This is a genomic window from Mesorhizobium sp. AR07 (assembly GCF_024746815.1).
In the GTDB taxonomy this organism is placed as follows: domain Bacteria; phylum Pseudomonadota; class Alphaproteobacteria; order Rhizobiales; family Rhizobiaceae; genus Mesorhizobium.
Window position 1 is genome coordinate 2,541,086 of the sequence record NZ_CP080525.1, and the last position, 55,738, is coordinate 2,596,823.

General features: G+C 63.4%; 50 protein-coding genes and 2 pseudogenes (2 of these 52 cut by a window edge). 25 read left to right on the top strand and 27 right to left on the bottom strand.

Annotated features, from left to right (window positions below):
• Positions 1-946, bottom strand: partial view of a heavy metal translocating P-type ATPase gene (locus BPNPMPFG_RS13065; protein WP_258596731.1) — the 5' end (the start) only. The gene continues 1,283 nt to the left of window position 1, outside the view; only the first 946 of its 2,229 coding nucleotides appear in the window; the start codon lies at positions 944-946; its stop codon lies off the left edge, out of view.
• A gap of 107 nt (positions 947-1,053) precedes the next feature.
• On the opposite strand from BPNPMPFG_RS13065, the gene BPNPMPFG_RS13070 reads away from it, so the two are divergent.
• Positions 1,054-1,470, top strand: a complete 417-nt coding sequence (locus tag BPNPMPFG_RS13070; RefSeq protein ID WP_258596732.1) for a MerR family transcriptional regulator — start codon at positions 1,054-1,056, stop codon at positions 1,468-1,470.
• A 265-nt stretch (positions 1,471-1,735) separates the two neighbouring features.
• On the opposite strand, the gene BPNPMPFG_RS13075 is transcribed toward BPNPMPFG_RS13070, so the two are convergent.
• Together BPNPMPFG_RS13075 and katG are read right to left on the bottom strand one after the other, a co-directional pair.
• Positions 1,736-2,293 (bottom strand): GNAT family N-acetyltransferase, encoded by a 558-nt coding sequence (locus BPNPMPFG_RS13075; RefSeq protein WP_258595798.1) that lies wholly within the window; start codon positions 2,291-2,293, stop codon positions 1,736-1,738.
• A gap of 190 nt (positions 2,294-2,483) precedes the next feature.
• Positions 2,484-4,679: a catalase/peroxidase HPI gene (gene katG / locus BPNPMPFG_RS13080; protein WP_258595799.1), complete on the bottom strand. Its 2,196-nt coding sequence runs from the start codon at positions 4,677-4,679 to the stop codon at positions 2,484-2,486.
• Positions 4,680-5,010: 331 nt separating this feature from the next.
• On the opposite strand from katG, the gene BPNPMPFG_RS13085 reads away from it, so the two are divergent.
• Positions 5,011-5,964, top strand: a complete 954-nt coding sequence (locus BPNPMPFG_RS13085; RefSeq protein WP_258595801.1) for a hydrogen peroxide-inducible genes activator — start codon at positions 5,011-5,013, stop codon at positions 5,962-5,964.
• A 25-nt stretch (positions 5,965-5,989) separates the two neighbouring features.
• Here BPNPMPFG_RS13085 and BPNPMPFG_RS13090 read toward each other — a convergent pair.
• From BPNPMPFG_RS13090 to BPNPMPFG_RS13100, 3 genes and pseudogenes are all read right to left on the bottom strand, one after another.
• A pseudogene (locus BPNPMPFG_RS13090) lies at positions 5,990-6,703 on the bottom strand (DNA helicase).
• A 299-nt stretch (positions 6,704-7,002) separates the two neighbouring features.
• A complete protein-coding gene (locus tag BPNPMPFG_RS13095; protein ID WP_258595803.1) occupies positions 7,003-7,746 on the bottom strand; it encodes an SDR family oxidoreductase in 744 nt (247 codons plus the stop codon).
• A gap of 126 nt (positions 7,747-7,872) precedes the next feature.
• Positions 7,873-8,781: an AraC family transcriptional regulator gene (locus BPNPMPFG_RS13100; protein ID WP_258595805.1), complete on the bottom strand. Its 909-nt coding sequence runs from the start codon at positions 8,779-8,781 to the stop codon at positions 7,873-7,875.
• 221 nt (positions 8,782-9,002) lie between these two features.
• Here BPNPMPFG_RS13100 and BPNPMPFG_RS13105 point away from each other — a divergent pair, with 221 nt between their 5' ends.
• Positions 9,003-10,001: a murein L,D-transpeptidase catalytic domain family protein gene (locus BPNPMPFG_RS13105; RefSeq protein ID WP_258595806.1), complete on the top strand. Its 999-nt coding sequence runs from the start codon at positions 9,003-9,005 to the stop codon at positions 9,999-10,001.
• 31 nt (positions 10,002-10,032) lie between these two features.
• Here BPNPMPFG_RS13105 and BPNPMPFG_RS13110 read toward each other — a convergent pair whose 3' ends face one another.
• Positions 10,033-10,482 carry a GatB/YqeY domain-containing protein gene (locus BPNPMPFG_RS13110; RefSeq protein WP_258595808.1) on the bottom strand — a complete coding sequence of 150 codons (450 nt, stop codon included), beginning with the start codon at positions 10,480-10,482 and terminating at the stop codon, positions 10,033-10,035.
• 280 nt (positions 10,483-10,762) lie between these two features.
• Between BPNPMPFG_RS13110 and carA the strand changes: the two genes are divergently transcribed.
• Both carA and BPNPMPFG_RS13120 read left to right on the top strand, forming a co-directional pair.
• Entirely contained in the window at positions 10,763-11,980 is a 1,218-nt protein-coding gene (carA, locus tag BPNPMPFG_RS13115) for a glutamine-hydrolyzing carbamoyl-phosphate synthase small subunit (protein WP_258595810.1), read from the top strand.
• 212 nt (positions 11,981-12,192) lie between these two features.
• Entirely contained in the window at positions 12,193-13,137 is a 945-nt protein-coding gene (locus BPNPMPFG_RS13120) for an IS110 family RNA-guided transposase (protein WP_258590634.1), read from the top strand.
• Between the two features lie 226 nt (positions 13,138-13,363).
• On the opposite strand, the gene BPNPMPFG_RS13125 is transcribed toward BPNPMPFG_RS13120, so the two are convergent.
• From BPNPMPFG_RS13125 to ypfJ, 3 genes are all read right to left on the bottom strand, one after another.
• Positions 13,364-14,284 carry an aldo/keto reductase gene (locus tag BPNPMPFG_RS13125; RefSeq protein ID WP_258595811.1) on the bottom strand — a complete coding sequence of 307 codons (921 nt, stop codon included), beginning with the start codon at positions 14,282-14,284 and terminating at the stop codon, positions 13,364-13,366.
• Complete coding sequence (locus BPNPMPFG_RS13130) at positions 14,281-15,546, bottom strand: TCR/Tet family MFS transporter (protein WP_258595812.1); 1,266 nt, start codon at positions 15,544-15,546, stop codon at positions 14,281-14,283. Before BPNPMPFG_RS13130 ends, BPNPMPFG_RS13125 begins: the two co-directional genes overlap by 4 nt.
• 156 nt (positions 15,547-15,702) lie before the next feature.
• Positions 15,703-16,629: a KPN_02809 family neutral zinc metallopeptidase gene (gene ypfJ, locus BPNPMPFG_RS13135; RefSeq protein WP_258595813.1), complete on the bottom strand. Its 927-nt coding sequence runs from the start codon at positions 16,627-16,629 to the stop codon at positions 15,703-15,705.
• A 194-nt stretch (positions 16,630-16,823) separates the two neighbouring features.
• On the opposite strand from ypfJ, the gene BPNPMPFG_RS13140 reads away from it, so the two are divergent.
• Positions 16,824-19,043, top strand: coding sequence for a hypothetical protein (locus BPNPMPFG_RS13140; protein ID WP_258595814.1), 2,220 nt, complete (start codon positions 16,824-16,826; stop codon positions 19,041-19,043).
• A gap of 20 nt (positions 19,044-19,063) precedes the next feature.
• Here BPNPMPFG_RS13140 and BPNPMPFG_RS13145 read toward each other — a convergent pair whose 3' ends face one another.
• Positions 19,064-19,252 (bottom strand): hypothetical protein, encoded by a 189-nt coding sequence (locus BPNPMPFG_RS13145; protein ID WP_258595815.1) that lies wholly within the window; start codon positions 19,250-19,252, stop codon positions 19,064-19,066.
• Between the two features lie 105 nt (positions 19,253-19,357).
• The gene (mntR, locus tag BPNPMPFG_RS13150) at positions 19,358-19,813 is read right to left on the bottom strand and encodes a manganese-binding transcriptional regulator MntR (RefSeq protein WP_258595816.1); all 456 of its coding nucleotides are present in this window, start codon (positions 19,811-19,813) and stop codon (positions 19,358-19,360) included.
• A gap of 235 nt (positions 19,814-20,048) precedes the next feature.
• On the opposite strand from mntR, the gene BPNPMPFG_RS13155 reads away from it, so the two are divergent.
• From BPNPMPFG_RS13155 to BPNPMPFG_RS13170, 4 genes are all read left to right on the top strand, one after another.
• Positions 20,049-21,413 (top strand): Nramp family divalent metal transporter, encoded by a 1,365-nt coding sequence (locus BPNPMPFG_RS13155; RefSeq protein ID WP_258595818.1) that lies wholly within the window; start codon positions 20,049-20,051, stop codon positions 21,411-21,413.
• Positions 21,414-21,499: 86 nt separating this feature from the next.
• Entirely contained in the window at positions 21,500-22,342 is an 843-nt protein-coding gene (locus BPNPMPFG_RS13160; RefSeq protein ID WP_258596733.1) for a protein-L-isoaspartate O-methyltransferase family protein, read from the top strand.
• A 119-nt stretch (positions 22,343-22,461) separates the two neighbouring features.
• Positions 22,462-23,115, top strand: a complete 654-nt coding sequence (locus tag BPNPMPFG_RS13165; protein ID WP_258595820.1) for a dihydrofolate reductase family protein — start codon at positions 22,462-22,464, stop codon at positions 23,113-23,115.
• A gap of 230 nt (positions 23,116-23,345) precedes the next feature.
• Positions 23,346-23,852 (top strand): LysE family translocator, encoded by a 507-nt coding sequence (locus BPNPMPFG_RS13170; protein ID WP_258595821.1) that lies wholly within the window; start codon positions 23,346-23,348, stop codon positions 23,850-23,852.
• 377 nt (positions 23,853-24,229) lie between these two features.
• Here the strand turns inward: BPNPMPFG_RS13170 and BPNPMPFG_RS13175 are convergent, their stop codons facing one another.
• Complete coding sequence (locus BPNPMPFG_RS13175) at positions 24,230-25,024, bottom strand: SDR family NAD(P)-dependent oxidoreductase (protein WP_258595822.1); 795 nt, start codon at positions 25,022-25,024, stop codon at positions 24,230-24,232.
• Between the two features lie 218 nt (positions 25,025-25,242).
• Here BPNPMPFG_RS13175 and BPNPMPFG_RS13180 point away from each other — a divergent pair, with 218 nt between their 5' ends.
• Complete coding sequence (locus BPNPMPFG_RS13180; RefSeq protein WP_258595823.1) at positions 25,243-25,698, top strand: MarR family winged helix-turn-helix transcriptional regulator; 456 nt, start codon at positions 25,243-25,245, stop codon at positions 25,696-25,698.
• A gap of 24 nt (positions 25,699-25,722) precedes the next feature.
• Here BPNPMPFG_RS13180 and BPNPMPFG_RS13185 read toward each other — a convergent pair whose 3' ends face one another.
• Positions 25,723-26,901: an MFS transporter gene (locus BPNPMPFG_RS13185; protein ID WP_258595824.1), complete on the bottom strand. Its 1,179-nt coding sequence runs from the start codon at positions 26,899-26,901 to the stop codon at positions 25,723-25,725.
• Positions 26,902-27,111: 210 nt separating this feature from the next.
• Here BPNPMPFG_RS13185 and BPNPMPFG_RS13190 point away from each other — a divergent pair, with 210 nt between their 5' ends.
• The 5 genes and pseudogenes from BPNPMPFG_RS13190 (at position 27,112) to BPNPMPFG_RS13215 (ending at position 35,314) form a co-directional block, all read left to right on the top strand.
• Positions 27,112-27,468 carry an ArsR/SmtB family transcription factor gene (locus BPNPMPFG_RS13190; RefSeq protein WP_258595825.1) on the top strand — a complete coding sequence of 119 codons (357 nt, stop codon included), beginning with the start codon at positions 27,112-27,114 and terminating at the stop codon, positions 27,466-27,468.
• A 230-nt stretch (positions 27,469-27,698) separates the two neighbouring features.
• Positions 27,699-28,455: pseudogene (locus BPNPMPFG_RS42905) on the top strand (metallophosphoesterase family protein).
• A gap of 261 nt (positions 28,456-28,716) precedes the next feature.
• A complete protein-coding gene (locus BPNPMPFG_RS13205; RefSeq protein ID WP_258595828.1) occupies positions 28,717-29,751 on the top strand; it encodes an SH3 domain-containing protein in 1,035 nt (344 codons plus the stop codon).
• Positions 29,752-29,985: 234 nt separating this feature from the next.
• The gene (gene carB / locus BPNPMPFG_RS13210; protein ID WP_258595829.1) at positions 29,986-33,477 is read left to right on the top strand and encodes a carbamoyl-phosphate synthase large subunit; all 3,492 of its coding nucleotides are present in this window, start codon (positions 29,986-29,988) and stop codon (positions 33,475-33,477) included.
• 280 nt (positions 33,478-33,757) lie between these two features.
• The gene (locus BPNPMPFG_RS13215) at positions 33,758-35,314 is read left to right on the top strand and encodes a hypothetical protein (RefSeq protein ID WP_258595830.1); all 1,557 of its coding nucleotides are present in this window, start codon (positions 33,758-33,760) and stop codon (positions 35,312-35,314) included.
• Between the two features lie 94 nt (positions 35,315-35,408).
• Here BPNPMPFG_RS13215 and BPNPMPFG_RS13220 read toward each other — a convergent pair whose 3' ends face one another.
• From BPNPMPFG_RS13220 to BPNPMPFG_RS13235, 4 genes are all read right to left on the bottom strand, one after another.
• Positions 35,409-35,801 carry a RidA family protein gene (locus BPNPMPFG_RS13220; protein WP_258595832.1) on the bottom strand — a complete coding sequence of 131 codons (393 nt, stop codon included), beginning with the start codon at positions 35,799-35,801 and terminating at the stop codon, positions 35,409-35,411.
• A 333-nt stretch (positions 35,802-36,134) separates the two neighbouring features.
• A complete protein-coding gene (locus tag BPNPMPFG_RS13225; protein ID WP_258595833.1) occupies positions 36,135-36,527 on the bottom strand; it encodes a RidA family protein in 393 nt (130 codons plus the stop codon).
• Positions 36,528-36,665: 138 nt separating this feature from the next.
• Positions 36,666-37,130, bottom strand: coding sequence for a cupin domain-containing protein (locus BPNPMPFG_RS13230; protein ID WP_258595834.1), 465 nt, complete (start codon positions 37,128-37,130; stop codon positions 36,666-36,668).
• Between the two features lie 324 nt (positions 37,131-37,454).
• On the bottom strand, positions 37,455-38,198 hold the full coding sequence (locus tag BPNPMPFG_RS13235) for a DUF899 family protein (protein WP_258595835.1): 744 nt from the start codon (positions 38,196-38,198) through the stop codon (positions 37,455-37,457).
• Between the two features lie 178 nt (positions 38,199-38,376).
• On the opposite strand from BPNPMPFG_RS13235, the gene BPNPMPFG_RS13240 reads away from it, so the two are divergent.
• A complete protein-coding gene (locus BPNPMPFG_RS13240; protein WP_258595836.1) occupies positions 38,377-38,712 on the top strand; it encodes a hypothetical protein in 336 nt (111 codons plus the stop codon).
• Between the two features lie 7 nt (positions 38,713-38,719).
• Here BPNPMPFG_RS13240 and BPNPMPFG_RS13245 read toward each other — a convergent pair whose 3' ends face one another.
• Both BPNPMPFG_RS13245 and BPNPMPFG_RS13250 read right to left on the bottom strand, forming a co-directional pair.
• Positions 38,720-39,208: a GNAT family N-acetyltransferase gene (locus tag BPNPMPFG_RS13245; protein WP_258595837.1), complete on the bottom strand. Its 489-nt coding sequence runs from the start codon at positions 39,206-39,208 to the stop codon at positions 38,720-38,722.
• A 5-nt stretch (positions 39,209-39,213) separates the two neighbouring features.
• Entirely contained in the window at positions 39,214-40,146 is a 933-nt protein-coding gene (locus tag BPNPMPFG_RS13250) for a lytic transglycosylase domain-containing protein (protein WP_258595839.1), read from the bottom strand.
• Between the two features lie 181 nt (positions 40,147-40,327).
• On the opposite strand from BPNPMPFG_RS13250, the gene BPNPMPFG_RS13255 reads away from it, so the two are divergent.
• Positions 40,328-40,897 (top strand): methylated-DNA--[protein]-cysteine S-methyltransferase, encoded by a 570-nt coding sequence (locus BPNPMPFG_RS13255; protein ID WP_258595840.1) that lies wholly within the window; start codon positions 40,328-40,330, stop codon positions 40,895-40,897.
• Positions 40,898-40,906: 9 nt separating this feature from the next.
• Here BPNPMPFG_RS13255 and BPNPMPFG_RS13260 read toward each other — a convergent pair whose 3' ends face one another.
• The gene (locus tag BPNPMPFG_RS13260; RefSeq protein WP_258595842.1) at positions 40,907-41,236 is read right to left on the bottom strand and encodes a hypothetical protein; all 330 of its coding nucleotides are present in this window, start codon (positions 41,234-41,236) and stop codon (positions 40,907-40,909) included.
• Between the two features lie 287 nt (positions 41,237-41,523).
• On the opposite strand from BPNPMPFG_RS13260, the gene BPNPMPFG_RS13265 reads away from it, so the two are divergent.
• The gene (locus BPNPMPFG_RS13265; protein ID WP_010910991.1) at positions 41,524-41,736 is read left to right on the top strand and encodes a cold-shock protein; all 213 of its coding nucleotides are present in this window, start codon (positions 41,524-41,526) and stop codon (positions 41,734-41,736) included.
• Between the two features lie 445 nt (positions 41,737-42,181).
• Here BPNPMPFG_RS13265 and BPNPMPFG_RS13270 read toward each other — a convergent pair whose 3' ends face one another.
• Positions 42,182-42,790: a glutathione S-transferase family protein gene (locus BPNPMPFG_RS13270; protein WP_258595843.1), complete on the bottom strand. Its 609-nt coding sequence runs from the start codon at positions 42,788-42,790 to the stop codon at positions 42,182-42,184.
• A 497-nt stretch (positions 42,791-43,287) separates the two neighbouring features.
• On the opposite strand from BPNPMPFG_RS13270, the gene BPNPMPFG_RS13275 reads away from it, so the two are divergent.
• Complete coding sequence (locus tag BPNPMPFG_RS13275; RefSeq protein ID WP_258590634.1) at positions 43,288-44,232, top strand: IS110 family RNA-guided transposase; 945 nt, start codon at positions 43,288-43,290, stop codon at positions 44,230-44,232.
• Positions 44,233-44,330: 98 nt separating this feature from the next.
• Here BPNPMPFG_RS13275 and BPNPMPFG_RS13280 read toward each other — a convergent pair whose 3' ends face one another.
• Both BPNPMPFG_RS13280 and BPNPMPFG_RS13285 read right to left on the bottom strand, forming a co-directional pair.
• Positions 44,331-45,179 carry an EAL domain-containing protein gene (locus BPNPMPFG_RS13280; RefSeq protein WP_258595845.1) on the bottom strand — a complete coding sequence of 283 codons (849 nt, stop codon included), beginning with the start codon at positions 45,177-45,179 and terminating at the stop codon, positions 44,331-44,333.
• Complete coding sequence (locus BPNPMPFG_RS13285) at positions 45,176-46,066, bottom strand: EAL domain-containing protein (RefSeq protein WP_258595846.1); 891 nt, start codon at positions 46,064-46,066, stop codon at positions 45,176-45,178. Before BPNPMPFG_RS13285 ends, BPNPMPFG_RS13280 begins: the two co-directional genes overlap by 4 nt.
• A gap of 205 nt (positions 46,067-46,271) precedes the next feature.
• On the opposite strand from BPNPMPFG_RS13285, the gene BPNPMPFG_RS13290 reads away from it, so the two are divergent.
• Entirely contained in the window at positions 46,272-47,474 is a 1,203-nt protein-coding gene (locus BPNPMPFG_RS13290; RefSeq protein WP_258595848.1) for a pyridoxal phosphate-dependent aminotransferase, read from the top strand.
• A gap of 74 nt (positions 47,475-47,548) precedes the next feature.
• Here BPNPMPFG_RS13290 and BPNPMPFG_RS13295 read toward each other — a convergent pair whose 3' ends face one another.
• Positions 47,549-47,944 (bottom strand): (R)-mandelonitrile lyase, encoded by a 396-nt coding sequence (locus BPNPMPFG_RS13295; RefSeq protein ID WP_258595849.1) that lies wholly within the window; start codon positions 47,942-47,944, stop codon positions 47,549-47,551.
• A 263-nt stretch (positions 47,945-48,207) separates the two neighbouring features.
• Here BPNPMPFG_RS13295 and BPNPMPFG_RS13300 point away from each other — a divergent pair, with 263 nt between their 5' ends.
• The 3 genes from BPNPMPFG_RS13300 to BPNPMPFG_RS13310 all read left to right on the top strand — a co-directional run bounded on the left by BPNPMPFG_RS13300 (position 48,208) and on the right by BPNPMPFG_RS13310 (position 53,205).
• Positions 48,208-49,737 (top strand): putative bifunctional diguanylate cyclase/phosphodiesterase, encoded by a 1,530-nt coding sequence (locus BPNPMPFG_RS13300; protein ID WP_258595850.1) that lies wholly within the window; start codon positions 48,208-48,210, stop codon positions 49,735-49,737.
• Between the two features lie 195 nt (positions 49,738-49,932).
• Positions 49,933-51,984, top strand: a complete 2,052-nt coding sequence (locus BPNPMPFG_RS13305) for an elongation factor G (RefSeq protein WP_258595852.1) — start codon at positions 49,933-49,935, stop codon at positions 51,982-51,984.
• A 723-nt stretch (positions 51,985-52,707) separates the two neighbouring features.
• Positions 52,708-53,205: a methyltransferase family protein gene (locus BPNPMPFG_RS13310; RefSeq protein WP_258595854.1), complete on the top strand. Its 498-nt coding sequence runs from the start codon at positions 52,708-52,710 to the stop codon at positions 53,203-53,205.
• 79 nt (positions 53,206-53,284) lie between these two features.
• Here BPNPMPFG_RS13310 and BPNPMPFG_RS13315 read toward each other — a convergent pair whose 3' ends face one another.
• Positions 53,285-54,181 carry a LysR family transcriptional regulator gene (locus tag BPNPMPFG_RS13315; RefSeq protein WP_258595856.1) on the bottom strand — a complete coding sequence of 299 codons (897 nt, stop codon included), beginning with the start codon at positions 54,179-54,181 and terminating at the stop codon, positions 53,285-53,287.
• An 80-nt stretch (positions 54,182-54,261) separates the two neighbouring features.
• Positions 54,262-55,236, bottom strand: a complete 975-nt coding sequence (gene trxB, locus BPNPMPFG_RS13320; protein WP_258595858.1) for a thioredoxin-disulfide reductase — start codon at positions 55,234-55,236, stop codon at positions 54,262-54,264.
• A 248-nt stretch (positions 55,237-55,484) separates the two neighbouring features.
• On the opposite strand from trxB, the gene BPNPMPFG_RS13325 reads away from it, so the two are divergent.
• Positions 55,485-55,738: the 5' portion of an Lrp/AsnC family transcriptional regulator gene (locus BPNPMPFG_RS13325; protein WP_258595860.1), read on the top strand. It continues 226 nt past the right edge of the window; 254 of the gene's 480 nt are visible here — the first part of the coding sequence; its start codon is at positions 55,485-55,487; the stop codon falls past the right edge of the window.

Here is a 55,738-nt window from a genome sequence, read left to right on the forward strand (position 1 = left end):
CGCCGTCGGTGCTGATCGTGCCGGCGAAGACACCTTCCGCGATCCCCTTGCGCTTCGGAATGCTCTCGCCGGTCACCGGCGCCTCGTCGATATCGCTCGACCCCTCGACGATCTCGCCGTCGGCCGGAATCCGATCGCCTGGCCGCACCACGATCACGTCGCCGACCGCAAGGCTTTCGGCAGGGACTTCGACCGTGCCGCCGGCGCGCTCGACAAGCGCTGTCTTCGGCACCAGGTCGGCAAGACCCTGGATGCTGGCCCGTGCGCGGCCGGCGGCGACGCCTTCCAGCATTTCGCCGATCAGAAACAGCACCACCACGGCAGCGGCTTCTTCCGTGGCGCCGATCATCACCGCGCCGGCGGCGGCAATGGTCATCAGCATCTCGATCGAGAACGGCGTGCCGGCCAGTGCCGCCATCAGCGCACGCCGGGCGATCGGCACCAGTCCGACCAGCAGCGCGGCCAGGAAAACCCATCGCTCGGCCGCCGGGAACAGATGGCCGATGCCGTAGGCGGCAAGAAGTGCCGCCGCGCAAGTCAGCGTCAGCGCCGCGCGGCGGGTGCGCCACCACGCCTGCCCCGGCTCGGCATCGCTGTGGAGATGGGTGGCTTCGGCTGTTTGTCTGGCAGGTCGTTCGCGACCATGATCGTGGCCTTCATGCCCTTCATGGTCATGGTGGTCGTGATCAGCGTGCGTCTTGCCCGACACCGGCGCTGTGCGCGCCTCCGCCTTGACGATGCCGTAGCCCAGCCTCGCCACCTGCTGAAGCACCTTGTCTTCCGGCAGCGCGCCACCATGACTGACCGTCATGCTGGCGCCGGTCACCGAGACCGAAACGTCGGCGACGCCGTCGAGACGGCGCACCGCCGTGTCGATCTTGGCCGCGCAGGAAGCGCAGTCCATGCCGCCGATCTTGAACCGCGTCTGCTTGAGGGGAGTCGTCATCATATCACCTTGTCTGTCTTGCCCGCGCCGTACCGCCGCACGGGTCTTGAACCCTGATGCCAGACACTGTAATTTCTCTAGTCACTAGAGCTTCAAGAGGCAAAATGATGTTTTCGATCGGTGATCTTTCCCGTCGCACCGGGGTCAAGGTGCCAACCATCCGCTACTACGAGCAGATGGGCCTGGTGGCCGCGCCCGAGCGCTCGGAAGGCAACCAGCGCCGCTATGGCAGGCAGGAGCTGGAGCGGCTGGCCTTCGTCCGCCATGCCCGCGACCTCGGCTTTGCCGTCGAGGACATCCGCTCGCTGATCGAATTGAGCGGTCATCCCGAGCAGCCCTGCGGCCACGCCGACCGGATCGCCGGGGAGCAACTGACTTCCGTGCGAGAGAAGATTGCCCAGTTGAAGCGGCTGGAGGCCGAACTCGAACGCATCGCCTCCTGCTGCGACGGCAAGACGGTCGGCGACTGCTACGTCATCCGCGCCCTGTCCGACCACGCGCTGTGCGCCGACGAGCACGGGTGAGGATGGGTCAGGCTAGCTCCTGGCTGCGAGGACGGAAGGCTTACCTTGCCTACGGCTGCAAGGCTTTGGTTCCTCGCCCCCACGAAGTGGGGAGAGGTGGCCGCGAAGCGGCCGGAGAGAGGGCTTCGCAAAGCACCATATCGACAAGAAAGCCCTTTGATTGCTTCGGCTGGCCACGGCGGGCGCGATTCCCCCTCTCCGTCTCGGCTCCGCCGAGCCACCTCTCCCCCGCTTTGCGGGGGCGAGGAACAGTTTGACCGGAGCCCTACAGCTCGATCCGGAACCGCAGGCTCTCCACCCCGCCATAGGCCGCGTCCTCGAAGAAGCGCTCGACGAGCTTGCCGCCATTGGCCAGGATCACCTTGTGCGACGCCGGATTGCCCGGCTTGGCGGTGATCTCGACATAGGGAAGGCCGACCGCCCTCGCCTCGTCCAGCATCAGCCGCAGCGCCTCGGTGGCGTAGCCGCGCCGCCGCTTCCACGGCACCACCGCGTAGCCGATATGGCCGAGCACATGCGACGGCAGAGCCGCCGTACCCTTCTGCCAGCGCAAGCCGATCGAGCCCGATGCCTGGCCGTCCCAGATCCAGCGGCGGAAGCCCGGCAGGCGCGGCACCTTTCCGCCGTCGGGCAAGGTGATAGGGCCGCCCTTGGCTTCGGGATCGTCGAGGCTGGCAAGGAAAGCCGCCGGATCCTCTTCGATCGCGGCAAGCTGCTCGCGCGTCGCTTGCTCGAGCCGCACATTGTCCGGCGACCAGCCGCGTTCGAGCGCCGCCTTGTAGGACGGCAAATGTTCGAGCGCGGGTTTGACGATTTCGACCATGTTGCACCAGCGGAGAAGCGACGCAGATAAAATATCAGCATTGCCCGGGAAGACACGGGTCCACCGGCTGCGGCCTCTTGCGACAAGGCCGCGTTCCCATCACTGGAAATGCGGCCCTGGTTCTTTTGTCGTCGGGAGGAGCGATGCTCCGACGCGGCGATCTTCAGCCGCGCCAGAGTGCACTTGTCGATCAGGCGATGTCGAAACGGTCGGCGTTCATCACCTTGGTCCATGCCACCACGAAATCCCTGGCGAATTTCGCCTTGGAATCCGCCGTCGCATAGACTTCGGCCAGCGCGCGCAGCTGCGAGTGCGAGCCGAAGATGAGGTCGGCGCGGGTGCCGGTCCACTTGACTTCGCCGGTCTTGCGGTCGCGGCCTTCGAACACGTCCTTGGCGTCCGAGGTCGCCTTCCACTCCGTACCCATGTCGAGCAGGTTGACGAAGAAATCGTTGCTCAGCGTTTCCGGCTGCTTGGTGAACACACCGTGCTTCGACTGCCCGGCATTGCCGCCGAGAACACGCAGGCCACCGACGAGAACCGTCATCTCCGGCGCCGTCAGCGTCAGCAGTTGCGCGCGGTCGACCAGCGCTTCCTCGACGGTCAGCCGCTGCTTGCCGCTGACATAGTTGCGGAAGCCGTCGACGGTCGGTTCCAGCGGCGCGAAGGAGTGGATGTCGGTCTGCTCCTGCGAGGCATCCATGCGTCCCGGCCAGAAGGGAACGTCCACGCCATGGCCAGCGTCCTTCGCCGCCTTCTCGACGGCAGCACCGCCACCGAGAACGATCAAATCGGCAAGCGAGACCTTCTTGTTGCCGGTCTGCGACGCATTGAACGCCTTCTGGATCGCTTCGAGCCTGTCGACCACCTTGGCGAGCTCCGCCGGCTGGTTGACGGCCCAGTCCTTCTGCGGCGCCAGGCGAATGCGCGCGCCATTGGCGCCACCGCGCTTGTCGGAACCACGGAAGGTCGAGGCCGACGCCCATGCCGCCGAGACCAGCTGCGACACCGAAAGGCCGGAGGCCAGAATCTCGGCCTTCAGTGCCGCGGCGTCCTCTTCGTCGATCAGCACATGATCGACCGCAGGAATGACGTCCTGCCAGGGCAGTTCTTCCTTGGGAACCAACGGGCCGAGATAGCGCACGAGCGGACCCATGTCGCGGTGGGTCAGCTTGTACCAGGCGCGCGCGAACGCGTCGGCGAACTGATCCGGATTCTCATGGAAACGCCGCGAGATCGTCTCGTAGGAAGGATCGAACCGCAAAGCGAGGTCGGTTGTCAGCATTGAGGGCGCGTGGCGCTTGTCCGAATTGTGCGCATCCGGCACGGTGCCGGCGCCGGCGCCGCCCTTCGGCGTCCACTGGTGCGCCCCGGCCGGGCTCTTGGTCAGCTCCCATTCGAAGCCGAACAGATTGTCGAAGAAGTTGTTGCTCCATTTCGCCGGCGTCGTCGTCCAGGTCACTTCCAGGCCGCTGCCGATCGCGTCGCCACCCTTGCCGGTGCCGAACTTGCTTGCCCAGCCAAGGCCCTGCTGCTCGATATCGGCGCCTTCCGGCTCCACGCCGACCAGCGACGCGTCGCCCGCACCATGGGTCTTGCCGAAGGTGTGGCCGCCGGCGATGAGCGCGACGGTCTCCTCGTCATTCATGGCCATACGCGCGAACGTGTCTCTGATATCGCGCGCCGAGGCCAGCGGATCAGGCTTGCCGTTCGGTCCTTCCGGGTTGACGTAGATCAGGCCCATCTGCACGGCACCGAGCGGATCCTGGAGATCGCGGTCGCCGCTGTAGCGCTCGTCGGCCAGCCACTTGCCTTCCGGGCCCCAATAGATGTCTTCCTCGGGCTCCCACACATCGGCGCGGCCGCCGGCGAAACCGAAGGTCTTGAAGCCCATCGATTCCAGCGCGACGTTACCGGTCAGGATCAGAAGGTCGGCCCAGGAGATCCTGCGGCCGTATTTCTGCTTGATCGGCCACAACAGCCGGCGGGCCTTGTCGAGGTTGACATTGTCCGGCCAGCTGTTCAGCGGCGCGAAACGCTGCTGGCCGGCCCCGGCGCCGCCACGGCCGTCGGCGATGCGATAGGTGCCGGCGCTGTGCCACGCCATGCGGATGAACAGCGGCCCGTAATGGCCGAAATCGGCCGGCCACCACTCCTGCGAGTCCGTCATCAGCGCATGCAGGTCCTTGATCACGGCATCGAGATCGAGGTTCTTGAATTCCTCGGCATAGTCGAACGCCTCGCCCATTGGATCGGACAGCGGCGACTGCTGGTGGAGGATCTGGACATTGAGCTGATTCGGCCACCAGTCGCGGTTGACCCTGCCAACGGCGGTATGCACGACCGGGCATTTGCCCTTGCTGTTGTCGTCCGTGTTTGCGTCCATCTTTCTCTCCGATCGTGGCTTACGTTAATCGTGGCTGCGTTGGTTGAACTGCGGCGTCGAGGATCATGAACGCCCTTGAAGACGCCTTCATGTCCCGATGCCCAGATGCCGAGTATGTCGATGTCCTACTGCCGCGGGCTCACCTTGGACAAGGCTCCTGATGCAAAAAGACAGGTGCCAGCACCGGCCAAACCACGCATTCGCCCCGCCAGAAAACACGGCGCTGTGCGGCTGTGGCATCGGCTGACTCTCAACTCCCTTTCAGACCTTGTAGCAAAGTCGCCCGATTAAATTAAGTTGGATTTCCTGATTGCAGCGATAAGATGCGGTTATGACCAACATGACATTGAAACAGCTTCGCTATTTCGAGGCGCTGGCACGGCACAAGCATTTCGGACGCGCGGCGGACGCCTGTGCAATCTCACAGCCGGCCATCTCCGTGCAGATCAAGGAGTTGGAAGAAGCGCTGGGCACCGAGCTGTTCGAAAGAGGCGCGCGGCAAATCCGGCTGACCAACTTTGGCGAGGAGTTTGCCTTGCGCGTCCGCGACATCCTGCGTTCGGTGGATGAGCTGAGCGACCTTGCGCGCGCCTCGCGCGACAGGCTGGTGGGACGGCTGCGCATCGGCGTGATCCCGACGGTCGCGCCCTACCTCTTGCCTGCCATCATCGGCAATCTTTCCCGCATGCATGACGGCATCGATATCCACGTGCGCGAGACGCAGACGCAGAAGCTGATCCAGGAACTGGCGGATGGCCGGCTCGACGCGGCCATCGTCGCCCTTCCAGTGTCCGAACCGTCGCTGACGGAAATCGTGCTGTTTGCCGAGAACTTCGTGCTGGTCCGGCCCGGCGAAGACGAGGGAAAGCCAGTGCCCAATCGCGAGATGCTGCGTGAAATGCGGCTGCTTCTGCTGGAAGAGGGCCATTGCTTCCGCGACCAGGCACTGTCCTTCTGCAACATGCATTCGGCACGGCCGCGCGAGTTGCTGGACGGCAGCTCGCTGTCGACGCTGGTCCAGATGGTCAGCGCCGGCATCGGCGTCACCTTGATCCCGGAAATGGCCGTGCCGGTGGAAACACGCTCGGCGTCGGTCTCCATCGCACGCTTCAGGAGCCCGCAGCCGTCGCGGACGATCGGCATGGTCTGGCGCAAGACCAGCCCAATCGCCAAACAGCTGCTGCGGATTTCCGAAGTCGTTCGTCAGTCGGCCGACACGTTGCGGGCGCAACACAATCCGGCACCGATTGCGCACCTCCTGAACCTGACGGCAGCCGCCCAATAAGGACTGCCCCCATCGGACCGGGCTGTCAGCTCGCCGCCTGAAACCGGATTTCGCCCTTGTTCAGAAAACAGGTCTTGTTGAACAGGGACAGATCCAGCGGGTTCGGCAACCGGACGTCACGGATATCGGGAACCGGCTTGTTCGCCGGATCGTATGACCGATCGATCTGCGAGATGAAGACGAGGATCAATCCCCTGTCGCGCGCGAAGGCCTTGAGCGTGCGGACCTACGCCATCAGGTCGGGATTTTCCCGCTTCTGATCGAGCAGTTGCAGATAATCGATGACCACCAGCGTGCCGCGCTGCGCCGAGCCCAACGTCTTGACGATATAGTCGGCGCTGATCGCGTCGGAATTGTCGAACACGAACCGGTCGTTGAACTGTGCCGGCTCCGCGCCGATGGCGCGAAACCGGTCGAGCACGTCCTTCTCCGTATACTCCAGCGTGAAGAACACGCCGCGATCGCCGGATTCCATGGCTTCGACCGCGAGTTCGAGGCTCATCAGCGTCTTGCCGTGGCCTGGGCGCGCGCCGACCAGAACCAGGTCGCCGGGCGCCAATTGCGCAAACAGCCTGCCGGCGGGCGCCGCCTCGGTTGCCTTAGCCGCAAGCAGGCTCCAGCTGGTGAAACCTTCCTGTGCTGCAACACGGCCAAGCGCCTCGTGCAGCGGAATCTTCTCGTCGCGGGACAAGAGCCTGGCTTGACGCTTCAGATGGTAGATGGACGCGGACAGTCTCATCGCAAAACCTCCTGGTGCGAGCAGTTTTCGCAACCCCTCCTTATGCCTGGTGCTCGAACAGTCGGTTCGATGATTGGTTAGCCCGGCATGAATGATGCTTTCCCGATGGAGGGAGGAGGCGCGGGCCGCGCCAGAATCAAATCATAACGCAATCCGCGCGGATCGAAAATCGGCGGGTCGAAAATCGCGTATGTCCGCGCTGATGCCCTGACGGCGACGGCCCAGGCCAAACCCGAGCGAAGAGAACCGTCAGGGATACCTTCGATCCCGCGCCGCGCCCGACGCGGGACCGGGAGACTTCAGCCGGCATTCGCCAAGGCAACCGCATCCCGGCCGGCCGGAAAGCGGAGTTGGCCGTCAGTGTCGTGGACCGCGGCCCAGACAGCTTCGGCGACGTCGGTTTCCTTGGTGATCATTGCCGGCTGGGCGAAGGCAGCGAATATCGGCGCCGCGAAATCGGCGTAGGCTTGCGGGATCAGGTCTTCGATGCGGACCGAGGTGTTTTGCGAGAACCGCGTCGTCGGCGCGTATCCGGGTTCGACCAGCTTGGCGCGGATATCGAAATAGGCGAGTTCGTGAGCGAGCGATCCGGTGAAGCCCTCGATAGCCTGCTTGCTGGCGGTGTAGGCCGCAGCCAGGGGCATTGCAGCGAGGGTGACGCTGGAGGTGACGTTGACGGTCGCGCCGGACCGGCGCTCGCGCATCTGTGGAATCACGGCCTGTGCCATCGCCATCACGCCAAGCGTATTGGTATCGAAGACCTTGCGGATGTGCGACATGGGTGTCGCCTCAAAGGCGCCGACGACGCCGATGCCTGCATTGTTCACGAGAACGTCGATCGGACCGGCGGCTTCGACCGCCGCTGCGATGCTTTCCTCTTTGGTGACGTCCAGGGGCAGGATTCGTAAGCGCTCCGAGCGCGGCAGGATGTCCTCTCGCGGCGTCCGCATGGTGGCGATGACAGTCCACCCGTTCGTGAGGAAATGGCGCGCCGTCTCCAGGCCATAGCCAGAAGAACAACCAGTGATCAGGATCGTTTGCACGGTAACCTCCGTTTGGTTTCAGTGAACCCTTCGTAGGCTTGCCGGCGCAGACGATCTATAATCAATATCAGATCGGTTCGGCGTATCGGCGGACACTTGAAGAGGCTTCGCCGTGAAGGGCCAGCCTCATCTGGTCACGCCAACACCGCCGCTGCGGGCGAACTTTCCAGGAGAACAACCAAGCCGCTTTCTGAAGGCTGTGCTGAACGCGCTCGCGGACTCGTAGCCGATCTCATCCGCTATTTTGTCCAACGTCTTCGAGCCTCGGATGAGGGCGTCCTTCGCGATTGCCATGCGCCAGCGAGCCAGGTACTCGATCGGGCCGCACCCGAGCACTTCCACAAAGCGGGCCGCGAACGCCGACCGCGAGAGCCCGGCAATCTTGGCGAGTTCCGCGACTGTCCAGCCCGCCCGGACATCCGCGTGCATTGTGCGAAGCACGCGCGCGATCACCGGGTCCTGCATTCCGCGGAGCAGGCCGGCTACGCCGGAACCGATGCCACGCCATCGGAGCGCTTCAACGAGCAGAACCTCGAGCAATCGCTGTAAGACCATCTCCTTGCCGGGATCTTCGTTCTCGCATTCTTCCATGATGAGCTCGATAACCTTGCCGAGCCTCCCGGCACGACCCTGCGATCCCGGCACGTGGATGACGCTCGGAAGGAGCGCGAGCAAGAGCGCGGCATTGACCGGCTCGATTCGGAACGTCCCTCCAAGCGCGACAAAATCCGGTTCCCCGTCTCGGTCGCCATGCTGGATGGCAACGTCCATCGGCGCCCGAAGCTCACAGTCGATTCCTGGATGGCTGCTGAGGGAGAAGGGCGGTGTGGAAGGTAAGAGGAGGAAGTCCCCTTTCTCGAACTTGACCGGATCCTGGCCCTCAAACGTGATCCAGCACGCGCCCACCACGATTATCGTGAAACCGGGCGCATCGTATGCGGCGTAACGCACGCCCCACCGGCCGCGTCCCTTGATGGGTTTGGAGATCGCCGTGCTGGGTTTCAGAAGGGCGATGACGTCACTGAGGGGGTCCATTTTAGACGATCGATAATTATTCTGGGATAATAGATTATAAAACGTCCTTTCGCTGTGTCCAGGCTGGTTCAGCACTTGTCCACTGGGTTGATCGCAACACGACCGCTATCGGCATGCTAAACAAGATGTGTTTCGCCGAGTACCGCGAGACATTTTATGATTGGTTGCGCATACAATACCGCAAGGATTCGCGAGATGGCTTCGACGGGAGAATTGAACCGGTGCGGTTGAGATTTATCCCTCTGGGTATCGTTATCGGCTTCTTCGTCGCCGTCATTGCCATGACGGCATCGGTCCGGTCGTTTGCCGCCCTACAATCATCCGATGTTCCCACTTGGCTGCAGGCCCATGTTGGCGACGGCGACGGTCAGATCACACAAATTGTCCTGGAGCGGGCACGCGCGCTCTACCTGAAAAAAGTCGCGCAAGGCACCGTCAAGAACCCTTGTTACTTCGCCATGGATGCGACACGCCCCGGCGATCTGGGCAATGGCGTGCTCGGGCGCCGCTATTACGTCGTCTGCGAAGCCAGCCAGTCGTTTCGCGCGATCTCGTCGGGTCACGGCGGCGGCCGCAACCTGAAGGGCGTCGTCGATTTTTCAAATGGAAGACGGTGCTCGAAGAACTTCGGCAATGCCATGGATTCGGAATTGACCGCCGGCGGTGCCTACATGACCGGCGAGGCGAAAACATCGTTCAAAGGCTACTACCGCGTCGGGGCGAAACAGGACGTGGCTTTCCAGCGCACATTCATACAATTTGACGGCGAAGGCGAAGCCGCGAACGCCAGACAGCGCGTGATCGGCGGCCACGCGGCACAGGTGCTGCGCGGCATGTGCCTGCGCAAAAGCCCGAACAGTTCATACGCCGACCATGACGGTTACGTGCCGTTTGGCAAGCTGGTGGACTACGCCGGCGGCCGCAGCAACGGCTGCACCAGCTGGTCGCCGACGGATACCCAACAGATCATTTCGATGGTGAAGGACAATCCGACGACGCTCTATATCTACCCTGAATCACGTGACATCGCCGCGGTCGCGAAAGCGGCGGCAAGCGGTCATTCCCTATCCGGCGGACTCTATTGGAACGCATCGTGCCTGAAGGAAATCGGCTCGCCGAAATTCTGGCCGCGAAAGACCCTGGAGCCGATCATCGCTCAATACAAACAGGATCATCCGGCGCCGCCGCCACAGCCGGTGCCGATTTGCAAGGAGCCGTGAGGGGCGGAGACGATCTCGGCGAGAGAAGCCCCTATCCCAGCAGGCCCTTGACGATGCCGCTTGCCTTGCCGAAATCCATCTGGCCGGCATATTTCTGCTTCAGCGCGGCGATCACCTTGCCCATGTCCTTCTGGCTGGACGCCCCGGTCGCCGAGATCGCCTCGCGCGCCGCGGCCGTTATGGCGGCATCGTCCAGTTGTGTCGGCAGGAAGGTGCGGATGATCTCCATTTCGCCGCGCTCCTGCGCCGCCAGTTCCGGCCGCTTGCCGTCGTCGAAAGCCTTGGCCGATTCCTCGCGCTGCTTCACCATCTTGGCCAGGATCTGCAGGATCTCCTCGTCGCTGGCCGGCTCCTTGGCCGAACCGCGATTGAGGATGTCGCGATCATGGATGGCCGCCTGGATCAGCCGCAATGTCGGCAGCCGGTGCTTGTCCTGCGCCTTCATCGCGCTCTTCAGGGATTCGGCGATTTTGCCACGCATGGTGCTTTCTCCTTCGATCGGCGCGGACAATAGCGCCGGGGAATGCGCAAGGCAAATCTCGAAAGCGAGCGGCAAATAGCTGATATTGTTCGATGAAATAAATCCATACCGCTCAGTGCTGGCATCATTGACCGCCTTGGCCCCTTCCCCTATGTACTGGGCCTTGCATGAACTGAGTTTTGACTGCGCGCAGGCTTGCGAAATCGCTGCCGTGCGCGGTTTGCTGCGCAGATAAGCCCGTATCGGGACAATCCGTAAGCAGCCCTTTAGGAGTGCCGCCATGGCCACGATGACCGCCGCGTCGACCCCTGCCTGGACCACAGACAAGCCGACAGCTTTGCTGGTGCTGGCCGATGGCACCGTCATCGAGGGTCGCGGCCTGGGCGCCACCGGCTCCGCCGTCGCCGAAGTCTGCTTCAACACAGCGCTGACCGGCTACCAGGAAATCCTCACCGACCCGTCCTATGCAGGCCAGATCGTCACCTTTACCTTCCCGCATATCGGCAACATCGGCACCAATGAAGAGGACATCGAAGACCTCAATCCGGTCGCCCGCGCCGGTGCCGTCGGCGCCGTGTTCAAGGCCGATGTCACCAACCCGTCCAACTATCGCGCCGCCGGTGGCCTCGACCAGTGGCTGAAGAAGCGCGGCATTGTCGCCCTGTCGGGCATCGACACCCGCGCGCTCACAGCGCTGATCCGTGAAAAGGGCATGCCCAACGCCGTCATTGCGCACGCGCCCGACGGCGTGTTCGACCTCGACGATCTGAAGCGGCGCGCCGCCGCGTGGTCGGGCCTGATCGGCCTCGATCTCGCCAAGGAAGTCACCTCCGGCCAGTCCTCGGTCTGGCGCGAAACGCCCTGGGTGTGGAACGAGGGCTTTGGCGAACAGGCCGAGCCTTCGATGCATGTCGTGGCCATCGACTATGGCGTCAAGCGCAACATCTTGCGCCTGCTCGCCGGCCTCGGCGCCAAGGTCACCGTGGTGCCGGCCAAGACCGGCGCCGACGAGATCCTGGCCATGCAGCCGGACGGCATCTTCCTCTCCAACGGCCCCGGCGATCCGGAAGCCACGGGCGACTATGCCGTGCCGGTCATCCAGGATCTGTTGAAGACCGACATTCCGGTGTTCGGCATCTGCCTCGGCCACCAGATGCTGGCGCTGGCGCTGGGCGGCAAGACCGCCAAGATGCACCAGGGCCATCACGGCGCCAACCATCCGGTCAAGGATCACACCACCGGCAAGGTCGAGATCGTCTCGATGAACCACGGCTTTGCCGTCGACGCCGACTCGCTGCCCGCCGGCGTCGAGGAAACCCATGTCTCGCTGTTCGACGGCTCGAACTGCGGCATCACGCTGACCGGCCGCCCGGTGTTCTCGGTCCAGCATCACCCCGAGGCGTCGCCCGGTCCGCAGGATTCGCACTATCTGTTCCGCCGCTTCGTCAACCTGATCCGCGCAAAGCGCGGCGAGGAATTGCTGGCCGAGCGGGCTTGACTCGATCCGTTAGCGCTGCCCCTTGTGTGTTTGAAATATGCATAATGGAGGGTGCCACGAACCGGTGGATGTTCCGGTTCGTGGCGGCGGTCGAGAGCCCGTCGCCCCTCAGGTGGCCTAAACCGTAGGTGAGCTGGGGCCCGACCGCCTTCTTTGTGAACCCGAACAGTTGCAAGGGGCAAGCCCCCGCACACAAGGAAGGGATTGAGGAGATGGCTGAAGAGACGGTTCAGGACGTCGGTATTGACGTCGCCAAGTGGTGGCTCGATGTGTCGGTGTTTCAGACGCTAGAACGAGCCCGTTTCGACAACGACAAGGACGGCTGGGCCGAGCTGATCAAGTGGCTGACGGGTCGCAATGTGCGCGCCATCGGCATGGAGCCGAGCGGCGGCTATGAGCGCGGTGTGGCCAAGGCGCTGCGCAAGGCGAACCTGCCGGCCAGGAACGTCAATCCGCACAAGCTGCGCCACTATGCCCGCGCCCTTGGCCGGCTGGCCAAGAACGATCGCATCGATGCGCTGCTGATTGCGCGCTACACCGCCGAACTGCCGACCCGGCCGGTGCGCTGTGACCCAATCGCCGAGCAACTCGCCGATCTGGTCGTTGCCCGCAGGCAGCTCAGCGACGACAAGGTCAGCCTCGCCAACCAGCTCGAGCAGATACGCGAGCCGACGGTCAAGCGCATGTTCACCCGGCGGCTGCGGCGCATCGAGCTCGATATCGCTCTGCTTGCCAAACGGATGGCCGAACTCGTCGCCAGCCAGCCAGCGCTCGCGGCCAGGGATCGCCTGATCCAGTCCTTCTGCGGTGCCGGCCCAGTGTTCAGCCACACCGTGCTTGCTCTGGCTCCCGAGATTGGTGAGGCCTCGCGACGAGAGATCGCAGCCCTTGCCGGCCTCGCGCCCTACGACTTCGACACCGGCACTTTCCGAGGCAAGCGCAGCATCTGGGGTGGCCGTCATGACGTGCGCAGGGTGGTCTACATGGCAGCACTCACCGCCAGTCGCTCCAATCCTGTGCTCAAGGCTTTCCATCAGCGCCTCATTGCAAACGGCAAGGCGCCGAAAGTCGCTCTCATCGCCGTCGCGCGAAAGATACTGACCATCCTCAGTGCCATGATCCGAAACAACGAACCGTGGAACCCAGCCCGACCCTGACAAACACAGTTGCTCATCTGGCTGCTGCCATCTTCTCCCCGTGAACGGGGAGAAGGGGCTGTCGCTGCCTTGGCGCTCTTTTCCGCAATGTTGAAAATTGGCGAAAGCCTCAGCGCGGCTTCTTTCTCCCCGTTCTACGGGGAGAAATGCCCGGCAGGGCAATGAGGGGCGGCGCGAACGTCTGCCCCAACGAGTACGCCACAAACTCGTCGCGCCTTCGGAAGGTCTATGCCACCGGCCGGCCTTCGCTGGCTTCCAGGATGGCGAACCATTGCTGGCGGTCGAGCGCGATCTCCAGCGCCTTGACCATGGCGGCCAGCCGCTCCGGCTTCATCGAGCCCAGCACCGGGACAAGCCGCGCCGGATGACGCAACAGCCAGGCGATGGCGACAGCGGCAAGATCGTCGGCACCGATCTCGGCAGCCACCGCCGCAAGCGCTGCCCGCACCCGCGCCTCTCGCCCTTCTTTGCCGGTGAACAGCGAGCCGCCGCCGAGCGGCGACCAGATCATCGGCGCATAGGCAAGACGCTGCGCATGGTCGAGACTGCCGTCGGTCAATGCGGACGTCTTCAGCACCGACATCTCGATCTGGTTGGTGACAAGCGTGAAGGGTAGCCGCGACGCCAGCAAATGGAACTGTGACGGCGTGAAATTGGAAACGCCGACCGCCCGCACCTTGCCGGACTTGACCAGCCCGGCCAGTGCGGCCGCCGTCTCGTCGGCATCCATCAGCGGATCCGGCCGGTGCAGCAGCAGCAGGTCGAGATAATCGGTGTGGAGATTGGCGAGTGAGCGGTCGACCGAGGCGGCGATGTGAGCAGCGCTGGTGTCGTAGTGCTTCAGCCGGTTTTGCGGCCGGTTGTCCGACGCCAGCATGATGTCGCATTTCGAGATCAGTTCGATCTCCTCGCGCTTGCCTTTCCAGCACGTCAGGCCGGCGCCGAAGGCTGCTTCCACCTCGTAATTCCCGTAAATATCGGCATGGTCGAAACTGGTCAGGCCGAGATCGACGGCGGTGCCGATCAGCCGCGCGACCGCCTCGGCATCCGGGCGGGCGGCGCTATCGAGCAGGCGCCAGGCGCCGAAGACCAGCCGCGACAGCGACGGCCCGTTCTTGGTCAGGGCGATACGCCCGTCATGGCTCATATCTGCACTCCATCTTCCGCGACGCCGGTGGTGACATTTCTGATCGCCACCGGCTTTGCCACCTTCGTGACGAAGACGATGAGCGCCAGCACTAGGAAACATGCGCCGACCAGATACGGCGCGCCGCCGAACACCACGGGCGCGTTCGGCCCGGTGAACCAGGAAAAGATCGCCGTGTAGAGCAGCGGCGTGATGATCGAGGTGATCGAGAAGATCGAGGTCATCGCGCCTTGCAGTTCACCCTGCGCCGAGGGCGGCACCTTGGCGGCGGCGAGGCTCCTCAGCGGCGGATCGGCAAGCGCTTCGAGACAGCCGGCGACGATCACCGCATAGACCATCCAGCCTTGCGACGCGAAGGCATAGCCGAAGGCGCTGAGCGCCGTGAAGGCGAGGCCGATCACCGCTGTCTTCCACTCGCCAAGCCTGGGGATCACACGCGGCAGCACCGTCGCCATGACTATGGCGCCGCACAAGCCGAAGGCGCCGAGCGAGAAGCCGATCTGCTGCTCGCTCCAGCCATAGCGGTAACTGGAGACGAACGACCACACCGCCGGATACATCATGTGCCCGAGCGTCATCAGGAAGAAGACAAGCCCGATCCAGCCGATGCCCTTGTATTGGCGCATCTGGAGGAGCGTGCCAACGGGGTTCGCGCGTTTCCACTCGAAGCGGCGGCGGTGCTTGTCATCAAGCGTTTCCGGCAGCAGAAACAGCGCGATCAGGAAGTTCACGAAAGCCAGCCCGGCAGCGAAAAAGAACGGCACGCGCGGCCCGAACGTACCGAGCAGCCCGCCCAGAACCGGCCCGATGACGAAGCCGACGCCAAAAGCGATGCCGAGCAGGCCGAAATTCTTGGCCCGGTTCTCATCGTTCGAGATGTCGGCGATGAACGCGGATGTCGTCGAATAGCTGGCGCCCGAAATGCCGGCCAGCACGCGCCCGATGAACAGCATCGGGTAAGACCAGGCAACGGCACAGATCAGATTGTCGATGGAAAAGGTCAGCACCGAGGCGAGCAGGATCGGCCGTCGTCCGAACCGGTCGCTCAGACCACCCATGATGGGCGCGAAGAAGAACTGCATCGCCGCATAGACGAAGAACAGCCAGCCACCCTCGATCGCTGCTCCGCTGATGCTGACGCCGGTCAACTCCCTGAGATAGGCCGGCAGCACGGGCATGATCATGCCAAAGCCGATGATATCGAGCAGCAGCGTTGTGAAGACGAGCGCAAGGCCCCGTCTGGCGGTTTTGGGGTCGATCATGATGGGTCAAGCTCCTCTGCTCGCCCTGGGGCGCAGGCGGACGCACCTTATAGGCGAGCCCGCTGCCAGGAACAATGCGGGAACAGGCAAGAGTTTTTCATCCTGACATCCCCTGACGGCGCCTTCGCCGTCAGGTCAGTGTCCGGAAACCAGTGTTCAGAGTGGGCCGCTCAGCGTGTTGCAATCCGAAAGCTTGCCGCTCTTGTAGCCGCGCGTCAGCCAGGTCTGCCGCTGCTGCGAGGTGCCGTGGTTGAAGCTTTCCGGCACGACATAGCCCTGCATCTTCTTCTGCAGCGTGTCGTCGCCGATCTGCTTGGCCGCGTTCAGCGCGCTTTCGAAGTCGCCCTGCTCCAATATGCCTTTCTGCGCGGTGTAGTGCGCCCAGACACCCGCGAAACAGTCGGCCTGAAGCTCGATGCGCACCGACAACTGGTTGGCATCGGCTTCGCTCATGCCTTGCCGCATCTGGTTGAACTTGGACATGATGCCGGTCAGGTTCTGCACATGGTGGCCGACCTCATGCGCGATCACATAGGCGCGGGCGAATTCGCCCGAGGCGCCGAACTGCTGGTCCAATTGCTGGAAGAAGGTCATGTCGAGATAGACCTTGTGGTCGCCGGGACAATAGAACGGCCCGGCCGACGACGAGGCCGAGCCGCAGGCCGAGCGGATCTGGCCGCTGAACAGCACCAGCTTCGGATTCTCATAGGTCAACCCTTGAGACTTGAAGATGCCGGTCCAGGTGTCTTCGGTCTCGGCCAGCACGGTGGCGACGAACTGCTTCATCTCGTCATTGGCGGGCGTTCCCGCGCCGCTGTCCTGGCCGCCGCTGTTGTCTGATATCTGGCCGCCGCCCCCCGGCAGCAGTCCGCCATCACCCCCGCCCAGGATCTGCGACGGATCGAAGCCGAAATACCATCCGGCAAGCACCACCAGTATGACCAGGAAGATGCTGCCGCCGCCGCCGGCGCGGCCGCCGATCGGGATGCGGAACTGGCCGGGGCTGCCGCCGCCGAGCCCGCCGCCGCTGTCGCTGCGGTCGTCCTCGATATTGTCACTCTGACGACGGCCTCTCCAGAGCATGGCAACTCCTCGTGCTGCGAACTTCCCAATTGTTCCGGCAAGGCCGGCTCAACCCAACAAACAATTATCGCAATGGTTGCGCCAAGTCACAGCATTTTTCGCGACCCGGACAGTACCGGCATGGCGGCTTGACTGCTCTGGCCGAGACCAGGGAAGGCCTGTAGCATCGCCGCAAACGGAGGGGTGAGCGAGGCTTGAAGACGATCGGTGAATTCCTGTCGCTGCCCGCGGCACTGCTCTGCCTTGGTCTGACAAGTGCCGGCGCGGTGACACTCGATTCCAGTGTCGCAGTCACCGATCCCGCCACCTTGCAGGCGCTGGAGCGTGGCGGTCTGTCGATCAGCCGCCTGCTAGGCCCGGCACTCGGCCTCACCCGCGAGGTCGATAATCGCGGCCTGTTTTCAGTGCCGGCGCTGGCGACGGTGCGCGACATCGTCAAGCTTGAGATCGCCGACGAGCCGAAGACCAGCCCAGACCCCTATGTCGCGGCCATGGCGAAATCGAACGACACCAGCCAGAAATTCAATCCGAAATACATCGACGACGACGGCTCGACACTCGACCTGACCGGCGTCGTCAACCGCATGGACCGGGGCTATCTCGGCCATACCGAGTGCGGCGAGATTCGGCTGATCTACCGTTTCCACTATTCGGTCGCGGAAAAGCCGGCGAAAGGGAAGGCAGGCCAGCGCATCTCCTCGCGCCTGCCGCTGACCATGAGCCTGGTGTTCAACGCCAAGCCCACGCAGGCGCAGGCCCGCGCCTCGAAGGACCTGCCGCGCGCCACGGATGTGTCCTGCTCGGACGTCGCCAATCGCTGGCTTGCCGCCGGGCAGAAGGATCTGTCGCCTGAACAGCTGGCCGCCTGGCTGCGCTCCGACGAAGGGCCGCTGTCCGGCGCCATGCTGAATTCGTCGCAGATCATGCGGCTCGAACTCAACATGCAGGTGCTCAGGCTATCAGCCTCGACGCGGCGCGATTTCGGCGGCCATGCCGAATATCTGCTGAAGATCTTCAAATGGGATCCGGCCAGCTCGAGCTTCTATGAAGCCAAGATGGAGAACCAGATCGACCGAGCGACCGTGCTGGCCGACAAGCCATCCTTCGCCAAATGGCTGCTCACCGACCGCAACATCTATGACCTCGACCATGGCCGGCTGGTCATCGACGAGAAATTCCTGGCCAGGAGCGCCGTCTCCGTCGCGCCCGGCGGGCTGAGCCGGTCGCAGAACAACATCGCCTATGGCCTGGTCGACGACGCCGATATCGACAAGGCGCTCAAGGACTATGTCGTCAGGGGCAACACGCTCACGACCATCAAGTCGGTGGCCGGCTTCGAGCTGCGCCTCAACGAGATGACCTGCACCGGCTGCCACCAGACGCATGGCATCGCTGGCTTCCACTACACCGGCGCCGACCCTGCCCGCGAGTCGCGGCGCAACGCGGTCTTCGTGCCGGGCTCGGCCGTGTTCTTCGCCGACCTGCCGCGCCGCCGCGCCATCGTCGAGCAATTCGCCGCCGGCGGCCACCCGGATTTTACGCGCGGCTTCGCCGCCCGCCCCGACCGGAAATATGCCGAGGCGCTGAAGGGCACCGACCTCTACAATGGCTGGGGCTCGATCTGCTATCGCGGCGAGGATTTAAGCTTCAAGGACTGGAGTTGCGGCGAAGGCCTGCGCTGCGCCGGCGTCCACGAAAGCGCCATCCATCCGGGCTTCGGCACCTGCGTCAGCGAAGCCGGCACGGCGGTCGGCGACCCCGTCGAGTTCGGCGAGATAAAAATGTCGACATGGGGCAACGACCAGTATTGCCGCCTGTCGCCGGCGACCGCCAAGGCATGCGCCATCGATCCGGCGCGGGACAAAAAGCCGGTGGTGAAACTCGCCGGCTATGGCGCCGCGCGCCAGCGTTACGACAATCCGCAGCAGAAGACCGGTGGCTTTCCAGGCGGCATGCTGCGCAAGGCGAGCTGCGACAAGCTGCCAGACGAGGCGACGTGCGGGCGGCTCGCCAAGACGGGCTTCAACGATTGCATTGCGTCGGGCAAGGACCACAAATTCTGCACCAAGGAATTCACCAAGACCGCCGGCCTGCGCGCCTGCGACAAGGCGCATCCCTGCCGCGAGGCTACATCTGCACCGCCGGCTACGATGATCTGCCGCAGGCCAAGCCTGGCGAGGGCACCTGCATCCCGCCCTATTTCATCTTCCAGTTCCGCGTCGACGGCCACCCACGCAGCTGGGTCCAGGATGTCAGGGAGTGAGAGACCGGTTTGCCGGAGGCAAATTGAAAGGTCCAGTGGACCTTTCAAAGGGCTCGAACGCCCGGAGCCAGTGCGGATGGCCAAGCGATACCACCGCAACAAAGACGCCGTGACCACGTTTCATCAAACGGCCTTCGCCTACAGCCGCTGACGTCAGCCTAACAGGCGCCGTTATTCTTTCTGCTTGGCGCCAGCGCTCTTTCCGTCGGAGCTTTTCGAGCGCTCCTCGAAACGCGCGGCGCCCTTCTTCAACGGATGCCCGGTCTCGGCCTCGGTCTTGCGCTCGTCCTTCGCCGCCGCCTGTTTCAGTCCCTTGGCCGCCTGCTTGCCCTTTGCGGTCGGTGCCTGTTCAACGCCCATCACTTCCTCCCTTGGCGCGACAATCGCGCGATGTCAGGAGCAACGTGCATAACGCATAGCGGTTCCGGCGGCTTCGTCGTTCGGGAGACTCGGCGTTGACGTGGCTCAGCGCGTGGCAGTCATTGCCTTGCGGAACGCTTCCAGCGTTTCGGCGCTGACATGGTGCTCGATGCCTTCGGCATCGATGCGCGCCGTCTCGGCACTGACGCCGAGCGAGCGCAAAAAGGCTTCCACCGTCTGGTGGCGGATGCGGCTCTCCTCCGCGACCTTGCGGCCGGCATCGGTCAGGAACACGCCGCGATAGGGTTTTCTCGACACCAGCCCGTCGGCGCATAGCCTGGTCAGCATCTTGGCCACCGTCGGCTGGGCGACGCCCAGGCGTGCCGCGATATCGACCTGGCGCGCCTCGTTGCCATCCTCGATCAGGTCGGCGATCAGCTCGACATAGTCCTCGACCAGCGCGCTGCGGCGCGCTTCGCGCGTCTGCCTGAACCCTTCCGAATGAACGTCGGCGTCAGGCAGCGGCTTTTCGCGCGGGACCGGTCTGTTCTTCAGCGCCAATGCGCGCTCCTCCTGGGAGTTTGGCCGTCCATGCATTTATAGCACGGGCTCTGATTCTTCAGGCCGTTTATTTGCATTCCACCGGAGGTGCAACCGGCGTTTCCGGTTGCGCCTTTTGCGCATTGACCAGGAGTCGAATAAAAAGCACCGACAATGAAATATAGCATATTGCATAATGTTGAGCCATGGCATAGCTTAAGGCAACATCGACACGTCTCGCGGAAAGCCCTCCCTCATGTCCGAAGCCGAAGCCACAGCTGCCCGTTCCTCATGGCGGTTCGCCAGGCCCGAGGACGACGACCAGCCCAGCCTGCGCGAAGTCAATTCGTCCATAGCCGTGCCGAGCTCGGGTGTTTGGTTCCGCCGCCTGTTCGCGTTCATGGGCCCCGGCTACATGGTCTCGGTCGGCTATATGGACCCCGGCAACTGGGCGACCGACCTCGCCGGCGGCGCCCAGTTCGGCTACACGCTGCTGTTCGTCATCATGCTGTCCAACCTGATGGCGATACTGCTGCAGGCGTTGTCCGCCCGCCTTGGCATCGCCACCGGCCGCGACCTCGCCCAGGCCTGTCGCGCCTATTATCCGCGCCCGGTCAATTTCATGCTGTGGATCGCCTGCGAACTGGCCATCATCGCTTGCGACCTGGCCGAGGTCATCGGCACGGCGATCGCGCTGCAACTTCTGTTCGGCATTCCGCTGGTCGGCGGCGCCATATTGACGGCGCTCGACGCCTTCCTCGTGCTTCTCCTGATGAACAAGGGTTTTCGCTATCTCGAAGCCTTCGTCATCGCGCTTTTGATCATCATCTTCAGCTGTTTCGCGATCCAGATCTTTGTCGCCGCCCCGCCGGCCGGCTCGATCCTGCACGCCATGTTCGTGCCGTCATCGCAGATCGTCACCAACCCGGCGATGCTCTACATCGCCATCGGCATCATCGGCGCCACCGTGATGCCGCACAATCTCTATCTGCACTCCTCGATCGTCCAGACCCGCGCCTATGAACGCACCGACAAGGGCAAGCGCGACGCCATCAAATGGGCAACGACGGACTCGACCATTGCGCTGATGCTGGCGCTGTTCGTCAACGCCTCGATCCTGATCGTGTCGGCGGTCGCCTTCCACAACACCGGCCACCAGGATGTCGCCGAAATCGGCCAGGCCTTCGAGCTGCTGTCGCCGCTGCTGGGCTTGAGCATCGCCTCGATCCTGTTCGCCGTGGCGCTGCTGGCTTCCGGCCTGAACTCGACAGTGACGGCGACACTGGCCGGCCAGATCGTCATGGAAGGTTTCCTGCGCCTGCGCATTCCGAATTGGGCGCGACGCCTGCTGACGCGTGGCCTCGCCATCATCCCGGTGGTGGTCGTCACCGCGCTCTACGGCGAAAAGGGCACCGGCCAGCTGCTGGTTTTCAGCCAGGTGATCCTGTCGATGCAGCTGCCCTTCGCGGTCATCCCGCTGGTGCAGTTCGTCTCCGACAAAGAGAAGATGGGCAATTTCGCCATTCCACGCGGCGTCGCCGCGCTGGCCTGGATGGTCGCCGCCATCATCCTGGTGCTCAACTTCAAGCTGCTCTACGACACCATGTTCGGGATCGGCTGATCTGGCTTACCGAGAAATCGAGGGCCTTGCGGGAGGAGGAGGAAACCCGCGACAAATCGGCAATCCGCGCTATCTTCTCCCGCGTCATGACCAGGATCGAAGACATCAGGAAATTCTACGCGCGGCTGATGGCCGCCAATGTCGCCTCGCCCGATCCGCGCCTGGAGGCGGTTTTCGCCGAGGTGCCGCGCGAGGCCTTTCTCGGTCCCGGACCGTGGACGATCATCGCCGGCAGCGGCAAGATCACGACGCCGAGCGCCGATCCGGCGCACATCTATCAGAACGTGCTGGTGGCGCTCGACGCCGACAAGGGCATCAACAATGGCGAGCCGTTCCTGCACGCCATGTGGATCGGAAAGGTTGCACCGAAACCCGGCGAGGCCGTTTGCCACATCGGCGCCGGTACCGGCTACTACACGGCAGTGCTGGCCAGGCTGGTTTCATCAGGCGGCACCGTCACCGCTTACGAACTCGACAGCAGCCTGGCCGTGCAGGCGCGACAAAACCTCGAAGCCTATGGCAATGTGACCGTTGTCCATGGCGATGCCGTGACGACGCCCTTGCCGCCATCCGACATCATTTATGTCAATGCCGGCGTGGTCGCCCCGCCGGCCGGATGGCTGAAGGCGATGCGGCCGCGCGGTCGCATGATCTTTCCCTGGCGCCCGGCCGAGCGCGTCCCGCTGGCGGTGATGGTGACCCGGACCGAACAAGGCTTCGCCTGCGATCCATTCATGCGCTCGTGGTTCATTCCCTGTGTCGGTGCCTCGGTTGCAGACCCTGCGGCAAAGATCCCGACGCGCAACCAAGCCGCGCGCAGCCGCTCGATCTGGCTGACACAGGACAAGGCGCCGGACCGCACCGCCACCGCCATCTTCGGCGGTGTCTGGTTCTCGTCGCGCAGTCTCGATGCCAAGCCTCGCAACTGACGCATCGACGGCGGGCTTGCCAGCGAAATTTCGCATGCGGTGTCGGACGGGCGACCGGTCGCCCGTCCTTGGGCTGAAGTCCGGCCACGACGGTGTGGATTGAAAAACGGGAGCATAAAATGAGAAAGATCACCGCCACGACATTCGTCAGCCTCGACGGGGTCATGCAGGCACCGGGCGGTCCGGAAGAGGACCCGGTCGGCGGCTTCGAGTTCGGCGGCTGGACGTTCCACTATTGGGACGATGCCATGGGCGCCTTCATGGGCGAGACCTTCACCAAGCCCTTCGACCTGCTGCTCGGCCGCAAGACCTACGATATCTTCGCCGCCCATTGGCCATACCAGGACAACGACCCGATCGCCGAGAGCTTCAACGCCGTCACCAAATATGTGGCGACGCACCGGCACGACACCCTGACCTGGAACAACAGCCAGTCGCTTGGCGACGGCGTCGTGGCAACGCTGCGCAAGCTGAAGCAAGAGAACGGCCCGGACCTGCTCATCCAGGGTTCGAGCGACCTGATCCAGACCTTGCTCGCCAACGACCTGATCGACGAGGTCAGCCTGCTGATCTTCCCGCTTGTGCTGGGCAAGGGCAAGCGCCTGTTCGGCAACGGCACGCTGCCTTCCACCCTCAAGCTGACCCGCTCGCAGGCCTCGAGCACCGGCGTCATCATGGCGACCTATGAGCGCGGCGGCAAGATCAAGACCGGGTCGTTTGCGCCGGAGGAGCCGTCCGAGGCAGAGATCGAGCGACGCAAGAACTGGAAGTAGCGAGAGCGGTTGCAGGACCTGGGTTCCTCGCCCCGCCAGAGCGGGAGAGGTGGCCGCGAAGCGGTCGGAGAGGGGTTTTCGTAGGGCGAATGCCGTGCAGGAACTTGCTCATCGTCGCGCCAGCCCCCTCTCCGTCTCGGCTGCGCCGAGCCACCTCTCCCCCACTCCGTGGGGGCGAGGAACCCAAGTTCTCTCAAGCCGCCTGCGGCCTTCGCGCCAGCTCATCGCGGATGTGCCGCGCGAATCGCTCGGTTCCCTTGCTGGTCGGCAGCGCTGCTGGCCTCGCCACCGTGACGGGAGCGGCCGCCGCCGGGCTCGCCGGGCTGCTGCTTGCCGTGCCCTCGCTGCAACTGGCGATGAAGATCATCGGCTCGCTCTATCTCGTCTGGCTGGCGATCAAGATCGGCCGCAGCGGGCCGCCCGATCTGGACGTGACCATGGCCAGACCGAACAGCTTTCTCGGCGGCGCCGGCATCCAATGGATGAACCCCAAAGGCTGGGCGATGGGGCTGGGTGCCGCGGCCTCGTTCGCGGCTTTGGCCAGCGGCCCGCTGCAACTCGCGCTGTTGCTCGGCGTCACTTTCGGCCTGGCAGCGGCTGCCTCGCTGTCGCTGTGGTGTGTGGCCGGAATGGTGCTTGCCCGGCTGCTCAAGACCGAGTGGCAATGGCGCGCGCTGAACGTCGTGCTTGCGCTGGTGCTTGCCGCCTCGATCATTCCGATGTGGCGGTCGGGGTAGACGGGAAGAGGATGGGTTCCTCGCCCCAGCAAAGCGGGGGAGAGGTGGCCGCGAAGCGGCCGGAGAGGGGGCCTTCGTAGGGAAATGGGTCTCAAAATTTGATTGCGTCGCGCCAGTCCCCCTCTCCGTCTCGGCTCCGCCGAGCCACCTCTCCCCCATTTTATGGGGGCGAGGAACCCAAGTCCTGTAAGGTCGGCGCAGTACCCCCACCCGGACCTTCGGTCCGACCTCCCCACAAGGGGGAGGTGGGGAGCGCACCTTTCCACGCCTCAAGGGATAGCGTGACCTTACCCTCCCCCTTGTGGGGAGGGTCGCTGCGAAGCAGCGGGGTGGGGGTACCAGTTCGCGAAGCGAACCAGCCCTCCTCGCTCAGTCCCTCAAGCCGCGTAGCGGGCGGCCGGCTTGTCGGCATGCAGGCTGCCGTAGAAGGCTTGCCGCGCGCCGAGGAAAGTGTCTAGCTTGGTGGCGTCGGCAAGCCCCGGCACGGTGACAGATTCGCCTTTGGCCAGGCCGACAAGTGCCGCATCGACCAGATCACCGGCCGTCATGACGATCTCCTTCGGAAGGGTATCGATATCGCTGCCGGCAAGCTCCCAGAAATCGGTCCGGGTCGCGCCCGGCAACACGACCTGCACCTTCACCTCGGTATCGGCGACTTCGCGCTGCAGGGCCTCGGTGAAGTTGACGACATAGGCCTTGGTGCCGCTGTAGATGCCGCCGAACGAAGTGTCGAAGGCGAGTACCGAGGCGATGTTGACGATGGCGCCACGGTTGCGCGCCACCAGCCCGGGCAGGACTGCGCGGGTCAGGCGTGTCAAGGCGATGACATTGACCTTGATCATGCGTTCGGCCGCGTCGGCGTCGGCAGTCGCCACCACCTGCTGGCCGCCAAGGCCGGCATTGTTGACCAGCAGCGTCACGCTGTCGTCGGCGGCGATCGCTTGCTCGACGCGGCGGACGTCATCGTCGTCGGACAGATCGGCGCTGATCACGTTGACCTTGTGGCTGTAGGCATAGCGCAACTTCTCAGCCAGTTCCTCAAGCCGGTCGGCGCGCCGCGCCACCAGCACCAGGTCATAACCCTGTCCTGCTAGCCGATCCGCATAGACCGCGCCGATGCCCGATGAAGCCCCGGTGACGACCGCCGTGCCCTTGTTGCTCTGTCCACTCATTGTCCTGTTCCTTCTTCGACTGATTTGCTTCGCTTCAACTTGGCCACCGGCTCCGTGGGCAACCGCCCTCGCCTTGCCGGCAAAGCCATTTGATTTCATTTAGTGGCATATACCACTAATATGAAGTAGGCATATGCCACTATCTTGTCAACGATCGGAACGCGGATTATTTGTGAAGGCAACGGTCGGGCATCATGTCGCCGCCGCCGAGAGAAAAAATGCCGAAAGACACCCTGCCCGGCCTGACACTGTGCAACAACGCGATGCTGCGTCGCGCGGCGCGCAAGCTCGGCCAGTTCTATGATGATGTGCTTGCGCCCTCTGGGCTCAAGGCCACGCAGCAAGGCCTGCTCTATCAGATCCATATCGGCGGCGAGCCGGCGATGGGTGCCATTGCCGCGTCCCTGATCATGGACCTTTCGGCGCTCGGCCATACGCTGAAGCCGCTGATCCGCGACGGCTATGTCGAGACCTTCGCCGATCCGGACGATCGCCGCATCAAGCGCGTGCGGCTGACGCCGCGGGGTCTGGTCAAGCTCGATGAGGTGATGAAGCTTTGGCACATCGCCCAGCAGCGTTTCGAGGACGTGGTCGGCAAGGATCAGGCGGAAAAGCTGCGCGCGGTGCTGGGCGACATCACCGCGCTGGATTTCGATCTGCCGCCGGCCAGCTAAGGCAGCCGACAGCTTTCGAAGAGATTATTCGGCCGGCATGGCGACCGGCCGCGCCGCCCAGCGGCCGGCCAGCACAATGCCAAGCCCGATCAACGGGAAGGCGGCGGCAATCAGGCCGAGATCGGCCGGCGCGCCGTAGCGCAGCACGGCGCCACCGACCACGGCGCCCAGCGCCACGCCGAGATAGAGCGCCGAGCCGTTGAGCGACAGCACGATCGGGGCGGCGTCGGGCGCCAGCTTGATGATGCGGCTGGCCTGCGCCGGCGGGAACGCCCAGCCGACGATGCCCCACGGCACCATCATCGCCATCAGCGCCGGCCCGGCAATATGCGGCGGCAGGAAGGTCGGGATGACCGACAGCATCACCAGCATGGCGGCGCTCAGCGTCAGCGACCAGCCGACGGTACGTGTTGCGCCGAACCGGTCGGCTGCCTGGCCGCCGGCAATGTTGCCGATGACGGCGCCGACACCGAAGGCGAGCAGCATGCCGGGCAGCGCGATCTGGCTCAGCCCGCCGCCCTCGATGGCGAGCGGCGCGACATAGGCAAAGACGGTGAAGGCGCCGGTCAGCGCCAGCAACGTCGTCAAAAGGATCGGCATCACGCCGGGACGCATGGCCGCCGCCAGCCTGCGCTTCAGGGGCAGCTTGGTGCCGACGATGCCGCGCGGCAGCCGGTACCACAGGATGGCACCGGCAAGCGCGCCGAGCCCGGCGATGGCATAGAACGTGCCGCGCCAGCCGGCAAAGGCCGCGACCAATGCGCCGAGCGGCGCGCCGACCGCGACAGCCACGGTGGTGCCGCCGACGACGACGGCAATGGCGCGGGCCCGATGATGATCATCGACCAGCGCCACCGCCGTTCCCTGCGCGGTAGCGGCGAACAGGCCCGACGACAGTGCCATGATGATGCGTGCGATCAGCAAGAGTTCGAAGGTGGAGCTCAAGGCCGCGGCGATGTTGCCGATGACGAAGAACACCAGCGTCCACAGGATGACGCGGCGGCGGTCCCATTCGCCGGTCAGCGTCGCCAGGACCGGCGTGCCGATCGCATAGGCGAGCGCGAAGGCGGTGATCAGCGTGCCGGCCAGTGGAATGGAGATGCCGGCGTCCGCCGCGATATCGGGCAGAAGGCTGGAGATGACGAAGCCTTCGGTCGAGATCGTGAACGATCCGAGCGCAAGCCAGAAGAGGCGCTTGTCCATAGGGCGGTGTCCTTAGTTCAAAAGCTATTGAACAATTGGATATAGCAGGCCATGATGTCAATGAAGCCAGGGGAAAATAGCTAAACTCTCCTGACAGCCCTATGTCAGTACGGCCAGTCAGCACAGGGATCGAAACGGAAGAAACAGTGTGTACGGACAAGCAAGGGCGGATGCGTTGAAATCAGCCCGAACTGTGCTTAGGTTCCTGCCATGACCTTGCCACACCCCAACACCGACCAGATCAGCCTGCCGATCGTGCTCGGCGTGCTGGGCGACCCGACGCGGCTCGCCATCGTGCGCTATCTCGCCAGCAAGGAAGGCGTTGCGCTGAACTGCAGCCAGTTCCTCGACCTCGGTTCGAAGACCAATCTCAGCTACCACCTTGCCAAGCTGCGCGAGGCCGGCGTCACCCGCGCCGAGGTGGTCGGCACCAACCGGATGATCACGCTGCGCCGCGCCGACCTCGACGCCCGCTTCCCCGGCCTGCTCGACAGCGTCATCGCCGCGGCCGGAGACGATCCCGCGCTGCCCGCGGTCGGCGGTCACGATATCGATATCCACGCGTAGGTACGACGCGCCTTCACAGAACTTGGGTTCCTCGCCCCCGCCAAAGCGGGGGAGAGGTGTCTCGGCGCAGCCGAGACGGAGAGGGGGACCTTGACGCTCCCCAATCGTTCAAGGAAGTTTGGTTTTACCTCGACGCGCCAAGAGCCCCCTCTCCGGCCGCTTCGCGGCCACCTCTCCCCCACTTCCGTGGGGGCGAGGAAACGCAGCTTCACCCACGGAGCCACCCAAAAATGCGCATTGCCGTCCTCGCCGATATCCACGGCAATGTGCTGGCGCTGGACGCCGTGCTCGAGGATTTGGCGCAGCGCGGCGGCGCCGACCTGACCGTCAATCTCGGCGACAGCGTTTCCGGCCCGCTCTGGCCGCGCGAGACGTTTGCGCGGCTAGAGGCGCTGAACCTGCCGACGGTGCGCGGCAACCATGACCGCCGCGTCGCGGCCGACCCGGCCGACGAGACCCTGTGGGCTTCCGATGTCTACGCTCAGGAACGGCTGACGCAGGCGCAGCGCGAGGCGCTGTTCGCCCAGCCGCTGACCCTGGATCGCGCCGGGCGTCATCGCTTTCCACGCCCGCCCGGACCATGACGAGAAATACCTCGCCGATGCGATTGTCGATGGCCAGTTGGTGCGCGCGCCGTTGGCGGCGATCCGGCGCCGGCTGAAAGCGCTCGACCCGGCCTGCCGCATCGCGCTGTGTGGCCATAGCCACCGGGCAGAACTGATCCGCATCCCCGATGGTCCGGTCATTTTCAATCCCGGCAGCATCGGCTGCCCCGCCTATGACGATGCGACCCCACCGGCGCATGTCTCGGAGCAGGGCTCACCGCATGCGCGCTATGGCATCGTCAAATTGGGTGGCGCGGGCCAACCCGATCGCTTCGAGACCATCGCCGTCGACTACGATCACGAAGCGGCGGCGCGGCAGGCCGAACAGGCGGGTCGGCCGGAATGGGCTCACGCGCTCAGGACGGGATTCATGTCAGGCTGAACGCACTTTGCGTTCATGCCGCCCGGCTGAACTGGTTCATCCCCGGCTGAACTGGTTCATGCCCGGCTGAACGCGCCTGCGTTCATACCGCCCAACTGAACTCATTCACGGTCCATCGGACAGGGCAGCAGCTGGCACGGACGAAACGGCGTTCGAATTTTCGGGCTTACATGGCGGCGCGTCGTCCCCTATAAAACCGGCCAGGCATACGGCGGGGCTCGACCTGCCGTGGCATGGAATTGAGTATCAGCGCACGGCCAAATGATGAGGCGCACAGTTACGCTCCGAACAACCTTGCACGCGCTGATTGCCGCTCCGCTGCTGATGGCGGCATGGCCGGCCATCGCCCCCGCCACGGCCGAAGAGGCGCCGGATCTCGTCATCTCCATCGTCATCGGCCTGGCGCCGGACGATCTTCTCAATGTGCGCACCACAGCATCGCCGATCGCCAAGGTCGAGACGCGCCTGGTCGGCGGTGAAAGCGTCACCAATCTCGGCTGCAACGACATCAACGGCTACAAATGGTGCAAGATCGAGAGCACCGGCAAGGTGAAGCTGAGCGGATGGGCGCCGGCGCGCTACCTCATCCCTCTCAATCCGGCCCCCTATGTCGAAGGCGAGACTAAACCGGCCGATGCGCCGGCGGTCGCGGCAAACAACGAAGTCGCCGCCGATACGGGCGGCGACGCTGCTACCCAACCGCCACCCGACCTTACGGCGCGGCTGGGAGGCGTGGCTCATCCGGCCGCCTCCGAAACGCCGGTAAAGTCCGCCGCCACCACCGCCATGCAGGATGCCTACGGCCTTGCACTGGCGGCGACTGAAACCGCGCCAACCGGACAGATCCCGGACCCTGTCCAGGATGCGGCACCCGCCGGCGATTCCGGCACGGCAACGGCGCAGGACGCGGCGCAGGCAGGATCAATTCCCGTTCCCACGCCGCGCCCCGAACCGGCAGGTGCCGGGCCTGCCGTCGACACACAAACCGTCGCCGAACTGCCGCCGCAGCCCACCGCACTCGCCGGTGGCGCCGTCGAGATTCCCTGCGCCCGCTATGTCGGCCAGCCGATGGCCGGCTGCGCCGCGAATGTCGTGCACACCGGCGCCGGCAAGGCCGACGTCACCGTGACCTGGCCCGATGGCGGCACGCGCGTCATCTCCTTCTCCGCCGGCCAGCCGGCCGGCGCCGACGCGGGCGGCGACTTCCGCTTCACCCGCGAAGGCAGCCTCAACATGATCCGCATTGGCGTTTCCGAACGCTTCGAGATCACCGACAAGCTGGTGCTGGGGGATTAGTTTTTAGGGGAGTAAGGGAATAGGGGAATAAGGGAGCATGTTTTAGAGCGCCTCGAACCTCACCTACTCCCCTACTCCCCTACTCCCCTACTCCTACCCGCATTTTCGGGGTTACATCGGGCAAACTCTTCCCTATAAGGCCCTCCTAGCCTGATACCAGAATCGCGAGCACAACCGGCCGGGTCTTCCCGTCCCGGTTTTTTGTGCAAGCCGCCCGCCGAACGGAACTTCGCCATGCCAAGACGCACCGACATCAAGTCGATCCTGATCATCGGGGCCGGCCCCATCGTCATCGGCCAGGCCTGCGAGTTCGATTATTCCGGCACCCAGGCCTGCAAGGCGCTGAAGGAAGAGGGTTTCCGCGTCATCCTGGTCAATTCCAATCCGGCCACCATCATGACCGACCCGGAACTGGCCGACGCCACCTATATCGAGCCGATCACGCCGGAAGTCGTCGCCAAGATCATCGCCAAGGAGCGGCCCGACGCACTGCTGCCAACCATGGGTGGCCAGACCGCGCTCAACACCGCTTTGTCGCTGCGCCGCATGGGCGTGCTCGACCGCTACAATGTCGAGATGATCGGCGCCGATGCCACGGCAATCGACAAGGCCGAGGACCGCGCGCTGTTTCGCGAGGCGATGCACAAGATCGGATTGGAAACGCCGAAGTCGATGCTGGCCAACGCCACCGACGTCAAGAACGCCGACCGCAAGACGCATGAGGCCGAGCGCGCCGCCGTCAAGGCCGAGGCCCCGGCCGATCTCGACACCGCGCTCGACGCGCTGGAAACCCGCTGGAACCTCGGCGAAGGCGACCGCAAGCAGCGCTACATCAGCCACGGCATGGCGATCGCCGCCCAGGCGCTCGACCATGTCGGCCTGCCGGCCATCATCCGCCCGTCCTTCACCATGGGCGGCACCGGCGGCGGCATCGCCTACAACCGCGCCGAATTCTACGAGATCGTCCAGTCCGGCCTCGATGCCTCGCCGACCACCGAAGTGCTGATCGAGGAAAGCGTGCTCGGCTGGAAGGAGTATGAGATGGAGGTCGTCCGCGACAAGGCGGACAATTGCATCATCGTCTGCTCGATCGAGAACATCGACCCGATGGGCGTGCATACGGGCGACAGCATCACCGTCGCCCCTGCCCTCACCTTGACCGACAAGGAATACCAGATGATGCGCAACGCCTCGATCGCGGTGCTGCGCGAGATCGGCGTCGAGACCGGCGGCTCCAACGTGCAGTTCGCCGTCAACCCGGCCGATGGCCGTCTGGTGGTGATCGAGATGAACCCGCGCGTCTCGCGCTCATCCGCCTTGGCCTCCAAGGCGACCGGTTTCCCGATCGCCAAGATCGCCGCCAAGCTCGCCGTCGGTTACACGCTGGACGAGCTGGAGAACGACATCACCGGTGGCGCCACGCCCGCCTCCTTCGAGCCGAGCATCGATTATGTAGTGACAAAAATCCCGCGCTTTGCCTTCGAGAAATTCCCCGGCGCCGAGCCGGTGCTGACCACCGCCATGAAGTCGGTCGGCGAAGTCATGGCCATCGGCCGCACCTTCCAGGAATCGCTGCAGAAGGCTTTGCGAGGGCTCGAAACCGGGCTCACCGGCCTCGACGAGATCGAGATCCCCGGCCTCGGTTCCACCAACCATGCCGACGACCGCAACGCCATCCGCGCCGCGCTCGGCACGCCGACACCCGACCGGCTGCGCATGGTGGCGCAGGCGATCCGCATGGGCACCTCGCTGGAAGACGTGCACGCCATGTGCAAGATCGACCCGTGGTTCCTCGAGCAGATCGCTGGCATCGTCGCCATGGAAGCCCGCATCCGCGAGCACGGCATTCCCGGCGACGCCGTCAATCTGCGCATGCTGAAGGCGATGGGTTTTTCGGACGCCCGCCTCGCGTCGCTGACGAAGACGGACGCCGAAGTGATTGCGAAGATTCGTGAAAAGCTCGACGTTCATCCGGTCTACAAGCGCATCGACACCTGCGCGGCCGAGTTCGCCTCGCCCACCGCCTACATGTACTCGACCTATGAAGTGCCGTTCGCCGGCGCGCTCGCCAACGAGGCGCAGGTCTCGTCGCGCAAGAAGGTCGTCATCCTCGGCGGCGGCCCGAACCGCATCGGCCAGGGTATCGAGTTCGACTATTGCTGCTGTCACGCCGCCTTTGCGTTGCGCGACGCCGGCTATGAAGCGATCATGATCAACTGCAACCCGGAGACCGTGTCGACCGACTACGACACATCGGACCGGCTCTATTTCGAGCCGCTGACGGCCGAAGACGTGCTGGAAATCCTGCGCGCAGAACAGGCCTCGGGCGAGCTGGTCGGCGTCATCGTCCAGTTCGGTGGCCAGACGCCGCTGAAGCTCGCCGACGCGCTGGAAAAGGCCGGCATCCCGATCCTCGGCACCTCGCCCGACATGATCGACCTCGCCGAAGACCGCGACCGCTTCCAGAAGCTGCTGCACAAGCTCGGCCTCAGCCAGCCGAAGAACGGCATCGCCTATTCGGTCGAGCAGGCCCGCCTCGTCGCCGGCGAGCTCGGCTACCCGCTGGTGGTGCGCCCGTCTTACGTGCTGGGCGGCCGCGCCATGCAGATCATCCATGACGAAGGCATGCTGCAATCCTACCTGCTCGACACAGTGCCCGGCCTGGTGCCGGAGGACATCAAGCAGAAATACCCCAACGACAAGACCGGCCAGATCAACACGCTCTTGGGCAAGAACCCGCTGCTGTTCGACACCTATCTCTCGGGCGCCATCGAGGTCGATGTCGATTGCCTCTGCGACGGCAAATCGACCTTCGTCTCCGGCATATTGGAGCACATCGAGGAGGCCGGCATCCATTCGGGCGACTCGGCCTGCTCGCTGCCGGTGCACTCGCTGCCTTCGGAGCTGGTCGATGAGCTGGAGCGCCAGACGGCGGCCCTTGCCCGCGCGCTCAATGTCGGCGGCCTGATGAACGTGCAATATGCGATCAAGGATGGCACGGTCTATGTGCTGGAGGTCAACCCGCGCGCATCGCGCACAGTGCCCTTCGTCGCCAAGACCATCGGCCGGCCGATCGCGAAAATCGCCGCCCGCATCATGGCCGGCGAGACACTGGAAGACGCCTTCGCCCATTACGGCGCCATGCCCGACCCGAGAAACCCCGGCCACATCGCGGTCAAGGAAGCGGTGTTCCCCTTCGCCCGTTTCCCCGGCGTCGACATATTGCTCGGCCCGGAAATGCGCTCGACCGGCGAGGTCATGGGCCTCGACCGCGATTTTGCGCTCGCCTTCGCCAAGAGCCAGCTAGGCGCCGGCGTCGACCTGCCGCGCTCCGGCACGCTGTTCGTCTCGGTGCGCGACGAGGACAAGAAAGGCATCCTGCCGGCGGTCAAGCGCCTAGCCGGCCTCGGCTTCAAGGTGCTCGCCACCTCGGGCACGCAGCGCTTCCTCGCCGAAAACGGCGTCGACGCGCAGAAAATAAACAAGGTGCTGGAGGGCCGCCCCCACATCGAAGACGCCATCCGCAACCGCCAGGTGCAGATCGTCTTCAACACCACGGACGGCCAGAAAGCGGTGTCGGACTCGAAGTCGCTCCGCCGCGCCACGCTGATGCAGAAAGTGCCGTATTACACGACGCTGTCGGGTGCGGCGGCGGTGGCGGAAGCGATTGCGGCGCTGAAGGCGGGGAGCCTCGAAGTGAGGCCGCTGCAGGAGTATTTTGCGTAGGCGATTAGCTTCCTTCTCCCCGTTCAACGGGGAGAAGATGCCGGCAGGCAGATGAGGGGCAGCCCCGCCTGCAACGGGATGGGGGGGAAAGTGCGTCACGCCGTGCAGACATAGCCGCCAATCCGGTCTCTGAGGGCTAACCTGCCTGACAGGTTCCCGGTAAAATTTCCAGTCAATTTAAGTACTACGAATCATCGACAATTCGGATATTGTTACGCTTTGCGACGAATCGGGCGGTCGTTTAATGCTGACGAATATTCAACCAACGCGATCGCGTTTGGTGATGACTTCCAGTGGAAGCATCTCAATCAATGCGGACCAAGAAGAGCAGCCTTTAGCAGTTAAGAGTTCAGTAATTGCATACATTTCACAGAAATTAGGCCATCTACCGAGTGATATAGTATCTATCGACCAGTATGAAAGTCTCGACGGCTCTTTATCAATTGAAACTTTGCAAATCGAATTTGGAAGTATTTGGACCATCAGATTTTCCGAACCAGACGATCAGACTCCTGGAAGATCCTGGAGTGTCGAAATAAGCGTTGGAGAATTGAACAACGAGATACTCGTTGGATTTCGGCTTAACTGCTTCTCAAGAAATTACGACTTCGATTTCGACAACAGCGTTCCTCGCATATTGAGATCGCTAGTTAATATGTTTTCTTATAGCGACTATGGGTACAAATTATCCCAGAACGCAATTACGATACAGAGCAACTCAGATTCAGAATTTTTATACGACCTAATAAATAACACGAAGAGATGGCGAAATATCGTTGCAGTTTCGTGCGACGAAAATTTTGACTCTTTAGTTGATTACAACGGGCTCGCCTATAAATTGAGTGGCGTAGCACATGTCGTGGCAATCAACCCTTCCGCGTCCTTTCATCTATCTTCACTTCTTGGCAAGGAGCTGTCCGTTTTCGATCGTGGCGTCAGGACCTATCGGCCAAGTTTCTCAGAGGAAGATCAACCTACTCGCCACCCCCTCATACTAAGGAGGCAGATAGACAAAGTTCCCGTCATCACAAGAAGGAAATTCGAGGAGGCGATACGGCGCGACTGTTTTAGGATGTCGATCGAACGAGACGGCCTAGCTCGAGTTGTTCCCAGTTTCGTAGACATACGGTTAGCAGCATCCAAGGCCCGGCTAACTGCTTTGGGCCATCACAACTCTTCGAACGACGACCTCGTGCGAGCTGAAATAGAAGCAAGAAAGGCCGCAGAATCACAATCCGAAGCAGCCATGTCAATGGCGCTCCAAGAGGAAGAACTCAGGAAAGAAATTGAGTCCGAAAGAGACAACTATCGAGCGCAGCTTTATGCGATTCGCGATCGAGTTGAGGCTTTGGAGCACCGCCTGTCCGTGGCTGGCGAGCAGCTTGAGACCGGAACTCGCCCGGCATCTTACGACGAAATTTCCCCTTGGGTTGAGCAGAATTTTTCAGGCAAGTTGGTACTGCATCCTAGGGCAAAAAAGGCGTTGAAAAATGCGGCTTACGAAGACATCGGAGTCGTTTGTGAAACGTTGTCTCTTCTGGCCAACGAATACAGAAAGGTTTGCCTTGGTGAAATGCGAAAAGAGGAATTTGATAGCGTCATTTCAAATAAACACCTTGATATGAGCGGATCAATAAGTGAAGAAAGAGCGAAGGAGTTCAACGAGGAATACTTTATAAATTGGAGAGGAAATAAAAGTTTCTTGCACGGCCATATTCAGAAAGGTAATTCAAGAGACGAAAGATATTGCCTTAGGGTATACTTCCTTTGGGAGCCTGAAGACAGCCTAATAGTCGTTGGATGGCTGCCGTCGCACCTAACCAATCGTTTGACTTGAGTTTCTGACAAGCCTTCGTAGTTGCCCAGTGGGCGTTGCCACATCCAGATGCAGGCACTAAGCTTCGACCAGATGCCCTCTCCGCTTCTCACCCTCACGCCACCGCCACACACTCGATCTCGATATCGAACTCCATCGGCCATGACGCCACCGGCACGAAGCTGCGCGCCGGCGGGTTGACGCTGAAGTACTTGGCATAGACCCGGTTGATCGCGTTGTAGAAGCCGGAATTGACGGCGTAGATGCGCACCATCACCACGTTTTCCAGCGAGGTGCCGGCCGCTTCCAGGCAATGTTTCAGCGCCTTCAGCGACGCTTCGGTCTGCGTTTCGATGTCGCCGCGCACCATCTCGCCGGTCACCATGTCCACCGGCGGTGTCGCCGAGATGAACACGAAGCCGTTGGCCTTCACCGCTGTCGAGCAGGGAAGGCCGAGCGCCCGCACCTTGGCCGACATGACGGGCACTTCGATGATTTCTTTCTTCATGGCAATCCTCCCTGGGTTTGCGGGGAGCTTATCGCGCCACCGGCCGAACGCCAGAGCCGAGCCATGGTCCAGAGTTGGCGCCGCTCACCCTGCCCGGATAAAACGAGCCATTCTTGTGCAGGAAGCGGCCGTCGGCGTTGCCGATCATCATATCGATGTCGGAGCAGGGGGGAGCGCCCCTTCCCTTCTCCCCCTTGTGGGAGAAGGTGGATCGGCGCGATTGCGCCGAGACGGATGAGGGGTGTTGGACGGAATGAGGCGTTGGTGTCTTCTGGAACACCCCTCATCCGTCGCCTTCGGCGACACCTTCTCCCACAAGGGGAGAAGGGAAGGTCACGCCACCGCCACACACTCGATTTCGATATCGAACTCCATCGGCCATGACGCCACCGGCACGAAGGTCCGCGACGGCGGATTCTCTGGAAAATACCTGGCATAGACGCGGTTGATGGCGCTGTAGAAACCGGAATTGACGGCGTAGATGCGTACCATCACCACATTGTCCAGCGAGGTGCCAGCCGCTTCCAGGCAATGTTTCAGCGCCTTGAGCGAGGCCTCGGTCTGCGCTTCGATGTCGCCCTTGACCAGTCTGCCGGTCACGATATCGAGTGGCGGCGTGCCGGACACGAAGACCAGTCCGGCGGCTTTGGTCACCAGCGACAGCGGCACGCCCAAAGCGCGCACGGCTGCCGACAGCACCGGCACTTCGATGACTTCTTTCTTCATGGCAACCTCCCTGCGTTTTGCAGGGAGCTTATCCTGCCCCCCGGCGAACGCCAGCTCCGACCCACAGTTCAGAGCCGGAGCTTGTCGCTGCCCTGGAGAAATCGCGTGGGGCGCTGCCGCCACCATGTGCGACTGCGCTCACCCCTGCCCCGGATACGGCGTGCCATCCTTGTGCAGGAAGCGTCCATCGGCGCTCGGGCTCATCATGTCGATGTCGGAGCAAGTGATGACATCGTCCGGATTGCGCGAGCCGACCTCCAGATAGAGCGCCGTCGCGGCCGACCGGTTGATCAGGTGATGGCCGTTGCCGCTGTTTTTGGCGAAGGTCGCGCAGTCGCCTGCCCTGAGCAGCGTCTCGCCGCCATCCTCGACCAGCGTCAGCTCGCCTTCCAGCACAAAGACGAACTCATCCTCGTGGCTGTGCCAGTGGCGCTGGCTGGACCAGCCGCCGGGCGGCAAGGTCATCAGATTGACGCCGAAATCGGTGAGCCCACCCGCATCGCCCAGCCGCCGCCGCGTGCGGTCGGCACAGGGCTGATCGAAAGGCGCCGGGTAGCCGGAGCCTTTGCGGACGGGCACGGCTGACAGGTCGATCTTGGGCATCGAATTCTCCTCGGGTTTGTGGCGGCATTCTAATTCACGGCGGGCGCAGGCGCAGAGCCACCTGGCGGCACTGGTTCGCCGCGAAGCACTCGCCGTGGCGCTCTACGGCGCCCCCCTCTGTCCTGCCGGACATCTCCCCCACAAGGAGGGAGATTGGCCGTCACCACGGCTTTCGCCAGTTTTCAACGTTGCAAGAAGAGAGCCGGCGCCACAACTGCCAATCTCCCCACTCGTGGGGGAGATGTCCGGCAGGACAGAGGGGGGCGCCGTAGAGCGCTGATTTTCGGATGCTCCAGCCTGGCGGCGCGTGGAAGGCAAGGCCCTCTAGTGGCAACACCCCGCCCCATATTGCAGCTGCTCGTGCCAGTTCGGCTGGCCCTCGGGCGTGAAATCCATCAGGTTCCATAGGATCTCGCAGGTGCCGATGGCACGCGGGTCCTGGCCGAGTTCCGGCGGCGCGAAGCCGAGCTCGGACGACCAGAAATGGCGGATGCCATCCGCGTCGCGATGAAACACCGACAGCAGCGGCGTCTGCGCGCCGTCGGCCGTCTCCGCATTGTAGTCGCGCTTGAAGCTGTTTGCGGCCGAAGACACCAGCCGCATGTTGCGCCAGCCGCGATCGCGGCCGAGCGTGACCAGGTTTTCGAGCCCGGTCTTGCCCACCACAGCGAAGTTGAAGCCGGCCGCTTCGAGATGGCCGACCGCGCCGTCGAACTGGTCGAGCAGCGCCGTGCAGGACGGGCATGGCTGGTCCGGGCGCGCAAGCTTCGCCGTGCCGCCGGTGGTCGCCACATCGCGCGTCTCCTGGGGATGGCGCGGAAACATCATGTTATAGAGGATCAGCGAGTCCTTGCCTGGCGCGAACAGCTCCGACAGCTTTACGCGCGCCGGCTTGCCGCCCGGTCCCAGCCCATCGAACACATAATCCTGCGGCACCAGCCCGCCCGGCGGCAATGCGCGGCGCGCGACAGCCACCGCCTCCATGGCGCGACGCAGCTCGATTTCCTTTTGCAGCAGTTTTTCGCGGGCGGTGCGATATCGGGCGGATTCGTTGGGAAAGGTGATCATGATCGTCTCCTTCGGTCGTCGCGCCGGCGTCCCGGCGCGGTTGCTCTGCGACCCAAGGACGTTTGGCGGCGCTCGGCTCCGACATTTTTCCGATGGCGCGCGGCGATCGCTCGCGGCGGAACCTCCGTGGCTTCCCGGCATTCTCACTTCGGGATAAGCCAGCGGCCTGGGGGACAAGATGCACAATGACGAGATCGACCTGCGCTGCCCACAAGTGGTGGCCGACAACGCCGCCCAGGGCCTCAGGCTGCGCGGAGAATTCGGCCGCGGTGGCACAGAGATCGGCGTGGCCCGCGCCACCGAACTGAAGAACCGGGAAAAGCTCGCGCCCTCCACCATCCGCCGCATGGTCAGCTATTTCGCCCGCCACGAGGTCGACAAGCGCGGCAGGAACTACGGCAATGCGGCAAACCCGTCGGCGGGCTACATCGCCTGGCTGCTGTGGGGCGGCGACGAGGGCCGCGCCTGGGCGCTGGACCTCAAACGGAAGATCGGCAACGCGCTGGATATTTGAGTGTCGCTCAGCTGTACCAATCGACCTCGAACAGACCAAGCCGATCGTAGAGCCGCACTGCGGCGGCGTTCTCCACCGTGTTGGTCTTCAGGTCGACATGGTCAGCGCCGCGTGCGCGAAAGGCGGCGAAGGCGTGCCACATCAGCGCCTCGCCAATGCCCTTGCCGCGCGCCTCGGGGTGAACGGCGAGGTCCTTCACGAAGGCCGATGTCCAGCATAGTGCCGCTGCCGCCAGCAGGCCCCTGGCGTCGATGACGAGGAAACACAGCGCCGGGTCGAATTCGGGGTCGCCTGATATGCGCGGCCACCACGCGTCGAACGGCCCGTCGGTGCCATCTTCGAACACCTCGCTCAAAAGCGCATGCAGGGCCGGTGCGTCGCCAGGCTCGAAGCAGCGCATGACAAAGCCATCCGGCCAGTGCGGCGCAACCAGCGTCTCGTCGAGGATCTTGCGCAGCCGGATGTCGTTCAGAGCCGGCGGGCGCGGTTCAGGCATCGCGCTCAGGCGTCGGGCTGCAGGCGGCGGCGCTGGCGGTCGCGGCCAAGTCCGGTCGCCTCAAGCAGGCCCTTGCGCTTGGCGTCGTAATAGTAGCCGGTCTGGTAGAGCCAGTCGGCCTTCTTGGCATTGCCGCCGGCCACCAGCCAGGCGCCGCGCAGATATTTGACCGCGTATTTCAGATTGGTCTCGGCGTCGAACAGGCCCTTGGCCGGTCCGTCATAGCCCATGCCGCGCGCCGTCGCGTGCTTGATCTGCATTAGCCCCCAATGGCCATTGTTGTAGGCTTTCGGGTTGAAGGTGCTCTCGCGGTTGACGACATGGCGCACCAGATCCACCGGCACCTGGTAGAGGGCGGCATATTTGTCGATCAGCCGGTCGACATCGCCGCGCATACCGGTCGCGTGCTGTTCTTCCACCGGTGCCATCGGGAACTGGACGAGGGCAGCCGGATTCTGCGGCACGACATAGGCAACCTGCTGGACGCCCGACATGATTTTCCGGTCGCCCTTGGCGGTCGCCGGCATGACGAGCCCGGCGGTCATATAGGTTTCGGCCGTCTTGGCAGGCTTGCCCGCGATCGCCGGCGGCGGCGCCTGCCAGGCATTGGCGGTCATCACGGCGGGCACGGTGGGCGCCGCCGGGGTCGATCCGGCGAAGGCGGCGGTCGCCATTGCCGGCCCGACGGCGGGATCGAGTGCCGGCGCGGCCGGGCCGGACGTCAATTCAGCCGTCTGAACGGGCGCGATGCCGGAGGATTGCGGCAGCACCGAAACCGTCTCCGGCAGCGGTATCGTGAAGCCGGCGTCAGCACCGGCGGCGGTCGCGGTTTCGGTCAGGGCAGGCGCGGACTTCATCTGCGATGTCGACGTGCAGCCGCTCATGCCGGCGGCGGCCAGGATCGCGCCGATCGCGATAAGAGTATGTTTTGCTGGCAAGCCGCGCTCGAGTCCGGTTTGTCGGGTTGTTAAGAAATTCCTTACACCAGCGATTCACCACCGGCAATCGGGGCCATCAGATGGTTTTCGGGTGGCGAGACTCTGGCGGGGATGCCATATTGTTCTGGATATGTACTGGGACGAATCCCGGTTTTCGCCACTTTGCGGAAAGGAACGCATCATGGAAACGACAGCTTCGATCACAGCCGGCCACGCAGTGTTAGAAACAGTGATCGGTTTCATGGGCATCGCCTGGAGCGAAAAGGGCCTGATCCGGCTCTGCCTGCCCGAACGCAGCCGCGAGGCGGTGGAGCGGCGGCTGATGCGCCATGCCGGCATTTCCGCCTCCACCGCCCAGCCGCCATGGGTGGTCGACCTGATCGCTTCGATCAAGGCCTATGCGGCTGGCGAAGACGTCGACTTCAGCGGCGTGCCGGTCGATCTCGACGGTGTCGACGATTTCCGCCTCGCCATCTACGACGCGGCGCGAAAGCTCGCCTTTGGCGAAACCACCACCTATGGCGAGCTGGCCAAAACCGCCGGCCATTCCGGGCTCGCCCGCGAAACCGGGGCAGCACTTGGCGCCAATCCGGTGCCGCTGGTCATTCCTTGCCATCGCATCCTTGCCGCCGGCGGCAAGATCGGCGGCTTCTCGGCGCCGGGCGGATCGGCCACCAAGGAGAAGATGCTGGCCATGGAAGGCGTGCGCGTCGGTCCGCCGCCGCCGGCGCAGGTTTCCTTCGGATTTTGATCGAAGCGCCTAATTGTTGTGGAAGAACCGGCGGCGGAAATGCCGATCATTGTCCGGCCGCTTGCAGTTATAGACCGGGCAGGACTTGGTGTCGGCGCTCGGCACATAGGCGCGTGTCCTGATCTCGCCCATGGTGCAGAACTGCTGGCTCTGCACATAGCGGTCATAGAGCGGCAGGCCCGGCACCCGCGTCGACTGGTAGCGCAGAATGACGGCGCCCTGCCGCGCGATCGTCGACTGGACCTTGCCGCAGCTCATATGCGTCGGATCATAGCGCGAGATCGCCTGCGCCTGGGCAGCCACCAGCGTCAGGCAGGCGGCAAGCAGAATGGCTTTCATGGTTCTCTCCCCAAAGGCCCTCTCGGATCGACACCCGCCGGGGACCCAATCCTGTCGCGACGCTCTCACGCGATTGGGGCGGCCATTGGGCAGTCCCCTGATCACGGCTTTCTCACGCAGTCTTGTTTTTCGTCCAAAACCAGCCTATATGCGTTCCATTGATATTTCGGCCGATCGATCCGGGCCTCGCGATAATCGCGTTTGCTGACGTCTATCTCCAAAATCTCGATGCACACCGGCTGGACCTCGGTCTGGTCAATCTAAAGCAAATGTGAAGGACTATCTAAATGGCAACTGGAACGGTCAAGTGGTTCAACGCCACCAAGGGCTTCGGCTTCATTCAGCCTGACGCGGGCGGCGCGGACGTTTTCGTCCACATCTCCGCTGTCGAGCGTGCTGGGCTGTCGACCCTGGTCGAAGGCCAGAAGATCAACTTTGAGATCGAGCAGGACCGCCGCACTGGCAAGTCGTCCGCTGGATCTCTGAGCAAGGCAGCCTGATTTTGCGAATGGCGCGCGCCGGGTGAGAGCCCGGGGCGCGCGGCAAGTCACGGATGTACTGACAGTCGCGCGAGAAGCTCGCCGGAGCGAAAAGACCCGACAAGCTGGATCAGCAGATAGCTGCCAGCCCGGACCGGACGCTCCCGATCAGGCTACCGAGAATGGGAAGGCGGGATTTATCCCGCCTTTTTATTTGTCTGGGTTTAGGTAACCGACAATTGGCGAAAGCAGCGATGCAGCGTCCTTCTCCCCGTCACTATACGGGGAGAAGATGGCGGCAGCCAGATGAAGGGCAGCGCCAACCTTCTCTGTAAGTATAGTTGGTTTGGCGATAGTTTCTGAAGCGTCGCGCCGCCCCTCATCGCCCTGCCGGGCACTTCTCCCCGTATAGCGACGGGGAGAAGAACACTCTGTCCGCTCGGCGCCAACAGAGCAAAAGACAAAACTACCCCAGCCATTCCATCGGCACGTGTCCCGGATCCGCCTCCACCCGGCCAAGCCAGTCTGCCACTGCTGGATAGGCATCAAGCTGAAAACCGCCCTGCTCTGCCGTATGCGTATAGGCATAGAGCGCGATGTCGGCGACGCTAAGCGCACCGCCGGCGAAGAAGGCATTGTTTTCCAGATGCTTGTTCATCACGCCGAGCGCCTTGTTGCCGCGCTCCAGCGTCACCGCCAGCCGCTCCGGCGTTGCATCCCTGGCCCGTTCGGGAAAGGTCAGCAGCGCCTTGCGCACGGCGATGTAGGGCTCGTGGCTGTATTGTTCGAAGAACAGCCATTGATAGGCGAGCCCGCGCTCATATCTCTCCGCCGGCAGGAAGCGCGTGCCCTCGGCGAGATAGAGCAGGATGGCGTTGGATTCGGCCAGCCGGCGGCCGTCGGCGAGCTCCAGCAGCGGCACCATGGCGTTCGGGTTCTTGGCGACGAAGTCTGCTTTTCGCGTCTCGCCGGTGTGCGAACTCACCTCGATAGTGGTGAAGGCCAGGCCAAGCTTGGCCATCAGCAGGCGCGGCTTGTAGCAATTGCCGCTGTCGATCATGCCGTAGAGTATCATTGCCGTTCCCCGAGCGCTGCCTGCGCCGGCGCGATTATCGCAGCGGCTCCAGCCGCAACCAATGATTTCTTTTGGCACGACCATCAGGGTTGCTGATGTGTGGAGGCATGAAGCACAGACAGACAGGTTGCGCCGCCTGCTACGCTGGCGATTGGCGAAGACATCCGTGACCGCGTCCTTCTCCCCGTCACTATACGGGGAGAAGTGCCCGGCAGGGCGATGAGGGGCGGCGCGACGTGTCAGGACTATCGCTCGGTCCGATCTTTCATCGGGTCATCGATTCAAGCGCGAAGGTCGGCGCTGCCCCTTGTGTGTTTGGAATATGCATAATGGAGGGTGCCACGAACCGGTGGATGTTCCGGTTCGTGGCGGCGGTCGAGAGCCCGTCGCCCCTCAGGTGGCCTAAACCGTAGGTGAGCTGGGGCCCGACCGCCTTCTTTGTGAACCCGAACAGTTGCAAGGGGCAAGCCCCCGCACACAAGGAAGGGATTGAGGAGATGGCTGAAGAGACGGTTCAGGACGTCGGTATTGACGTCGCCAAGTGGTGGCTCGATGTGTCGGTGTTTCAGACGCTAGAACGAGCCCGTTTCGACAACGACAAGGACGGCTGGGCCGAGCTGATCAAGTGGCTGACGGGTCGCAATGTGCGCGCCATCGGCATGGAGCCGAGCGGCGGCTATGAGCGCGGTGTGGCCAAGGCGCTGCGCAAGGCGAACCTGCCGGCCAGGAACGTCAATCCGCACAAGCTGCGCCACTATGCCCGCGCCCTTGGCCGGCTGGCCAAGAACGATCGCATCGATGCGCTGCTGATTGCGCGCTACACCGCCGAACTGCCGACCCGGCCGGTGCGCTGTGACCCAATCGCCGAGCAACTCGCCGATCTGGTCGTTGCCCGCAGGCAGCTCAGCGACGACAAGGTCAGCCTCGCCAACCAGCTCGAGCAGATACGCGAGCCGACGGTCAAGCGCATGTTCACCCGGCGGCTGCGGCGCATCGAGCTCGATATCGCTCTGCTTGCCAAACGGATGGCCGAACTCGTCGCCAGCCAGCCAGCGCTCGCGGCCAGGGATCGCCTGATCCAGTCCTTCTGCGGTGCCGGCCCAGTGTTCAGCCACACCGTGCTTGCTCTGGCTCCCGAGATTGGTGAGGCCTCGCGACGAGAGATCGCAGCCCTTGCCGGCCTCGCGCCCTACGACTTCGACACCGGCACTTTCCGAGGCAAGCGCAGCATCTGGGGTGGCCGTCATGACGTGCGCAGGGTGGTCTACATGGCAGCACTCACCGCCAGTCGCTCCAATCCTGTGCTCAAGGCTTTCCATCAGCGCCTCATTGCAAACGGCAAGGCGCCGAAAGTCGCTCTCATCGCCGTCGCGCGAAAGATACTGACCATCCTCAGTGCCATGATCCGAAACAACGAACCGTGGAACCCAGCCCGACCCTGACAAACACAGTTGCTCATCTGGCTGCCGCCATCTTCTCCCCGTAAGTGACGGGGAGAAGGACGCTCTCGCCGCAGATTTCGCCAATCACCAACGCGCCCTTAGCCGAACAGCGGCACCACCTTGCTATCCCCGCCAAGCAGTGCGTCGATGGCCAGCGGCTCTTCGTCGAAGATCGTGCCGGCGAGCGCCGGGCGGGCGAGAAGAAAACCCTGCAGCAGGTCGACGCCGCCTTCGAGCGCGACGCGCAGATGGGTGGGTTGCTCGATGCCTTCGACCAGCACCTTGGCGCCTTGATCGTGCAGGGCCGAAACCAGCGGGCGGAAGAACCGTTCGGCGGCGGCATGGCGGCAGAACTCGGCGAACCAGGTGCCGTCGATCTTGACGATGTCGGGACGAAGCAGGCTCACGCGCTCCGCGGTCGAATGGCCAGTGCCGAAATCGTCGATGGCGATGCGGATGCCGTCACGCCGCATTTCGCGCACCAGCCTGGTGAGAAGCGCGTCGTCGGCCGCCTGTTCGGTGATTTCGCAGACCAGCATCGCCGGCGCGAGGCCGAACTCGCCGAGATGTCGGGTCATCAGCCGGATCTCGGCCAGCGCCCGCCCGGGATGGTCGTTGATCAGCGGATTGTAGTTGAAGAACAGATCGAGCCCGTCGACGCCGATGTTGCGAAAATTCCTGAGGTGCAGCGCCCGGCACATGGTCTCGACAAACAGCCGGTCCGAGGCGGCAATGCTTTCGAAAAACACTTTCGGCGCACCGGGGCGGCCGGCACGGTGCGGCTCGATCAGGGCTTCGACCGCGACGGCGTGGAGAAAGCGGCCGCGCGCCGCGAAAATCGGCTGATAGGCGCTGCGCAGCCGGAACTCGCCATGGACGCCATACTCGATGCCGACCTCGTCGACGAAGATCGCATCGCCGACATTGCGCCGCCGCTCAAGCCTCATGGCGTTACCCTGCGCCCGAAGGCTTTCGCCCGCCGCGTCGCATGTGGTGAGGCCGGTTGGGCAGGCGCGGCTCCAGCGACCGCGGGTTGCTGCGTGGTTTTGCCGAAAACGCGAAAACTGGTCGGCGCCAGTTCGGGTCGCGCCAGCACGAAACCCTGCACCATCGACGCTCCCGATTTCTCGGCGAGTTCCAGTTGCCAGCCCTCCTCGATGCCCTCGAACACCGTGCGGATGCCTTGCTCCTCGAAACTTTTCACCATGGTGGTCAACAGCGCGAAACCGGCGCCGGACTCCATCAGCTGCGTGATCCAGTAGGCGTCGAATTTGACGATGTCGGGCTTCAACTCCTTGATGCGGTTGATGTCGGAATCGTCGGCGCCATAATCGTCGACGGCGATGCGAAAGCCGTTGGCCCTCAGCGCGGCGACGAAGCTGTGCAGGGTCTCCTGCGATGCCGACCTCTGCTCGGTCACTTCGCAGACCACGCGGCGCGGATCGATATCGGCCTCATGCAGCACCAGCCGCATTTCGCGCAAGGCATTGTCGGCAACGGCCCGCTCGGTGAACACCGACGGGTCGAAATTGACGAAGATCGACGCCTCTTGCGGCAGGCAGGCGCCGGCGTTCAGAAGATGCAGCGTCCTGGTCAGCGCCTCGACATGCAGGCGGTCGGCGGCCGGACAGGTGCTGAAAAAACTCATCGGCGACTGCGGCTCGCCATCGCGGAACGGCCGGATCAGCCCTTCGAACGCGGCCACCGACAGCTTGCCTTCGTTGAAGGCGAAGATCGGCTGGAAGGCGCTTTGCAGCGTGTAGATGCCCCAGACACCGGTGGAGGTGCCGTCGTCATGACGGATGATGTGGGCAAGCCCGATGCTGCGCGACACGGTTCCTCGCTCCGCGAACTGGCGGATTGGATTGCGATCCTGCCACTCAAGCCTCTACCGCCCGTTAATGAATTTATTGTTGCCGATCACGGCTCCTTGAGATCTGGATCAGCCGACAATGCTTGCACTGCGCGAAATCATGCGACATGAGAAGCGCCGCGGCCGCTCCTGGCCGTGCCGATCCTCTGTGGAGACGTTCAAGGTCATGGCCTTTCTTGCCGACACCCTTTCGCGCGTAAAGCCTTCCGCCACCATCGCGGTGACACAGAAAGCGCGCGAGCTGAAAAATGCCGGCCGTGACATTATCGGCCTCGGCGCCGGCGAACCGGATTTCGACACGCCCGACAACATCAAGAGTGCGGCGATCGAAGCGATCCGCCGTGGCGAAACCAAGTATCCGCCGGTTTCGGGCATCGTGCCGCTGCGCGAGGCGATCGCCAAAAAGTTCAAGCGCGAGAACAATCTCGACTACAAGCCCGAGCAGACCATCGTCGGCACAGGCGGCAAGCAGATCCTGTTCAACGCCTTCATGGCGACACTGAACCCCGGCGACGAGGTCGTTATCCCGCGCCCCTACTGGGTCAGCTATCCCGAGATGGTGGCGATCTGCGGCGGCACCTCCGTGTTTGCCGACACCTCGATCGACAACGGCTTCAAGCTGACCGCCGCTGTGCTGGAAAAGGCGATCACGCCGCGCACAAAGTGGCTGCTGATGAACTCGCCGTCGAACCCGTCTGGTGCTGCCTACACGGAAGCCGAATTGCGCGCGCTGGCCGATGTCCTGTTGAAGCATCCGCATGTCTGGACGCTGACCGACGACATGTATGAGCACCTGACCTATGGCGACTTCGTCTTCAAGACCATCGCCGAGGTCGAGCCGAAGCTCTACGAGCGCACGCTGACCATGAACGGCGTGTCGAAAGCCTATGCCATGACCGGCTGGCGCATTGGTTATGCGGCCGGTCCGGTCCAGCTGATCAAGGCGATGGACATGATCCAGGGCCAGCAGACCTCGGGCGCCTGCACCATCGCGCAATGGGCATCGGTCGAGGCGCTCAACGGTCCGCAGGACTTCATCGCCAAGAACAAGGCGATCTTTCAAGGGAGGCGCGACCTCGTCGTCTCGATGCTCAACCAGGCGCGCGGCATAACCTGTCCGTCGCCGGAAGGCGCCTTCTACGTCTATCCGTCCTGTGCCCAACTGATCGGCAAGAAGACCAAGGCCGGCAAGGTGATCGACACCGACGAAACCTTCTGCTCCGAACTGCTCGAGGCCGAAGGGGTCGCGGTGGTGTTCGGCTCGGCCTTCGGTCTTGGCCCGAACTTCCGCATCTCCTACGCCACCTCGGAGAGGCTGCTTGAGGAAGCCTGCACGCGCATCCAGCGTTTTACGGCGTCGCTTATCTGATCGCGCCAATCTTGAAACTGAAAGCCCGGCTTCACTGCCGGGCTTTGTGTTGCGCCGCATCACGGGCGCGGCGCTCAGCCGCCATATTGGACTGACGTCACCTCTTCCAGCCAGTCGGCATGGACGCCGTCGAGCGCCTCCTGCATGGCAATATGCGTCATCGCCGATTTCGGCGCCGCACCGTGCCAGTGCTTTTCGCCAGGCGAAAACGAGATGACGTCGCCGGCCCTGATCTCCTGAACCGGGCCGCCCCATGCCTGTGCAAGCCCGGCGCCCTCGGTAACATAGAGCGTCTGGCCAAACGGGTGCGTGTGCCAGTGGGTGCGCGCGCCCGGCTCGAAGCTGACCAGCGTGGCCCGCAGCCGTGCCGGTGCCTCCTTCTCGATGATCGGCGTCTGCAGCACCCTGCCGGTGAAGTACTTTTCCGGTGCTATGATGGTCGGCACGCTGCCGCAGGCAATGATCTTCATCGTGATGATCCCGGAATTGGTGAGCGATCGGCATCAAACGCCGCCCGACATTTGAGGCAAAAACGCATTTGAGGCAAAACACATTCTCGGCCGATAACATCCCAGGCGCAACCGGCCGTTTCGCCCGCCGCCACAAGACCCGGGTTTTTCTCCTTAACCATGAACGCTCGCCGCGCCGCGCCACGGGACGAGAAGACGGCGAATTCAATGTCTTCTTAACAGCTGCGCTCTAGCCCTGATCCTGCATTTCAGGGGGCGATGAGATGAGCATACTGGCGACGATCAAGGACCACAGCGGCCGCATCTACCGCGGCATCCAATTGTTGCTTCTGATCAGCATCGGCGCCGCGGTGCTTGGCGCGGTCAACCTGTCTCGAGACCTGCCCTCCAGCAACGCCTATGCGGTCTCGGCCCTCGCCACCAGCCTGGCCCTGCTGGCGCTGATGTATATGCGCAGCAGCGTCGTCCATCGCTTGCAGTCAGCGGCCGCCGCCGAGGCGGAAAAGCATCATTTCCTGACCAGGGACGCGATGACCGGGGCGATGACCCGCCGCTATTTCCTCGAAGCACTGCGCGACAGTCTCGGCAGCATGCGAGACCGGCGCGATGCGACCTTGCTGTTGATCGATGTCGATCACTTCAAGCAGCTCAACGACACGTTCGGGCATCAGTTCGGCGACCTCGCCCTGGCGCATCTGGTCAAGACGGCCGAGCGCATCTTTGCGGGCGGCATGGTCGGACGGCTAGGCGGCGACGAGTTCGGCGTCATCATCGCGCACAACGATCTCGCCACCATCAACAAGAATGTCAGGCGATTGCTGGATGCCATGCGGGCCGGAAAATCGCATGAGGGCAAGACCATTCCGCTCTCCATTTCCATCGGCGTGGCGCTGGCGCCGACGCATGCCTCTAACACCACGGAACTGATGCTGGTTGCCGACCTGGCGCTCTATGAAAGCAAGGCGGCGGGCCGTGGCCGGGTCACCGTGTTCGACGAGGAGATGCTGTCCGACAAGCGCTACCGTCGCCTGGTCGAACGGGAGCTGCGTGCGGCGGTCTATCTCAGCGAGCTCGAGCTGCACTATCAGCCGATCGTCAACCCGGACGGCTCCACCTATGGCTTCGAAGGACTGATCCGCTGGCGCCACCCCGTCCGTGGCTTGATCTCGCCGGCCGAGTTCATTCCGATCGCCGAACGCTCGACCCTGATCGACATGCTCGGCGAGTGGGTGTTCAAGCGGGCCTGCGCCGACATCGGCCATTTCCCGGGGCGCCGCATCTCGATCAACGTCTCCGGCGAACAGCTGAAGCGCGACGAGATCGTCACCATGTGCGACCGCGTGCTGAAGGAAACCGGCCGTTCCGCCGCGCAATTCGTCATCGAGATCACCGAGACGGTGGCGACCGCCGCCACGCCCGAAATCCTGCGGCGCCTCGAAGCGTTGCGCGGACTCGGCTTCCACATCGCACTCGACGATTTCGGCACCGGCCATTGCGGCTTCAACTATTTGCAGACCTTGCCCATCGACAGCATCAAGATCGACCGCTCCTACATCCGCAGCCTTGCCCATGACCAGGTGGCGCAGATCTTCGTATCGGCGCTCGCCCAGATCGCGCGCATCCAGGATGTCACCATCGTCGCCGAAGGCGTCGAGACGCAAGAGGAGTTCGCCCTGGCCAGGGCCACGGGTTGCAATCGTTTCCAGGGCTACTTCTTCGGCCGGCCGGCGCCGCGCGACAAGGTCGGTTCGTTGCGCGCCGTCAGTGCCGAGCCGCTGGCGCTGAGCGCCTGAGACCACGGCGACGAGTTTCTATTTTTCTTGCCCTGCCGGCAAACAAGTGGGACGATGGCTTCGGGCAGGTGGTGAAACCAAAAGAACCCCGCCCGCGACGGTCGAACAGGCCGGCCGCCGCACAGGACCGATTGACCACGCCTGAACCATGGATGCCAGTCGGTCCTGCGGGAAACGCCTGAGTGGAGGTCAGTCATGGGTACTCGCGCCGGAGGACGACGCACGGGACCGAAATGCATTGCCATAGTCGGTCCCTTCGCAAGCGGTAAGACGACACTTCTCGAAGCCATATTGGCCCGCACGGGCTCAATTCCCCGACAAAATCCCGTTTCATCAGGCAACACCGTTTCAGATCATTCGCCCGAGGCGCGCGCCCACGCCATGAGCGTCGAGGCGACAATTGCCACCACCGAGTTCATGGGCGAGCAATTGACCTTCGTCGACTGTCCCGGGTCCATCGAATTCTCTTTCGAGGCCGAGCCGGTGCTGGCCGCCTGCGACCTCGCCGTGGTCGTTGCCGAGGCCGACGAAAAGAAGATCCCTGCCCTGCAATTGATCATGCGCAAGCTCGACGATCTCGGCGTGCCGCGCATCCTGTTCCTCAACAAGGTCGACAAGGCAATCGCCGGTGTGCGCGACACGCTGAAGATGCTGCAGCCGGCAAGCTCGGTGCCGCTGCTGCTGCGCCAGATTCCGCTGCGCAAGGACGGCGTCGTCATCGGCTCGATCGATCTGGCGCTGGAGCGCGCCTACATCTATCGCGAATATGCCGAGAGCGAGGTGGCTGAGATACCGGGCGACGACAAGGCGCGCGAGCTGGAGGCGCGCTTCTCCATGCTGGAGACGCTGGCCGACCATGACGACCGGCTCATGGAACAGCTGCTCGAGGAGATCGAGCCGCCCAAGGACGCCGTCTTCGACGACCTCGCCGCCGATCTGCGCGATGGCGCGGTGACGCCGGTGCTGATCGGCACCGCCGAGAAAGGCAATGGCGTGCTGCGCCTCTTGAAAGCGATCCGCCACGACGCACCCGACATCGGAGCAACTCGCCAACGGCTCGGCGCGCCCGACGGCGCGGCCACCGTGGTCCAGGTGATGAAGACCATTCACACCCCACATGGCGGCAAGCTGTCGGTGTCGCGCATCCTGTCCGGCCAGGTCGTCGACGGCTCCGAACTCTGGCTGCCCGGCAGCGACACGGCAAAGGTTTCCGGCATCTACAGGATGCTCGGCAAGGACCAGTCCAAGCTCACCATAGCCAAGGCCGGCGACACGGTGGCGCTGGGCAAGCTGGATGAGGTCAAGACCGGCCAGACGCTGAGTTCGGCCAAAGGCGGCGCCAAACAGCTGTTCGAATCCGAGCCGCCGCAGCCGGTCTTCGCTTTCGCCCTGCGCCCCAAGGAGCGCAAGGACGAAGTGAAAATGTCGGCCGCCATTCAGCGGCTGGCTGAGGAAGACCCCTCGCTCAGCCTGCGCCACAACCAGGACTCGGCCGAGACCGTGCTGTCGGGCCATGGCGAGATGCATCTGCGCGTCGTGCGTGAGCGGCTGGAAGGCAAGAACCAGATTCCGGTCGAAGGCCATGCGCCGGCGGTGCCCTATCGCGAGACGATCCGCAAATCGGCGCAGCAGCGCGGCCGCCACAAGAAACAGTCCGGCGGCCATGGCCAGTTCGGCGACGTGGTGATCGAGATCAAGCCGCTGCCGCGCGGCGCCGGCTTCCAGTTCACCGACACCATCACCGGCGGCGTCGTGCCGAAGACCTACATCCAGTCGGTCGAGACCGGCGTGCGCGACTATCTGAAGTCCGGCCCGCTCGGCTTTCCCGTCGTCGATGTCGCCGTCAACCTCTCGGACGGCTCCTACCATGCGGTCGATTCCTCCGACATGGCCTTCCAGATGGCGGCCAGACTGGCGATGAAGGAAGGCATGGCCGCCTGCTCGCCGGTGCTTCTGGAGCCGGTGATGAAAGTCGAGATCGTCACGCCGTCCGACGCGACATCGAAGATCATCGCGCTGATCCCGCAGCGGCGCGGCCAGATCCTCGGCTACGACGCGCGGCCCGACTGGCCGGGATGGGATGTCGTCGAGGCAACCATGCCGCAAGCCGAGATCGGCGACTTGATCATCGAGTTGCGCTCGGCAACAGCGGGCGTCGCCAGCTACCGTGCCGCCTTCGACCACATGGCCGAACTCACCGGTCGACTCGCCGACGAGGCGATGAACGCCAACGGCAAGGCTGCTTGATTTCAGGCACCACGCCCCTGCGAACCTTGGTTTGAGGGGGCGAAATGGAAACGACGCCCGGCGGGGACCGGGCGTCGTTTTATTGCGGACCGTTTCCTTGGGAGGTAAAACGGCAGGTCCGCCGCATTTTATGCCGCCGGGTTTCGGCGGGAGAAGGTTCGGACGCGGTAGCCGCCTGAGCCCGGGCCGTCCGAGTGATGCCCCCATCTCCCGCACGACCACACCGCGTCCTATGATCTGCATAGCAGGTGTTGAGCGTCCGCGACATGTTACCCGAGGTTACATGTCACTGTTACGCGGCAATTCTGATGAACTTTTCAGCCGCCCCGGCAGGGCTCAGGCAACAAAAAAGCCGGATCAACGAAGATCCGGCTGAGTTTGATTGGAAGTGCCTGTTAAGGCTAACCTCCAGAGGGGAACACTCGAGGGCGCTAATGGGAGGAGAACGCGCCCAGGAGATGATCTATATATCTGCTCATCATGCCCAAGAAACAAGCATCTATTTTGCAACACACGCATGCAAAAAGACGCAGGCTGTGGTCTAACCCATATCCAAGACGAATAGGACCAGCAAAAACACCGAAACCGAGCGCCGGGCAATGCGATTCTCAGTACAGGATCGCCAATCGCGATCGGTTTTTGGCTCGAAACGCCAAAACTGCGCAGTGACGCGGAAGCGGGCAGCAGGCGTTCATTTCTCAGGCAGTTAGGGGAAAGCATCCAATGCGGACGTCTTCAGCGATCGCCGGCAGCGCCGCCTTCTTCATCGCGGCACCCGGCGTGGTTGCCGGGCTGTTGCCCTGGCTGTTGACCGATCGCTGGGCCTTGCCGTGGTCGAGCCTGCCGGGCTTTGTCCCTGTTGGCGGGCTCCTGATCATCGTAGCGATTGCCGCGCTGCTGCATGCCTTCGGTCGCTTTGCGCTCGAGGGCCTGGGCACGCCCGCTCCGGTCGCGCCGACCGAGAGGCTGGTGATCGGCGGCATCTACCGCTATGTCCGCAACCCGATGTATGTCGCCGTACTGTCGATCATCCTCGGCCAGGCGCTGCTGTTCTTGAGCTGGACGCTTGCCGCTTACGCCGTCATCGGCGCGATCGCCATGGGTTCCTTCGTCAGGTTTTATGAGGAGCCGACATTGGCCCGCCGCTACGGCGACGAATACGAAACCTACCGCCGCAACGTGCCCGGCTGGCTGCCGCGGCTGACGCCCTGGCGGGGGTGATCCGAAGAAACGAAGCACCGCCGTTCCAGGGCATGTTGAGATTCAGGTCAGGCCGGATCACCTGAATATCGATATGCCCTCAGAAGGACCAGCTTCGGGCCTTGGCGATGATGAAGTCGCGGAACACATGCAGCTTGGCCTGGTTCTTCATCGCGTCGGGATAGGCGAAATAGGTGTCGAAGGACGGCACCTCGGTCTCCGGCAGCAATTGCACGAGGTCGGAGTCCTTGCTGATCACATAGTCGGGCAGCATGGCGATGCCGGCACCGCCCTGCACGGCGCGCTTGATCGACAATATGTCGTTGATCTGCAGCGTCGGCACCCTTTGTCCGCCGTCGAAATCGCCGACCGTTTCCAGCCAGTTCAGCTCCGACAGATGCGACGGCACCGGCACGCCGAAGGTAACGATGCGATGGCTCTTCAACTCGGCCACCGAACCCGGTTTGCCGTGCTTGGCGACATAGGCGGGCGAGGCGTAGAGATGGAAGTGCACGGTGAACAGGCGGCGCTGGATCAGATCCGGCTGCTGCGGCTGGCGCAGCCGGATGGCGCAATCGGCCTGGCGCATGGTCAGGTCGAGTTCCTCGTTGGCAAGGATCAGCTGTAGGCTGATTTCGGGATAGAGCTCGATGAACTCCTGCACACGCTCGGTCAGCCAGCCGGCGCCAAGACCCACCGTCGTCGTCACTCGGAGCACGCCGGAGGGGCGATCCTTGGTCTCGGTCAGCCGCGACTTGATGGTTTCGAGCTTCATCAGCACGTCATGCGCCGTGCGGAACAGCATTTCGCCCTGTTCGGTCAGCACCAAGCCGCGAGCGTGGCGGTTGAACAGCGGCACGCCGACATCATGCTCGAGCGCGCTGACCTGCCGCGAGATCGCCGATTGCGACAGATGCAATGTCTCGGCCGCATGGGTAAACGACCCCGCCTCCGCCGCAGCGTGAAACACGCGTAGCTTGTCCCAGTCCAACGCCATGATTCCCCTCGTTCTGTTTTTGGCGTCTGAATGAAAAATCAGGCTTTTACACGGCCTTTCTAAGCCGTTTTCTGAACTCTCTACTCCGCCGCTTCGCGGTGCACCTCGATACCGGCCAGATACTTCTCCGCCTCGAGTGCCGCCATGCAGCCGAGCCCCGCCGCCGTCACCGCCTGGCGGTAGATGTCGTCGGTCACGTCGCCTGCCGCGAACACGCCGGGCACGTCGGTGCGGGTCGAATCCGGCGCCGTCCACAGATAGCCGTTCGGCTTCTGCTTCAGCTTGCCGGCGAAAAGCTCGACCGCCGGCGCGTGGCCGATCGCCACGAACACGCCGTCGACCTTGAGGTGCGTTTCCTGACCCGTGACCGCGTTGCGCAGCTTCAGCCCTTCGACCGACGGCGGCAGTGGCGTCTTGCCGGGACGGCCGGTGATCTCGTCGACGATCGTGTCCCAGATGACGCGGACATTTTCCTTCTTCAGGAGCCGTTCGCGCAGGATGCGTTCGGCGCGGAAATCGCTGCGCCTGTGGATGACCGTCACGCTCTTGGCCAGGTTCGACAGATAGAGCGCCTCTTCAACCGCGGAATTGCCGCCGCCGATCACCGCGACATCCTTGCCGCGATAGAAGAAGCCGTCGCAGGTGGCGCAGGCCGACACGCCGAAGCCCATGAAGGTCTGTTCGGTCGGAATGCCCAGCCATTTGGCTTGAGCGCCGGTGGCGATGATCAGCGCGTCGGCGGTATAGGTGGTGCCGGAATCGCCCTTGGCGCGGAACGGCCGCACATTGAGATCGACCTCGGTGATGATGTCGTTGATGATGTCGGTGCCGACATGCTCTGCCTGCTTCAGCATCTGCTCCATCAGCCACGGACCCTGGATGGGGTCGGCGAAGCCGGGATAATTCTCGACATCGGTGGTGATCATCAGCTGGCCGCCCTGCTGCAGGCCGGCGACAAGCATCGGCTTCAGCATGGCGCGGGCCGCGTAGACCGCCGCCGTGTAGCCGGCCGGGCCGGAACCGATGATGAGAACGGGCGCGTGCTTGGTGGTCATCTAGAAGCCTCTGCGGAGGATTGCCGGCGATTGCGGCATGGAAACTCGTCGCTGTCGCGCGTAATGTAAGTGTTGCCCACGACGCCAGCAAGGCAAGTTGGCGTTCGTCCCCGGAAAGCTTTGTCGCACCCTGTCGCTGTGTTGATCCTAGAAATATTCCGAGCGAGGGATGGAATGGACAGCGAAGTCGTTTAATTACAAAATCACGCAAGATTCTTACGCGTTGCCCCGACTTCTCGAGAGCCCTCATGCCGCTCAAGGCCGACCTCGACGCCATCGACTGGAAGATCCTGCGCGAACTTCAAGCCGATGGGCGCATGACCAATGTCGAACTGTCGAACCGCGTCGGCATTTCGGCGCCGCCATGCCTGCGTCGCGTCAAACGGCTGGAGGAAGCCGGCATCATCCGCGGCTACCGCGCCCTGCTCAATGCGCCGGCGCTCGGCCTCGATGTCGTCGCCTTCTGCCTGATCGGCCTGCATCACCAGGCCGACGCCGAGCT

Bases quoted from the DNA above. Each gene is read 5' to 3' on its own strand.
- BPNPMPFG_RS13275 (WP_258590634.1), top strand. From the start codon at position 43,288: ATGGCTGAAGAGACGGTTCAGGACGTCGGTATTGACGTCGCCAAGTGG.
- BPNPMPFG_RS13260 (WP_258595842.1), bottom strand. From the start codon at position 41,236: ATGAAAGCCATTCTGCTTGCCGCCTGCCTGACGCTGGTGGCTGCCCAG.
- BPNPMPFG_RS13300 (WP_258595850.1), top strand. From the start codon at position 48,208: ATGAGCATACTGGCGACGATCAAGGACCACAGCGGCCGCATCTACCGC.
- BPNPMPFG_RS13155 (WP_258595818.1), top strand. From the start codon at position 20,049: ATGTCCGAAGCCGAAGCCACAGCTGCCCGTTCCTCATGGCGGTTCGCC.
- BPNPMPFG_RS13280 (WP_258595845.1), bottom strand. From the start codon at position 45,179: ATGAGGCTTGAGCGGCGGCGCAATGTCGGCGATGCGATCTTCGTCGAC.
- BPNPMPFG_RS13295 (WP_258595849.1), bottom strand. From the start codon at position 47,944: ATGAAGATCATTGCCTGCGGCAGCGTGCCGACCATCATAGCACCGGAA.
- BPNPMPFG_RS13305 (WP_258595852.1), top strand. From the start codon at position 49,933: ATGGGTACTCGCGCCGGAGGACGACGCACGGGACCGAAATGCATTGCC.
- BPNPMPFG_RS13205 (WP_258595828.1), top strand. From the start codon at position 28,717: ATGATGAGGCGCACAGTTACGCTCCGAACAACCTTGCACGCGCTGATT.
- BPNPMPFG_RS13070 (WP_258596732.1), top strand. From the start codon at position 1,054: ATGTTTTCGATCGGTGATCTTTCCCGTCGCACCGGGGTCAAGGTGCCA.
- BPNPMPFG_RS13265 (WP_010910991.1), top strand. From the start codon at position 41,524: ATGGCAACTGGAACGGTCAAGTGGTTCAACGCCACCAAGGGCTTCGGC.
- BPNPMPFG_RS13120 (WP_258590634.1), top strand. From the start codon at position 12,193: ATGGCTGAAGAGACGGTTCAGGACGTCGGTATTGACGTCGCCAAGTGG.
- BPNPMPFG_RS13230 (WP_258595834.1), bottom strand. From the start codon at position 37,130: ATGCCCAAGATCGACCTGTCAGCCGTGCCCGTCCGCAAAGGCTCCGGC.
- BPNPMPFG_RS13085 (WP_258595801.1), top strand. From the start codon at position 5,011: ATGACCAACATGACATTGAAACAGCTTCGCTATTTCGAGGCGCTGGCA.
- BPNPMPFG_RS13310 (WP_258595854.1), top strand. From the start codon at position 52,708: ATGCGGACGTCTTCAGCGATCGCCGGCAGCGCCGCCTTCTTCATCGCG.
- BPNPMPFG_RS13110 (WP_258595808.1), bottom strand. From the start codon at position 10,482: ATGCGTGGCAAAATCGCCGAATCCCTGAAGAGCGCGATGAAGGCGCAG.
- ypfJ (WP_258595813.1), bottom strand. From the start codon at position 16,629: ATGCTCTGGAGAGGCCGTCGTCAGAGTGACAATATCGAGGACGACCGC.
- katG (WP_258595799.1), bottom strand. From the start codon at position 4,679: ATGGACGCAAACACGGACGACAACAGCAAGGGCAAATGCCCGGTCGTG.
- BPNPMPFG_RS13160 (WP_258596733.1), top strand. From the start codon at position 21,500: ATGACCAGGATCGAAGACATCAGGAAATTCTACGCGCGGCTGATGGCC.
- BPNPMPFG_RS13125 (WP_258595811.1), bottom strand. From the start codon at position 14,284: ATGAGCCATGACGGGCGTATCGCCCTGACCAAGAACGGGCCGTCGCTG.
- BPNPMPFG_RS13145 (WP_258595815.1), bottom strand. From the start codon at position 19,252: ATGGGCGTTGAACAGGCACCGACCGCAAAGGGCAAGCAGGCGGCCAAG.
- carA (WP_258595810.1), top strand. From the start codon at position 10,763: ATGGCCACGATGACCGCCGCGTCGACCCCTGCCTGGACCACAGACAAG.
- BPNPMPFG_RS13185 (WP_258595824.1), bottom strand. From the start codon at position 26,901: ATGGACAAGCGCCTCTTCTGGCTTGCGCTCGGATCGTTCACGATCTCG.
- BPNPMPFG_RS13225 (WP_258595833.1), bottom strand. From the start codon at position 36,527: ATGAAGAAAGAAGTCATCGAAGTGCCGGTGCTGTCGGCAGCCGTGCGC.
- BPNPMPFG_RS13165 (WP_258595820.1), top strand. From the start codon at position 22,462: ATGAGAAAGATCACCGCCACGACATTCGTCAGCCTCGACGGGGTCATG.
- BPNPMPFG_RS13130 (WP_258595812.1), bottom strand. From the start codon at position 15,546: ATGATCGACCCCAAAACCGCCAGACGGGGCCTTGCGCTCGTCTTCACA.
- BPNPMPFG_RS13315 (WP_258595856.1), bottom strand. From the start codon at position 54,181: ATGGCGTTGGACTGGGACAAGCTACGCGTGTTTCACGCTGCGGCGGAG.
- BPNPMPFG_RS13190 (WP_258595825.1), top strand. From the start codon at position 27,112: ATGACCTTGCCACACCCCAACACCGACCAGATCAGCCTGCCGATCGTG.
- BPNPMPFG_RS13290 (WP_258595848.1), top strand. From the start codon at position 46,272: ATGGCCTTTCTTGCCGACACCCTTTCGCGCGTAAAGCCTTCCGCCACC.
- BPNPMPFG_RS13170 (WP_258595821.1), top strand. From the start codon at position 23,346: ATGTGCCGCGCGAATCGCTCGGTTCCCTTGCTGGTCGGCAGCGCTGCT.
- BPNPMPFG_RS13100 (WP_258595805.1), bottom strand. From the start codon at position 8,781: ATGGACCCCCTCAGTGACGTCATCGCCCTTCTGAAACCCAGCACGGCG.
- BPNPMPFG_RS13255 (WP_258595840.1), top strand. From the start codon at position 40,328: ATGGAAACGACAGCTTCGATCACAGCCGGCCACGCAGTGTTAGAAACA.
- BPNPMPFG_RS13270 (WP_258595843.1), bottom strand. From the start codon at position 42,790: ATGATACTCTACGGCATGATCGACAGCGGCAATTGCTACAAGCCGCGC.
- BPNPMPFG_RS13175 (WP_258595822.1), bottom strand. From the start codon at position 25,024: ATGAGTGGACAGAGCAACAAGGGCACGGCGGTCGTCACCGGGGCTTCA.
- BPNPMPFG_RS13235 (WP_258595835.1), bottom strand. From the start codon at position 38,198: ATGATCACCTTTCCCAACGAATCCGCCCGATATCGCACCGCCCGCGAA.
- BPNPMPFG_RS13075 (WP_258595798.1), bottom strand. From the start codon at position 2,293: ATGGTCGAAATCGTCAAACCCGCGCTCGAACATTTGCCGTCCTACAAG.
- BPNPMPFG_RS13240 (WP_258595836.1), top strand. From the start codon at position 38,377: ATGCACAATGACGAGATCGACCTGCGCTGCCCACAAGTGGTGGCCGAC.
- BPNPMPFG_RS13245 (WP_258595837.1), bottom strand. From the start codon at position 39,208: ATGCCTGAACCGCGCCCGCCGGCTCTGAACGACATCCGGCTGCGCAAG.
- BPNPMPFG_RS13220 (WP_258595832.1), bottom strand. From the start codon at position 35,801: ATGAAGAAAGAAATCATCGAAGTGCCCGTCATGTCGGCCAAGGTGCGG.
- carB (WP_258595829.1), top strand. From the start codon at position 29,986: ATGCCAAGACGCACCGACATCAAGTCGATCCTGATCATCGGGGCCGGC.
- BPNPMPFG_RS13180 (WP_258595823.1), top strand. From the start codon at position 25,243: ATGCCGAAAGACACCCTGCCCGGCCTGACACTGTGCAACAACGCGATG.
- trxB (WP_258595858.1), bottom strand. From the start codon at position 55,236: ATGACCACCAAGCACGCGCCCGTTCTCATCATCGGTTCCGGCCCGGCC.